Source organism: Rahnella victoriana (assembly GCF_004330295.1).
Classification (GTDB): Bacteria; Pseudomonadota; Gammaproteobacteria; order Enterobacterales; family Enterobacteriaceae; genus Rahnella; species Rahnella victoriana.
The window spans coordinates 1-54,690 of record NZ_SJOJ01000003.1; the positions used below are offsets into that span (position 1 = coordinate 1).

General features: G+C 55.6%; 60 protein-coding genes and 1 tRNA gene (1 of these 61 only partly in view). 44 read left to right on the forward strand and 17 right to left on the reverse strand.

The annotated features are described in order from the left end of the window. Positions 1 to 117: 117 nt before the first annotated feature. From EYY67_RS03185 to dkgB, 18 genes are all read left to right on the forward strand, one after another. On the forward strand, positions 118 to 843 hold the full coding sequence (locus tag EYY67_RS03185; RefSeq protein ID WP_131692821.1) for a beta-ketoacyl synthase chain length factor: 726 nt from the start codon (positions 118 to 120) through the stop codon (positions 841 to 843). After that, a complete protein-coding gene (locus tag EYY67_RS03190) occupies positions 843 to 1,655 on the forward strand; it encodes a lysophospholipid acyltransferase family protein (protein WP_131692822.1) in 813 nt (270 codons plus the stop codon). Before EYY67_RS03185 ends, EYY67_RS03190 begins: the two co-directional genes overlap by 1 nt. A gap of 3 nt (positions 1,656 to 1,658) precedes the next feature. Continuing rightward, positions 1,659 to 1,916 carry a phosphopantetheine-binding protein gene (locus EYY67_RS03195; RefSeq protein WP_095923187.1) on the forward strand — a complete coding sequence of 86 codons (258 nt, stop codon included), beginning with the start codon at positions 1,659 to 1,661 and terminating at the stop codon, positions 1,914 to 1,916. Positions 1,917 to 1,926: 10 nt separating this feature from the next. Beyond that, the gene (locus EYY67_RS03200) at positions 1,927 to 2,181 is read left to right on the forward strand and encodes an acyl carrier protein (protein ID WP_095923186.1); all 255 of its coding nucleotides are present in this window, start codon (positions 1,927 to 1,929) and stop codon (positions 2,179 to 2,181) included. A gap of 20 nt (positions 2,182 to 2,201) precedes the next feature. After that, on the forward strand, positions 2,202 to 2,792 hold the full coding sequence (locus EYY67_RS03205; RefSeq protein WP_131692823.1) for a COG4648 family protein: 591 nt from the start codon (positions 2,202 to 2,204) through the stop codon (positions 2,790 to 2,792). After that, entirely contained in the window at positions 2,759 to 4,138 is a 1,380-nt protein-coding gene (locus EYY67_RS03210; protein ID WP_242675562.1) for an AMP-binding protein, read from the forward strand. The genes EYY67_RS03205 and EYY67_RS03210 overlap by 34 nt, the downstream gene beginning before the upstream one ends. Next, the gene (locus tag EYY67_RS03215; RefSeq protein ID WP_095923184.1) at positions 4,135 to 4,479 is read left to right on the forward strand and encodes a 3-hydroxyacyl-ACP dehydratase FabZ family protein; all 345 of its coding nucleotides are present in this window, start codon (positions 4,135 to 4,137) and stop codon (positions 4,477 to 4,479) included. The genes EYY67_RS03210 and EYY67_RS03215 overlap by 4 nt, the downstream gene beginning before the upstream one ends. Then, the gene (locus EYY67_RS03220) at positions 4,476 to 6,197 is read left to right on the forward strand and encodes a glycosyltransferase family 2 protein (RefSeq protein WP_131692938.1); all 1,722 of its coding nucleotides are present in this window, start codon (positions 4,476 to 4,478) and stop codon (positions 6,195 to 6,197) included. The genes EYY67_RS03215 and EYY67_RS03220 overlap by 4 nt, the downstream gene beginning before the upstream one ends. 1 nt (position 6,198) lies before the next feature. Next, positions 6,199 to 6,642 (forward strand): acyl-CoA thioesterase, encoded by a 444-nt coding sequence (locus EYY67_RS03225; RefSeq protein WP_131692824.1) that lies wholly within the window; start codon positions 6,199 to 6,201, stop codon positions 6,640 to 6,642. Then, positions 6,639 to 7,244, forward strand: coding sequence for a LolA family protein (locus tag EYY67_RS03230; RefSeq protein ID WP_131692825.1), 606 nt, complete (start codon positions 6,639 to 6,641; stop codon positions 7,242 to 7,244). Before EYY67_RS03225 ends, EYY67_RS03230 begins: the two co-directional genes overlap by 4 nt. After that, complete coding sequence (locus EYY67_RS03235) at positions 7,234 to 9,540, forward strand: MMPL family transporter (protein ID WP_131692826.1); 2,307 nt, start codon at positions 7,234 to 7,236, stop codon at positions 9,538 to 9,540. The genes EYY67_RS03230 and EYY67_RS03235 overlap by 11 nt, the downstream gene beginning before the upstream one ends. Beyond that, complete coding sequence (locus EYY67_RS03240; RefSeq protein WP_131692827.1) at positions 9,537 to 10,112, forward strand: DUF3261 domain-containing protein; 576 nt, start codon at positions 9,537 to 9,539, stop codon at positions 10,110 to 10,112. The genes EYY67_RS03235 and EYY67_RS03240 overlap by 4 nt, the downstream gene beginning before the upstream one ends. A 1-nt stretch (position 10,113) precedes the next feature. Beyond that, a complete protein-coding gene (locus EYY67_RS03245; protein WP_131692828.1) occupies positions 10,114 to 11,286 on the forward strand; it encodes a beta-ketoacyl-[acyl-carrier-protein] synthase family protein in 1,173 nt (390 codons plus the stop codon). Further along, entirely contained in the window at positions 11,283 to 11,762 is a 480-nt protein-coding gene (locus EYY67_RS03250; protein ID WP_131692829.1) for a hotdog family protein, read from the forward strand. Before EYY67_RS03245 ends, EYY67_RS03250 begins: the two co-directional genes overlap by 4 nt. Next, positions 11,759 to 12,490, forward strand: a complete 732-nt coding sequence (locus EYY67_RS03255; RefSeq protein ID WP_131692830.1) for a 3-ketoacyl-ACP reductase FabG2 — start codon at positions 11,759 to 11,761, stop codon at positions 12,488 to 12,490. Before EYY67_RS03250 ends, EYY67_RS03255 begins: the two co-directional genes overlap by 4 nt. After that, positions 12,487 to 13,716: a beta-ketoacyl-ACP synthase gene (locus tag EYY67_RS03260; RefSeq protein ID WP_095923177.1), complete on the forward strand. Its 1,230-nt coding sequence runs from the start codon at positions 12,487 to 12,489 to the stop codon at positions 13,714 to 13,716. Before EYY67_RS03255 ends, EYY67_RS03260 begins: the two co-directional genes overlap by 4 nt. Before the next feature lie 3 nt (positions 13,717 to 13,719). After that, positions 13,720 to 14,406, forward strand: a complete 687-nt coding sequence (locus EYY67_RS03265) for a 4'-phosphopantetheinyl transferase superfamily protein (RefSeq protein ID WP_131692831.1) — start codon at positions 13,720 to 13,722, stop codon at positions 14,404 to 14,406. A gap of 110 nt (positions 14,407 to 14,516) precedes the next feature. Further along, positions 14,517 to 15,320, forward strand: coding sequence for a 2,5-didehydrogluconate reductase DkgB (dkgB, locus tag EYY67_RS03270; RefSeq protein WP_119822754.1), 804 nt, complete (start codon positions 14,517 to 14,519; stop codon positions 15,318 to 15,320). A 39-nt stretch (positions 15,321 to 15,359) separates the two neighbouring features. On the opposite strand, the gene yafC is transcribed toward dkgB, so the two are convergent. After that, on the reverse strand, positions 15,360 to 16,256 hold the full coding sequence (gene yafC / locus EYY67_RS03275; protein ID WP_131692832.1) for a DNA-binding transcriptional regulator YafC: 897 nt from the start codon (positions 16,254 to 16,256) through the stop codon (positions 15,360 to 15,362). A gap of 106 nt (positions 16,257 to 16,362) precedes the next feature. On the opposite strand from yafC, the gene EYY67_RS03280 reads away from it, so the two are divergent. Together EYY67_RS03280 and EYY67_RS03285 are read left to right on the forward strand one after the other, a co-directional pair. Then, a complete protein-coding gene (locus tag EYY67_RS03280) occupies positions 16,363 to 17,538 on the forward strand; it encodes an MFS transporter (protein ID WP_119822752.1) in 1,176 nt (391 codons plus the stop codon). Between the two features lie 193 nt (positions 17,539 to 17,731). Beyond that, positions 17,732 to 18,532: an endonuclease/exonuclease/phosphatase family protein gene (locus EYY67_RS03285; protein ID WP_119822751.1), complete on the forward strand. Its 801-nt coding sequence runs from the start codon at positions 17,732 to 17,734 to the stop codon at positions 18,530 to 18,532. Between the two features lie 87 nt (positions 18,533 to 18,619). Here EYY67_RS03285 and mltD read toward each other — a convergent pair whose 3' ends face one another. After that, positions 18,620 to 20,005 carry a murein transglycosylase D gene (mltD, locus tag EYY67_RS03290; RefSeq protein ID WP_095923171.1) on the reverse strand — a complete coding sequence of 462 codons (1,386 nt, stop codon included), beginning with the start codon at positions 20,003 to 20,005 and terminating at the stop codon, positions 18,620 to 18,622. A gap of 69 nt (positions 20,006 to 20,074) precedes the next feature. Continuing rightward, complete coding sequence (gene gloB / locus EYY67_RS03295) at positions 20,075 to 20,830, reverse strand: hydroxyacylglutathione hydrolase (protein ID WP_131692833.1); 756 nt, start codon at positions 20,828 to 20,830, stop codon at positions 20,075 to 20,077. A gap of 43 nt (positions 20,831 to 20,873) precedes the next feature. On the opposite strand from gloB, the gene EYY67_RS03300 reads away from it, so the two are divergent. Beyond that, on the forward strand, positions 20,874 to 21,599 hold the full coding sequence (locus tag EYY67_RS03300; RefSeq protein ID WP_095923169.1) for a methyltransferase domain-containing protein: 726 nt from the start codon (positions 20,874 to 20,876) through the stop codon (positions 21,597 to 21,599). A gap of 39 nt (positions 21,600 to 21,638) precedes the next feature. Here EYY67_RS03300 and rnhA read toward each other — a convergent pair whose 3' ends face one another. Then, on the reverse strand, positions 21,639 to 22,106 hold the full coding sequence (gene rnhA / locus EYY67_RS03305) for a ribonuclease HI (protein WP_095923168.1): 468 nt from the start codon (positions 22,104 to 22,106) through the stop codon (positions 21,639 to 21,641). A 260-nt stretch (positions 22,107 to 22,366) separates the two neighbouring features. Between rnhA and aguB the strand changes: the two genes are divergently transcribed. The 4 genes from aguB (at position 22,367) to EYY67_RS03325 (ending at position 25,376) form a co-directional block, all read left to right on the forward strand. Further along, complete coding sequence (gene aguB, locus EYY67_RS03310; protein WP_131692834.1) at positions 22,367 to 23,251, forward strand: N-carbamoylputrescine amidase; 885 nt, start codon at positions 22,367 to 22,369, stop codon at positions 23,249 to 23,251. 3 nt (positions 23,252 to 23,254) lie between these two features. After that, on the forward strand, positions 23,255 to 24,340 hold the full coding sequence (aguA, locus tag EYY67_RS03315) for an agmatine deiminase (RefSeq protein WP_119822749.1): 1,086 nt from the start codon (positions 23,255 to 23,257) through the stop codon (positions 24,338 to 24,340). Between the two features lie 82 nt (positions 24,341 to 24,422). Next, complete coding sequence (dnaQ, locus tag EYY67_RS03320) at positions 24,423 to 25,160, forward strand: DNA polymerase III subunit epsilon (protein ID WP_095923165.1); 738 nt, start codon at positions 24,423 to 24,425, stop codon at positions 25,158 to 25,160. Positions 25,161 to 25,299: 139 nt separating this feature from the next. After that, positions 25,300 to 25,376, forward strand: a tRNA-Asp gene (locus EYY67_RS03325). Positions 25,377 to 25,462: 86 nt separating this feature from the next. Here the strand turns inward: EYY67_RS03325 and EYY67_RS03330 are convergent. Further along, a complete protein-coding gene (locus tag EYY67_RS03330) occupies positions 25,463 to 26,965 on the reverse strand; it encodes an NCS1 family nucleobase:cation symporter-1 (RefSeq protein ID WP_131692835.1) in 1,503 nt (500 codons plus the stop codon). A 177-nt stretch (positions 26,966 to 27,142) separates the two neighbouring features. Between EYY67_RS03330 and EYY67_RS03335 the strand changes: the two genes are divergently transcribed. From EYY67_RS03335 to puuE, 3 genes are read left to right on the forward strand one after another with little or no spacing between them, the layout of a single operon-like run. Further along, positions 27,143 to 27,877, forward strand: a complete 735-nt coding sequence (locus EYY67_RS03335; RefSeq protein WP_131692836.1) for a GntR family transcriptional regulator — start codon at positions 27,143 to 27,145, stop codon at positions 27,875 to 27,877. Beyond that, positions 27,877 to 28,635, forward strand: a complete 759-nt coding sequence (locus EYY67_RS03340; RefSeq protein WP_131692837.1) for an aspartate/glutamate racemase family protein — start codon at positions 27,877 to 27,879, stop codon at positions 28,633 to 28,635. Before EYY67_RS03335 ends, EYY67_RS03340 begins: the two co-directional genes overlap by 1 nt. Next, entirely contained in the window at positions 28,628 to 29,566 is a 939-nt protein-coding gene (puuE, locus tag EYY67_RS03345) for an allantoinase PuuE (protein ID WP_131692838.1), read from the forward strand. Before EYY67_RS03340 ends, puuE begins: the two co-directional genes overlap by 8 nt. A 226-nt stretch (positions 29,567 to 29,792) precedes the next feature. On the opposite strand, the gene hpxZ is transcribed toward puuE, so the two are convergent. The 4 genes from hpxZ to EYY67_RS03365 are packed head-to-tail and all read right to left on the reverse strand — an operon-like array spanning position 29,793 to position 33,447. Next, positions 29,793 to 30,176: an oxalurate catabolism protein HpxZ gene (hpxZ, locus tag EYY67_RS03350; RefSeq protein ID WP_095923160.1), complete on the reverse strand. Its 384-nt coding sequence runs from the start codon at positions 30,174 to 30,176 to the stop codon at positions 29,793 to 29,795. Positions 30,177 to 30,229: 53 nt separating this feature from the next. Beyond that, the gene (locus EYY67_RS03355) at positions 30,230 to 31,633 is read right to left on the reverse strand and encodes an AtzE family amidohydrolase (RefSeq protein WP_131692839.1); all 1,404 of its coding nucleotides are present in this window, start codon (positions 31,631 to 31,633) and stop codon (positions 30,230 to 30,232) included. Continuing rightward, a complete protein-coding gene (hpxX, locus tag EYY67_RS03360; RefSeq protein WP_131692840.1) occupies positions 31,630 to 31,824 on the reverse strand; it encodes an oxalurate catabolism protein HpxX in 195 nt (64 codons plus the stop codon). Before hpxX ends, EYY67_RS03355 begins: the two co-directional genes overlap by 4 nt. A gap of 36 nt (positions 31,825 to 31,860) precedes the next feature. After that, a complete protein-coding gene (locus EYY67_RS03365; protein WP_131692841.1) occupies positions 31,861 to 33,447 on the reverse strand; it encodes a gamma-glutamyltransferase family protein in 1,587 nt (528 codons plus the stop codon). Positions 33,448 to 33,647: 200 nt separating this feature from the next. On the opposite strand from EYY67_RS03365, the gene EYY67_RS03370 reads away from it, so the two are divergent. The 9 genes from EYY67_RS03370 (at position 33,648) to uraH (ending at position 40,989) form a co-directional block, all read left to right on the forward strand. After that, a complete protein-coding gene (locus EYY67_RS03370; protein WP_131692842.1) occupies positions 33,648 to 34,487 on the forward strand; it encodes a MurR/RpiR family transcriptional regulator in 840 nt (279 codons plus the stop codon). A gap of 264 nt (positions 34,488 to 34,751) precedes the next feature. Next, entirely contained in the window at positions 34,752 to 35,537 is a 786-nt protein-coding gene (locus EYY67_RS03375) for a transporter substrate-binding domain-containing protein (RefSeq protein WP_195817552.1), read from the forward strand. Positions 35,538 to 35,561: 24 nt separating this feature from the next. Beyond that, positions 35,562 to 36,227, forward strand: a complete 666-nt coding sequence (locus tag EYY67_RS03380; protein WP_095923154.1) for an amino acid ABC transporter permease — start codon at positions 35,562 to 35,564, stop codon at positions 36,225 to 36,227. A 2-nt stretch (positions 36,228 to 36,229) separates the two neighbouring features. Next, positions 36,230 to 36,880, forward strand: coding sequence for an amino acid ABC transporter permease (locus tag EYY67_RS03385; RefSeq protein ID WP_095923153.1), 651 nt, complete (start codon positions 36,230 to 36,232; stop codon positions 36,878 to 36,880). Then, positions 36,880 to 37,632 (forward strand): amino acid ABC transporter ATP-binding protein, encoded by a 753-nt coding sequence (locus EYY67_RS03390; RefSeq protein ID WP_131692843.1) that lies wholly within the window; start codon positions 36,880 to 36,882, stop codon positions 37,630 to 37,632. The genes EYY67_RS03385 and EYY67_RS03390 overlap by 1 nt, the downstream gene beginning before the upstream one ends. 18 nt (positions 37,633 to 37,650) lie before the next feature. Beyond that, positions 37,651 to 38,889, forward strand: a complete 1,239-nt coding sequence (locus tag EYY67_RS03395) for a pyridoxal-phosphate-dependent aminotransferase family protein (RefSeq protein ID WP_131692844.1) — start codon at positions 37,651 to 37,653, stop codon at positions 38,887 to 38,889. Beyond that, positions 38,889 to 40,163 carry an allantoate amidohydrolase gene (gene hpxK, locus EYY67_RS03400; protein WP_131692845.1) on the forward strand — a complete coding sequence of 425 codons (1,275 nt, stop codon included), beginning with the start codon at positions 38,889 to 38,891 and terminating at the stop codon, positions 40,161 to 40,163. Before EYY67_RS03395 ends, hpxK begins: the two co-directional genes overlap by 1 nt. Beyond that, positions 40,160 to 40,657, forward strand: coding sequence for a 2-oxo-4-hydroxy-4-carboxy-5-ureidoimidazoline decarboxylase (gene uraD, locus EYY67_RS03405; RefSeq protein ID WP_131692846.1), 498 nt, complete (start codon positions 40,160 to 40,162; stop codon positions 40,655 to 40,657). The genes hpxK and uraD overlap by 4 nt, the downstream gene beginning before the upstream one ends. Beyond that, the gene (uraH, locus tag EYY67_RS03410) at positions 40,654 to 40,989 is read left to right on the forward strand and encodes a hydroxyisourate hydrolase (protein WP_131692847.1); all 336 of its coding nucleotides are present in this window, start codon (positions 40,654 to 40,656) and stop codon (positions 40,987 to 40,989) included. Before uraD ends, uraH begins: the two co-directional genes overlap by 4 nt. A gap of 12 nt (positions 40,990 to 41,001) precedes the next feature. On the opposite strand, the gene EYY67_RS03415 is transcribed toward uraH, so the two are convergent. Further along, entirely contained in the window at positions 41,002 to 42,270 is a 1,269-nt protein-coding gene (locus EYY67_RS03415) for a glutamine amidotransferase-related protein (protein ID WP_131692848.1), read from the reverse strand. 212 nt (positions 42,271 to 42,482) lie between these two features. On the opposite strand from EYY67_RS03415, the gene EYY67_RS03420 reads away from it, so the two are divergent. Beyond that, positions 42,483 to 42,989, forward strand: a complete 507-nt coding sequence (locus EYY67_RS03420) for a DUF1993 domain-containing protein (RefSeq protein WP_095923146.1) — start codon at positions 42,483 to 42,485, stop codon at positions 42,987 to 42,989. 67 nt (positions 42,990 to 43,056) lie between these two features. Here the strand turns inward: EYY67_RS03420 and EYY67_RS03425 are convergent, their stop codons facing one another. Continuing rightward, complete coding sequence (locus tag EYY67_RS03425; protein ID WP_095923145.1) at positions 43,057 to 43,830, reverse strand: amidohydrolase; 774 nt, start codon at positions 43,828 to 43,830, stop codon at positions 43,057 to 43,059. Beyond that, positions 43,818 to 44,978: a pyridoxal phosphate-dependent aminotransferase gene (locus EYY67_RS03430; RefSeq protein WP_131692849.1), complete on the reverse strand. Its 1,161-nt coding sequence runs from the start codon at positions 44,976 to 44,978 to the stop codon at positions 43,818 to 43,820. Before EYY67_RS03430 ends, EYY67_RS03425 begins: the two co-directional genes overlap by 13 nt. A 208-nt stretch (positions 44,979 to 45,186) precedes the next feature. Between EYY67_RS03430 and EYY67_RS03435 the strand changes: the two genes are divergently transcribed. Genes EYY67_RS03435 through EYY67_RS03445 form a run of 3 tightly spaced genes read left to right on the forward strand, consistent with a single transcriptional unit; the run spans position 45,187 to position 47,041 of the window. Further along, positions 45,187 to 45,801: a methylthioribulose 1-phosphate dehydratase gene (locus EYY67_RS03435; protein WP_095923143.1), complete on the forward strand. Its 615-nt coding sequence runs from the start codon at positions 45,187 to 45,189 to the stop codon at positions 45,799 to 45,801. Then, positions 45,798 to 46,484 carry an acireductone synthase gene (gene mtnC, locus EYY67_RS03440; protein WP_095923142.1) on the forward strand — a complete coding sequence of 229 codons (687 nt, stop codon included), beginning with the start codon at positions 45,798 to 45,800 and terminating at the stop codon, positions 46,482 to 46,484. Before EYY67_RS03435 ends, mtnC begins: the two co-directional genes overlap by 4 nt. Before the next feature lie 11 nt (positions 46,485 to 46,495). Beyond that, positions 46,496 to 47,041, forward strand: coding sequence for a 1,2-dihydroxy-3-keto-5-methylthiopentene dioxygenase (locus EYY67_RS03445; protein ID WP_131692850.1), 546 nt, complete (start codon positions 46,496 to 46,498; stop codon positions 47,039 to 47,041). A gap of 486 nt (positions 47,042 to 47,527) precedes the next feature. On the opposite strand, the gene EYY67_RS03450 is transcribed toward EYY67_RS03445, so the two are convergent. From EYY67_RS03450 to mtnA, 4 genes are all read right to left on the reverse strand, one after another. Next, positions 47,528 to 48,187, reverse strand: a complete 660-nt coding sequence (locus tag EYY67_RS03450) for a DUF799 domain-containing protein (RefSeq protein WP_131692851.1) — start codon at positions 48,185 to 48,187, stop codon at positions 47,528 to 47,530. Further along, the gene (locus EYY67_RS03455) at positions 48,184 to 48,561 is read right to left on the reverse strand and encodes a DUF4810 domain-containing protein (protein WP_095923138.1); all 378 of its coding nucleotides are present in this window, start codon (positions 48,559 to 48,561) and stop codon (positions 48,184 to 48,186) included. Before EYY67_RS03455 ends, EYY67_RS03450 begins: the two co-directional genes overlap by 4 nt. Before the next feature lie 18 nt (positions 48,562 to 48,579). Further along, positions 48,580 to 49,251, reverse strand: coding sequence for a CsgG/HfaB family protein (locus EYY67_RS03460; RefSeq protein ID WP_095923137.1), 672 nt, complete (start codon positions 49,249 to 49,251; stop codon positions 48,580 to 48,582). Positions 49,252 to 49,562: 311 nt separating this feature from the next. Continuing rightward, the gene (gene mtnA / locus EYY67_RS03465) at positions 49,563 to 50,591 is read right to left on the reverse strand and encodes an S-methyl-5-thioribose-1-phosphate isomerase (protein WP_131692852.1); all 1,029 of its coding nucleotides are present in this window, start codon (positions 50,589 to 50,591) and stop codon (positions 49,563 to 49,565) included. Positions 50,592 to 50,707: 116 nt separating this feature from the next. On the opposite strand from mtnA, the gene mtnK reads away from it, so the two are divergent. The 3 genes from mtnK (at position 50,708) to EYY67_RS03480 (ending at position 54,164) form a co-directional block, all read left to right on the forward strand. Continuing rightward, positions 50,708 to 51,907 (forward strand): S-methyl-5-thioribose kinase, encoded by a 1,200-nt coding sequence (gene mtnK, locus EYY67_RS03470; protein ID WP_131692853.1) that lies wholly within the window; start codon positions 50,708 to 50,710, stop codon positions 51,905 to 51,907. Positions 51,908 to 52,002: 95 nt separating this feature from the next. Then, a complete protein-coding gene (locus EYY67_RS03475) occupies positions 52,003 to 52,473 on the forward strand; it encodes a YehS family protein (RefSeq protein ID WP_095923134.1) in 471 nt (156 codons plus the stop codon). 296 nt (positions 52,474 to 52,769) lie between these two features. Beyond that, on the forward strand, positions 52,770 to 54,164 hold the full coding sequence (locus EYY67_RS03480; protein ID WP_131692854.1) for a carbohydrate porin: 1,395 nt from the start codon (positions 52,770 to 52,772) through the stop codon (positions 54,162 to 54,164). Positions 54,165 to 54,373: 209 nt separating this feature from the next. Here EYY67_RS03480 and fadE read toward each other — a convergent pair whose 3' ends face one another. Then, a protein-coding gene (gene fadE / locus EYY67_RS03485; RefSeq protein WP_095923132.1) for an acyl-CoA dehydrogenase FadE crosses the window boundary here: on the reverse strand, positions 54,374 to 54,690 show its 3' portion. 2,152 nt of this gene lie beyond the right edge of the window; only the last 317 of its 2,469 coding nucleotides appear in the window; its start codon lies off the right edge, out of view — the gene reads right to left on this strand; the stop codon is at positions 54,374 to 54,376.

The following is a 54,690-nucleotide window of genomic DNA, read 5'->3' on the forward strand; positions in this document are numbered from 1 at the left end:
GTTATCAGGTTAATACTAAAATTCTTAGCTCAGTTCAATAACTTGTCAGATTACAGATGCAACTTTTAAGAAAATATCATAAAGTCTTAATATGGATAAATCACAAAGATAATCACCATGAAATTCTCACTGGATATACATGACTGGCGGGCTTTAGCTCCGGGGATCCACAGTTGTGAGCACTGGATCCAGTGGGCTCAGCAGCCTGATAGCAATACGTTTTCAGGCGATATTGCCAAAAGCCAGCATATCCCTATGATGGCAGCCCGAAGAATGAGTATCGGAAGCCGTTTTGCGGTGGATACCGGGCTGGCATTACTCGAAAAGCATGATGTGGATGCCGCCATTTTTACCAGCCGGCATGGTGAACTGGAGAAAACGGGGCGTATTTTACATTCTCTTGCACAGCAAGAAGCCATTTCACCGACAGAATTTTCGATGTCAGTCCACAACACTGCGGCGGGCTGGTTAACCATTATCAGTAAAAATCCATTACCCGTGACTTCATTGGCCGCAGGAAACGACAGTTTTCAGCAGGGAATACTGGAAGCTCAGTCGATGCTGGCCACCGGCTCCACTCGTGTGATGTTGGTGGATTTCGAGGGTGAAATTCCCGATATATATCACGAATCGGTAAATTCTGAGTTTCTGCCTTACGCCGTAGCAATAATATTAACGGCTGGCGATACTTTGCATTGTCAGCGTATTTCATTGCCGGTTGAGGATATGAATTCGGCTCTTCCGCAGAGCCTGAAATTTTTACGCGGTTATCTCTCTTCTGCCCCTTTATTTAATGTCAGTGCTGACAACCGCCACGACTGGCAATGGGTTCGTGATTTGTGATGAGAGAAACAGCAGCACCCGAAGAAACGTCTTCCCTGACGAACCGTATCTGGCGGTGGCTGGCAACCGGATTCTTTTTCGCACTTTTCGGAATTGGCGGACTGTTGCTTTCGATTATCTGGTTTACTCTGTTGCGGCTCATCATCCGACAGCCGGAGAAACTGCACCGGATGACGCTGAACAGTATCCGCAACAGTTTTCGCTTCTTCCTGGCGGGATTACGTCTGGTGGGGGTAATGGATTACCGGTTTACAGGCGACGAAAAGTTTCAGCAGGATGCCGGATGCCTGATTGTGGCGAATCATCCCAGCCTTTTGGATTATGTGATCCTGGCGTCACGGATGCCGCGTTGTGATTGCATCGTCAAACAGGCTTTACTGCGTAACCCGTTCTTACGCGGTGTGATAAAAGCGGCGGGTTACCTGATTAATTCCGGATCTGACGCCCTGTTGCAGGCCTGCGATACCCGGCTGAAAGCAGGAGGGACGTTACTGGTTTTCCCTGAAGGAACGCGCACGTTGCCCGACAAACCGATGACGCTGCAACGTGGCGCCGCTAACATTGCATTGAGAGCGGGTTGCGATATCAGGATTGTTCATATCTCATGTCAGCCACCGATGCTGACTAAAAAGGGGAAGTGGTACCAGATCCCCAAAGCAAAACCTCAGTTTGTGATAACCGTGGGCGAGAAGATAAAAGCGAATAACTTTTTAGCTGAAAGTGATCTTTCACCTGCTCTGGCCGCAAGACGACTGACACAGCATTTGCGTACTGAACTGATGCGCAGCAATACTCAAAATAACGAGAAATAAGTCATGGATTCATTAAGTAACGACATTAAAACACTGATCATCGCGACGCTTAATCTGGAAGGCATGACACCCGATGAGATTGATACGCAAGCCCCCCTTTTTGGTGACGGATTAGGGCTGGATTCTATCGACGCTCTGGAGTTAGGTCTGGCGTTGAAAAAGCAATACGGTGTGATCCTTTCGGCGGAAAGTCAGGAAATGCGCGAGCATTTTTATTCGGTTGAAAGTCTGGCCAGATTTATTTCAGTACAGCGTGGTTAAAGAGATTCCTATGCAGAAGCAAGAAATTTACCAGCAAATTAGCACCTTATTAATCAAGCTATTTGAAATTGATGAAGACGATATCAGCCCGGACGCCGAACTCTATGAGGATCTGGATTTAGACAGCATTGATGCTGTCGATCTGGTGGTTCATTTGCAAAAAATCACTGGCAGAAAGATCCGGCCAGACATGTTCAAATCCGTGCGTACCGTTCAGGACGTGGTTGATGCAATTGATGAATTGCTCAACACGCCTGCGGCCTGATTTCTGCGGATCCCGCTGTCATGGATAAGCGCCGGAGCCTTTTACTTCTCAAGCTTAAAACAATTGTCCGCTGGGCAATGCCACTGGCGGTTATTGCTTACCCGATAGCCGTCTGGTGTGGCCTGAAAAACTGGGGAACCGGTATTCTGGCTCCCTTGTTAATCACTGTATTTCTTCTGCGTTTACTGACGTTTCGCGGGAAACTCTCCCGGTTAACATTCTTTGGAAAAGCCATTGCTGTTACGGGTATTGTGCTGGTCGCCGCCAGTGTTGTACTGCGTGAAACCTCGCTGCTGTTGTATTACCCGGTCGCGGTTAATGGGATATTACTGGGATTATTCTTCAGTTCCCTGTATGGCCGGCAATCGCTTGTTGAACGTCTTGCCCGGCTGAGTGAACCGGATTTACCCCCTGAAGGGGTGATTTATACCCGGCGGGTCACTCAGGTCTGGTGCGTTTTCTTTCTGTGTAATGGCACGTTTGCTTTATACACCTGCCTGAAAGGTGATATGGCACTCTGGGCTTTATACAACGGTGGCATCAGTTATCTGCTGATTGGCTTATTAATGGGTATGGAATGGATAGTCAGAAAGCGCCTGCGACACTTATGACGCTGCCAATGAGCCAATGGCTCAGCGCGGAAAGAGCAGATGACCATCTGGTGGCCTGGAATGAAAGCCGGGAATGGCGACAACGCGAATTCCGCCAGGATGTTTTGTCTTTGCTGGCTGCCCTCCGTGCTGCCCCTCATTCACGCTGGGCGTTATGTCTTGAAGACCATTACTTCTTTGCTGTGGCGCTGCTGGCGGTACTTTATAGTGGCAAAACGCCGGTATTGCCTGGCCATTTCCGCCTGGCCGTACTGGCTGAGCAACGCGATGAGTTTGATGCGCTGATCACCGATCTTCCTTTGCTGGCAGCGTGCCCGGTAATCCGTTTTCCCATTGTTGCGGATGAATCGCTCTCCGTTTTACCGGAGTGGCCAGACAACGCGTCGCTGACCTTGTTTACCTCAGGTTCGACCGGCAGACCACAGAAAATCATCAAACCGGTATCTTGTCTGGAAAAAGAGAGTCAGTGGCTTTTGGCCCGCTGGGGCACTGAGTTTACCGCAGTACGCTTTGCCGCCACTGTGGCTCCGCATCATATGTATGGCCTGAGTTTTGCCTTCATGCTGCCATTATCACTGGGTTTGCCTTTCGCGACGAAAAGCGTTGAATACCATGAGCAGCTTTCCCCCCTGACGAACGGGCATAACGTCGTGTTCATCAGCAGCCCGGCCTTTCTTAAAAGGCTGGATCCGGGATTGAAAACCGCCACACTCCGGCAGGTGTTTTCTGCGGGCGGTCCGCTGGACAATGATACTGCGTCACTGGTGCAGCAAGTTTGTGGTTGCTCACCCACAGAAATTTACGGCACGACAGAAACCGGGGTGATTGCCTTTCGCCAGCCGTCACGGTCCAAAGACGCGTGGACACTTTTTGATGGCGTTGAACTCCGGTCTCATACTGACGGATCGGTTTCGCTGATGTCTCCGCTGATCCCGCAACTGGAAGGCATAACGCTCAGTGACGAGATCCGACTATTGCCGCCCGGGCAGCGCCATTTTACCCTGCTGGGACGCAAGGATCGGATCGTCAAAATCGCCGAGCAACGCATCTCGCTGACTGAAATCGAGCAGCGTTTAGAGGCACTGGATCTTTTAACCGATGCCTGCGTTCTGACTCTCGAGAAAAACGGACGGATCTACATCGCTGCTGTGCTGGTGCTGAACCCGCAGGGCGAGCAGCGATTGCACACGCAAGGTCAGAGAGTTTTCCTCGCCCAAATCCGCCATGCGCTGCGTGAGTGGTTATCGCCGGTGTCCGTACCGCGTTACTGGCGTTTCGCTCCCGCGATCCCGCTCAACCCGCAAGGCAAACGTGCAACGGCACAATTACAGGAAATGTTTTTATGATCTTGCCTGAAGTGCTCAGTCAGCAATTTACCGGCGATACGAGTGTGCAGCTCGGGCTCCGACTGTCGGCGGATCTCTTCTGGTTCAAAGGCCATTTCCCGACGTCTCCCATCCTGCCCGGTGTCACGCAGGTTAACTGGGTCATGATTTACGCGGACGAACTTCTCGGGCTGAATCAGGCTTTTTCGGGGATGGAAGTGGTGAAGTTTCAGCGCCCGCTGCTGCCGGATGAAGTCGTGAGTTTGCAGATCGACTGGCTGAAAGAGAAACACCGGTTAGTCTTCCGCTACAGTGTGGGTGGATCCGTCGCCAGCAGTGGGAAAATCACATTATGTCCATGACGTCTTCTGCCCCTTTTTCTGCCTGCCTGATTATCCCGTGCTACAACCACGGCGCGATGATGGCGAACGTGCTGGAAAATCTCCGGCCATTCGGTCTGCCGTGCATTGTGGTGGATGATGGCAGTGATGCGCCGACGGCGGAGGCGTTGCAGCAGCTGGCCAGCGTCACGCCGTGGATGCACCTGACGCGTCTGCCCTCCAACCTGGGCAAAGGCGGCGCAGTGATGGCCGCGTTGCGTCTGGCGGCAGAGCAGGGTTTCACCCATGCTGTACAGGTGGATGCCGACGGCCAGCATCAGCTTTCTGACGTTCCCGCCATGCTGGCCGAGGCCAGGAAACACCCCGATTGCCTGATCTCCGGCCAGCCGGTATACGATGAAAGCGTTCCGAAATCGCGTCTTTATGGCCGCTACATCACGCATTTCTGGGTGTGGATCGAAACGCTGTCCTTTTCGGTGAAAGACAGCATGTGTGGTTTTCGCGTATATCCTCTCGAACCCTGCCTGCAACTGATGGCGCAGAAGACACTGGGTTTGCGGATGGATTTTGATACGGAAATCATGGTGCGTCTTTACTGGCAGGGTACGCGCAGTCGCTTCCTGCCTACCCGTGTCATTTACCCCGACGATGGCCTCTCGCATTTTGATGCGGTAAAAGACAACCTGCAGATCTCATGGATGCACACCCGGCTGTTTTTTGGCATGTTGCCGCGTATTCCTTTTCTATTGCGCCAGAGGCAAAAAACGCAGGAGCAGGCGCACTGGTCAACGACGCAGGAGCGTAAAGGATTATGGGGGATCCGCCTGATGCTGGCGGTTTACCGCACGCTGGGCTACCAGGCTTTTCGTGTGCTGCTTTATCCGGTGATCGGCTGGTTCTGGCTGACCGGGGGCAAACAGCGTGCGGCTTCTGCTGACTGGCTTGAACGCGTCAGTGCCACCGCGGCCCGGCGCGGGATGGCTTTGCCGTATCCGCTGAGTACATTCCGGCATTTCATGCGCTTCGGTGAGTCGCTGCTCACTAAACTGGCGAGCTGGCAGGGCGATAAAACCCTGACCGACGCGGTGCTGGTCAATCCTGAGATCTGCGAGGCGCATATCGCCTCCGGTCGCGGCACGCTGATCCTCGCCTCCCACTTAGGGGATATCGAATCCTGCCGTGCGATTGGCACGCTGAACCATCGGATCACCGTCAATGCACTGGTTTTCACCGACAATGCCGAGCGATTTAATCAGGTGATGAAAGAGATTAATCCGCAGGCGGTGGTCAATCTGATCCAGGTCAGCCAGATGGGGTCTGACACCGCCATCTTATTGCAGGAAAAACTGGATGCCGGCGAATGGGTGGCGATCGTGGGTGATCGCACCTCTGCCAGCCAGCATCAGCGCGGTGAGCATTCCCGTGTGATTTACAGCGAATTTCTGGGCAAGCCAGCCGCATTTCCGCAAGGCCCGTTTATTCTGGCGGCGGCGTTACGTGCGCCGGTCATGTTGATGTTTGGCATCAAGCAACAGCACCGGCTGCATATTTATTGCGAATCTTTTGCCGATCCGCTGATCCTCCCGCGTGCGAATCGCCTGCCCGCCTTGCAGGCTGCCGTCGATCGCTACGCCGCACGTCTTGAGCATTACAGCCTGCTGGCCCCTCACGACTGGTTTAATTTTTATGATTTCTGGCAGCGTCCGGCGGATGCTGCCTCTGACAGGAAACCTGACTGATATGACCTCCAAACGTGATCCGCGCTTTAACGACCCGCGATTTTCTACCCGGGTGGATATCACCATTCCTTTTCACGATGCTGATGCGATGGGTGTGGTCTGGCATGGCAATTATTTTCGATATCTGGAAATCGCCCGCGAACAGTTACTTAAGCAATTTGATTACGGCTATCGCCAGATGCAAGCCTCCGGTTATGTCTGGCCGATTGTGGATACCCGCCTGAAATACATCGCGCCGGTGCTGTTTGAACAGCGTATTACCGTGCACGCGCAGCTGGAAGAAATCGAAAACCGCCTGCGCATCGGTTATCAGATTTACGACATCGATACCGGGAAACGCACCACGACCGGTTACACATTGCAGGTCGCGGTGGATGCTACCACGCAGGAAATGTGTTTTGTCTCGCCGCAGGTGCTTTTCGATAAAACAGGAGTCAGCCTGTGAAAGCCTTTCTGCTCATCGTCATGACGTTTTTCAGCGTGGCGGCACACGCGGTGACGCTGGAAGAACTTCAGCAGCGTTTCAGTCAGGTGCCGGTGCTGCGCGCTGAGTTTGCCCAGCAACGTACTATCAGTGGCATGGCTCAACCGCTTAATTCCACAGGCAATTTGCTGATCGCCCAGCAGCAGGGATTATGGTGGCAGCAGGAAAAACCCTTCAGTCTGACGTTATTACTGACTGAAAACCGCATGGTGCAAACTATGGCCGGACAGGAGCCTCAGGGAGTGACGGCAGAAACCAATCCGCAAATGTTCCAGTTCAACTCCCTGCTCAGCGCGCTGTTTCATGCTGACCGCAAAGTGCTGGAAGAGAACTTCAGCCTTGATTTTACCGATCTCGGTAAAGGGGCGTGGACGCTGATCCTGACGCCGAAAGTCTCGCCGCTGAACCGCCTGTTCCGCCGCATCACGCTCAATGGCGACACCTTTCTGAACAATATCGACATTGATGACATGCAGGGCGACGCCACGCATATTCGCTTCTTCAACCAGAAAACCACGCCCGCCACGCTGACCGATGCCGAGAAACGCCATTTTGCGTCCTGACCTTCACCGCAGACTGGCACAATGCTGGTTGCTGATGATTGCGCTGCTGGTGGCGGCGTTATTCTGGTTGCTGCCGCGCAGTCAGGTTAACAGCAGCGTACTGGCGCTGTTGCCGCAGCAACAGGAAAGCGACATACCGCAGGCAATTTCGGACGGTTTTACGCAGCGGCTGGATCGTCAGCTGATGTGGCTGGTCAGCCCGCCGCCGGGAGCCGGTACGGAACCGGTGAATGACTGGCAGAAACAGTTACAGGCGATGCCGGAACTCAGTCAGGTTCAGGGGCCGGTGGATGCGCAACGCCAGCAGGAATGGGGAACCTTTTTCTTCCGGCACCGTAACGCCTTACTCGATGAGGCGACCCGCCAGCGGCTGACGTCCGGTGCAGATCAGCAAAGTCAGTGGATCCTCGGTCAGGTGTATTCGGCGTTTGCGGGCGTCAGCGGCAAAGAGCTGGCGAACGATCCGTTATTGCTGGTTCGTGCCTCACAAATGGCGCAGCAGCAAAACAGCGGTGGCATGACGCTGGATCAGGGCTGGCTGATGGCGCGTGATAAACAGGGGCGCACCTGGTATTTACTGCATGGCGAACTGAAAGCCTCGTCGTACGACATCACCTCCGCAAAACACACGGTCGCGGCGCTTGATGCGGCGAAAGACGCATTTAAGGCGCGCTGGCCGGGGGCGCAGGTGCTTGAGCGCGGCACGATTTTCTACAGCAATTACGCCAGTCAGCAGGCGGAACACGATCTTTCGACCATAGGTGCCGCATCGGTTATTGGCGTCTTCGTGCTGATCTTGCTGATGTTCCGCTCGGTTCTGCCGCTGTTACTCAGCTTACTGTCGATTGCCATCGGCGCGCTGTCCGGCACGGTATTTACCCTGTGGGTGTTTGGCGGGATCCACGTGATGACACTGGTACTGAGCACCAGCATTGTCGGGATCTCTGCCGATTATACGTTGTACTTCCTCACCGAACGGCGCGTACATGGCGGCACCAGTACCCCGCTGGAAAGCCTGAAAAAGCTGTTCCCCGCGTTATCCATGGCGCTGCTGACCACGGTGGCTGCCTATCTGATGCTGCTGATTGCGCCTTTCCCCGGCCTGCAACAACTGGCTGTGTTTGCCGCCGCCGGGCTGAGTGCAGCCTGTATCACCGTGATGTGCTGGTATCCGTATTTGTCCCGTCATTTGCCGGTTGGCCCGACGCCGGGGCTGACGCTGATCCTGCGCTGGTTACTGGCCTGGCGCAGCCGCAAAGCGCTGCGGTTAGGTTTACCGTTAGTGATACTCGCGCTGGCGACAGTCGGCATATCGCAGCTGACCATCAATGATGACATTGCCGATTTACAGGCGCTGCCCGCCGGATTACAGCAGCAGGAACAGCAAATTGCCGCGCTGACCGGGCAAACCAACGATCAGAAGTGGCTGGTGGTGTATGGCGATAATCCCGAACAGACCTTACAACGGCTTGAAGCCCTGCGGCCCAAACTGGTTCAGCTGAAAGAGAAAGGCGTGATTGACGGGTTCCGCGCGGTTGGGTTGCCTTCGCAGGCACAGCAGCAACGCGATCTGTCCCTGCTGCGCCAGCGTGCGCCGCAGATCATTGCGCAGCTGCAGCAGGCCGGTATTGCCGTGGCCGCCCCCGATCTCAGTGCCCGGCGGGTTGACGTCCCTGACTGGCTGAACAGCGTGGTCAGCGAAGGCTGGCGCTTGCTGTGGTTGTCCCTGCCGGACGGGCGCAGCGCCACGCTGATCCCGGTGAACGGTGTTCATGACAGCGCCGCGATGGCCGCACTGGCAGCTTCCACGCCCGGTAGCGGATGGATCGATCGCAAAACGGAATTCAGCAGTCTGTTCTCCCAGTACCGGGTATATCTGACAGCCTTGCTGGCGCTGGCCGTGGCGGTGATTGCCGTGATTTATTTGTGGCGGTTTGGCCTGCCGCACGGGCTTATCTGTCTGCTACCGACCTTACTTTCCCTGAGCATGGGCCTCGCTGCGCTGGGATTCAGCGGGCATCATCTCAACCTGTTCTCCCTGCTGGCGCTGATTCTGGTGCTGGGGATTGGCATTAATTACACCCTGTTCTTCACCAATCCGCGCGGCACGCCGACCACCTCGATGTTTGCCATTTTTATGGCAGTGGTCACGACGCTGCTGACCTTCGGCATGCTGGTGTTCAGCTCAACACAAGCCATCAGCAGTTTTGGCATTGTCCTGAGCGTTGGCATAGTGACGGCTTTCCTGTTGTCGCCGCTGACCTTGCCCGCAAAAAAACGAGGACGCAAACCATGATCCGATGTATGCCGCCGGTGCTGGCGCTGCTTATTGTCATGCTTGGCGGATGTGCCGCACACGAACCGTCCGGCAATGAACCGCAGGCATGGCTCAAACGCGGCGTGCAGGTGAATTTACCCGCGCCGTCGCTGGAAAAACCCTTCACTCAGCAACAGTTGCTGACCGCCACGGTGAACGGTAAACAGCAGTCGTTACTGGTATTACTGAATGCTGACGGCAAATCATTGCAGCTTGCCGGGCTTTCCCCTCTGGGGATCCGTCTGTTCAAAGTGGTCTACGATCAAACAGGGATCCACACCGAACAGGCGATCAGGATCGAAGGGTTGCCGCCAGCCAGTCAGGTTCTGGCCGATATCATGTTGAGTTACTGGCCTGCGCAGCGCTGGCAGCCGTTGTTGCCGCCGGGCTGGACGCTGGAAGATCAGCCGCTGCGCCGGACGTTACGGGATACAGAAGGCAATACCATCACCCGCATCGACTACCTGCCGCGGGGCAGTGCGCGTCAGCCGGTGTCGATCACACAGATGGCGTTTCACTACCAGATAACCATCCAGAATGTCGGTGACTGATATGATTTATTTTTCCGCCGTGGGCATGGTGAACGCGCTGGGAGACAACAATGCGCGCATCGCTGCCAGCCTGAGGGCTGGCGTCGCGCCCGGCATGTCGTTGCAGGAAGGCTGGCTGACGGAAAACCGGCCAGTCTGGCTCGGCAGCGTGACCGGCGATCTGCCTGCCATCCCGTCCCGGTTTGCACCGCACCGCAGCCGGAATAATCAGTTATTGCTGGCGGCGCTGGCGCAAATCCGCACGCAGGTCGATGCCGCCATTGGCCGGTACGGTAAAGATCGCGTCGCGGTGATCATGGGCACCAGCACCTCCGGCATTGCCGAAGGGGAACAGGCGGTGCGCAGTTTGCAACAGCACGGGACATTCCCGCCGGGCTACGACTATCAGCAGCAGGAACTGGGCGATCCTTCGCAGTTTATGGCGGAATGGCTGGATCTCAGCGGTCCCGCTTACACCTTATCCACCGCGTGTTCTTCCAGCGCCAAAGCGATCATCAGCGGAAAGCGGCTGATCGACGCCGGACTGGCCGATGCCGCGCTGGTGGGCGGTGCGGACAGTCTGTGCCGCATGCCGGTGAATGGCTTTAACAGTCTGGAATCATTCTCACGCGGACGTTGTACGCCGTTCGGACAGGATCGTGACGGCATCAATATCGGCGAAGCGTCGGCACTGATCCTGCTGACCCGTGAACCCGCAGACGTTGCGCTGCTGGGCACCGGAGAATCTTCCGACGCCTGGCATATGTCCGCGCCGCATCCTGAAGGTCTGGGCGCGGAACGGGCAATCGCGATGGCACTGCAACAGGCCGGACTTCAGGCCAGTGACGTGGGATACATTAATGCTCACGGCACCGCCACGCCGCTCAACGATCAGGTTGAAGCCGCCGTGATCCACAGAATGTTTGGGGGCGGGACGTCATGCAGCTCCACCAAACACCTCACCGGCCACACGCTGGGCGCGGCAGGGGCGACGGAAGCCGCACTGAGCTGGCTGATCCTGACCAGCGAATTACCGTTGCCGCCACAGGATTTCAGTGTCACGCCAAGGGATTCCGGCCTGCCTGCGATCCGGCTGGTGGAAGGGCATGAGCCGCTGACCCGGCCCGTGATTCTGTCGAACTCTTTTGCCTTTGGGGGTAATAACGCCAGCATTCTGATCGGGAGGCCGTCATGAATACCCTGTCTGCAGAGGCATTCCTGCCACATGCCGCCCCGATGGTGTTGCTGGATAGCGTCATTGAAGTCGCAAACGACACGGCATTGTGCAGCGTGGTGGTGTCGCCGGACAGCGTGCTGGCACCGTTTCTGAATGCCCGGGGCGCGTTGCCCGCGTGGTACGCCATCGAACTGATTGCGCAAACCGTGGGGGTGTGGAGTGGCTGGCATGGCGCGCAGCAAGGGGAAGCGCCTCAGGTTGGCATGCTTCTCGGCGCAAGAGCGGTGAAATGCAGCGTCGCGGAATTTGCCGCAGGCAGTGAATTGCTGATTCAGGTTTCGCTGGTTTTGCGTGACGAGAAAATCGCGAGCTTTGAAGGTGTTATCAGCATTAAACAGGAAAAAGACAACCTGCAGGTTGCCACGGGAAGGCTGAATACCTATCAGCCAGACAAGGAAGAACTCATTACGCTCACACAGGGGAAACCACAATGACACGTTCGGTATTAGTGACCGGTGCCAGCAAAGGCATCGGCCAGGCCATTGCCCGCCAGCTTGCCGGCGATGGTTTTCAGGTAGTGATCCACTACCACAGCGATAAAGACGGGGCAGAAAACACGTTACAGCAGATCACGGCTCACGGCGGTGAAGGGCGACTGGTGCAGTTTGATATCAGCAACCGCCAGCAGTGCCGCGAGGTGATTGACGCCGATATCGCCACGCACGGCGCGTATTATGGTGTGGTCAATAACGCCGGGATCACCCGTGACGCAGCCTTTCCGGCACTGACTGACGAAGACTGGGACGGCGTGATCCACACCAATCTGGACAGCTTTTACAACGTCTTACAGCCCTGCGTGATGCCGATGATCGGCCTGCGTCAGGGCGGGCGCATTATCGCGCTTTCCTCGGTTTCCGGCATTACGGGCAACCGCGGCCAGGTCAATTACAGCGCCGCAAAAGCGGGGATCATCGGTGCCTGCAAAGCGCTGTCGCTGGAACTGGCAAAGCGCAAAATCACCGTAAACTGTATCGCACCGGGGCTGATTGATACCGGTATGCTGGAGATGGAAAAACCGGCGCTCGACGCCGCCATGAGCATGATCCCGCTTAAACGCATGGGGCAGGCGGAAGAAGTCGCGGGGCTGGCCAGCTATCTGATGTCTGATATTGCCGGTTATGTTACCCGGCAGGTGATCTCCATCAACGGAGGAATGGTATGACGCATCGCGTTGTGATTACCGGCATGAAAGGGATTACCGCGTTTGGCCATCACTGGGATGAGATTTCGGCACGCCTGCAACAGGGCAAAAATGCCGTCCGCCATATGGATGAATGGCTGATTTATCAGGGGCTGAATACGCATCTTGCCGCGCCCGTTGATGATTTTGTGTTGCCCGCGCATTACACCCGAAAACGCATCCGCTCGATGGGACGGGTTTCCCTGCTGTCTACCCGCGCGGTGGAACTGGCGCTGGAACAAGCGGGTTTACTCGACGATCCGATCCTGACCGACGGTGAAACCGGCATTGCGTTCGGTTCATCCACCGGCAGTACCGGGCCGGTCAGCGAATTCGCCACCATGCTGACGGAAAAACACACCAATAATATTACCGGCACGACCTATGTGCAGATGATGGCGCACACCACGGCGGTCAACACCGGGCTGTTTTTTGGCCTGAAAGGCCGGGTGATCCCGACGTCCAGCGCCTGCACCTCTGGCAGTCAGGCCATCGGTTACGCCTATGAAGCCATTAAACACGGTTACCAGACCCTGATGGTGGCAGGGGGCGCGGAAGAGCTGTGCCCGTCCGAAGCGGCAGTGTTCGACACCCTGTTTGCCACCAGCCAGCAAAATGATCACCCGGATTTATCGCCGCGCCCGTTTGATGCACAGCGCGACGGGCTGGTGATTGGTGAAGGCGCGGGGGCGCTGATCCTCGAGTCGCTGGAACATGCTCAGGCGCGTGGTGCGAAGATATACGCCGAAGTCATCGGGTTTGCGACCAACTGCGACGCCGCGCATATCACCCAGCCACAGCAATCGACCATGCAGATTTGTATCGAAAAATCGCTGAAAAATGCCGGCATTCCGGCCTCTGAAATTGGCTATATCAGTGCGCATGGTACGGCGACGGATCGCGGTGACATTGCCGAAAGTCATGCCACCGCTGCCGTGTTTGGCAATCAGACGCCGATTTCCTCGCTGAAAAGTTACCTCGGCCATACGCTCGGTGCCTGCGGGGCGCTGGAAGCCTGGATGTCGCTGGAAATGATGCGTGAAGACAGGTTTGTGCCGACCATCAATCTGACCCATCCCGACCCGCTGTGTGGCGACCTCGATTATGTGATGGGGGAGTCGCGGCATATTCAGACGGAGTTTATTCAGTCCAACAACTTTGCATTCGGTGGCATCAATACGTCACTGGTTTTCCGCCGCTGGCCGTAAACGATGAATTCCGCGTACCTTGTGACTGCGCTGCTGAATGATGCTTTTTCGCTGTCACGCCTGCCCGCAGAATTGCGCGCAAAAAGTGACAGTCTGCCTGCTGCCCGTCGCCAGCAATGGCTGGCGGGCAGGGCGTTGCTGGCGGAAGCACTGGCGGCTTTGTACGGCGGCGACATGCTGCCCGCAATGCAGCTTTCCGCGCAGGGAAAACCCTCTTTTACCGATCCTTCCCTGCCGCATTTTTCCCTCAGTCACAGTAAAAATCATCTGCAACTGGTGCTGTGTGCGGCGGCAGAAACCGGCGGCGATGTGGAGCAGATCCGCCCGCGACCCCGCTATCTTGCGGTGGCGAAGGAAGCATTCACTTCGGCGGAATGTCAGTGGCTGGCAGAACAGCCCGATCCGGTTATGGCCTTCTGGCAACTGTGGTGCCTGCGTGAAGCCTGGCTGAAACAGCAGGGCGGCAGCGTGTGGCAGATGGACAGGATCCGTCCCGATCCGGTGGCAGGAAAATATACTTCTGAACCTTTTACCGACAGCCTGTTATGGGTTGACGGTGACGACGCCGTGATGCGGGCGCTGGCGCTGCCTGCCCGCGTCACGGAGGTAAAAGAATGGGTGTTTAACGCGGCGTCCGGCAGGCTACAGCCGCAGACGCCGCGCCAGTGGTTGCGCTTTTCACCCCGCTGATTATTGCGTTGTCATCAAAAGTCTTGTGGCAAAGCAGTCGTTTTTATCCATGAAGCACCGGTTCATACTCTCTTCCAACATTGACCTGATTACTATTAAGAGAGAGCACAATGAGCATTCCTGCATTCGGTCTGGGTACCTTCCGCCTGAAAGATGACGTGGTAAAAGCGTCGGTCGCCACCGCCGTAGAACTGGGCTATCGCGCCATTGATACCGCACAGATTTATGATAACGAAGCCGCCGTCGGCGAGGCGCTGGCAGACAGTGGCGTCGCCCGTGAAGAACTCTACATCACCACCAAAATCTGGATCGAAAACCTCGCTGCGGACAAGCTGGCCGACAGCCTGAAAGAAAGCCTGCGCAAGCTGAAAACGGATTATGTCGATCTGACCTTGATCCACTGGCCGTCGCCAAATCAGGCGGTCAGCGTGGCAGAAACGATGCACGCGCTGGTGGAAGCGAAGAAAATGGGGCTGACCCGTGAAATCGGTATTTCCAACTTCACCGTTGCCCTGATGCAGGAAGCTATCGACGCGGTCGGTGCGGATCAGATCGCGACCAATCAGATTGAACTGTCGCCGTTCCTGCAAAACCAGACCGTGGTGGATTTTGCCCGTCAGAACGGCATCGCCATCACGTCTTACATGACGCTGGCTTACGGCGATGCGCTGAAAGACGCGACCATTATTGAGATCGCCGCACGCCATAACGCGACGCCTGCACAGGTGGTGCTGGCCTGGGCGTTGCAGCTGGATTACGCGGTGATCCCGTCATCGACCAAACGCGAAAACCTGCAAAGCAATTTGCTGGCGCAGCAACTGACCCTGACCGAAGCGGATATGCAGCAGATCGCCGCGCTGGAACGCAATGGCCGTCTGGTCAGCCCGGAAGGTCTGGCTCCAGACTGGGATTGATCGTTAAACGCCTCCCCTTCGCCGGGGAGGAATCAACCTTCACCCCCCACGGGTTCCCAGCTTCTCACTGAGAAAATCAATAAAGCACCGGATCCGCGTGCTGACCGTCTGATCGCTGTAATACACCGCGTGGAACGGCATGGCGATGCGCAGGGTATCCGGCACCAGCAGTTTCACCAGATCGCCGCGCGCGACATCTTCATCCGTCATGAAATCCGACAGACAGGCAATCCCGTTGCCCTGTAAACACAGCCTGCGCAGCGTTTCACCACTTCCGGAACTGATAAACGGCGTGACCGTCAGTTGCTGACCGTCAGCGCACAGCAGCGGCCATTTATTCAGCGCAACCACTTCGTTAAAACCCAGACAGCGGTGCTTCAGCAGGTCATCGGCATTTTCCGGCATTCCCCATTTTTTAAGGTAATCCGGCGAGGCCAGCACGCTGCGGTAGCTCAGCATCAGCTTGCGCGCCCGCAGGCTGGAATCTTCCAGCTCACCCACGCGGATCGCCACATCCACTTTATGCTCAATCAGATTGATATTGCTCTCGGACGAAAATAGCGCGAGCGACATCTTCGGGAAACGTTCGGTAAATTCCGCCACCAGCGGCGATATGAGATGCAAAATGACCGGCGTCGCGGCATCAACCCGCAACAGCCCCTGCGGGTCGTCGCGGTTCTCCAGCAAGTCATCTTCGGCGGCCGCCATGTCATGCAGGATTTTCTGCACACGAACAAAATACCGCTCGCCTTCGTGCGTCAGGCTGATTTGACGCGTGGTGCGGTTGAGCAGGGTGATCCCCAGTTTTTTCTCCAGACGTTTCAGGGTCCGGCTGACCACGGAATTATCCTGCCCCAGCTGTTCTGCTGCGCGGCTGAAACTGCCGCTTTCCACCACCGTGACAAAGGTAATCAATTCTTCAGAACTGGCTCGCATTGTTGTTACTCCAGCATAAATCAATTGATACTTTGGTTATTTCTGTCATTTAAGCACAAGCCGATAATAGCCGCTATCAAATCGATATTCATGTGGAGTAAAGGTTATGCCGCTTGCACTATTAGCACTGACCATCAGTGCGTTCGCTATAGGAACAACAGAGTTTGTTATCGTCGGCCTTGTGCCGACCATCGCGCAGCAACTGGGGGTTTCCGTGCCGTCGGCCGGTTTGCTGGTTTCCATTTACGCGCTTGGCGTGGCGATTGGCGCACCGGTGCTGACCGCGCTGACCGGCCGTGTACCGCGTAAAGCCCTGCTCATCGGCCTGATGGTACTGTTCACGCTGGGCAATCTGCTGGCGTGGCAGTCACCCAATTACAATACGCTGGTGATGGCGCGTCTGCTGACCGGGCTGGCGCACGGTGTGTTCTTCTCGATTGGCTCGACCATCGCCACCAGCCTGGTGCCGAAGGAAAAAGCGGCGTCGGCCATTGCATTGATGTTCGGCGGCCTGACGGTTGCACTGGTCACCGGGGTGCCGCTGGGGACATTTATCGGGCAGCATTTCGGCTGGCGCGAAACTTTCCTCGCCGTCTCGCTGATTGGCGTGATAGCGATTATCGCCAGCGCCATTCTGGTGCCCAATAACATTAAAAATAAACCGGCGGCGCGTATTGCCGATCAGGTCAAAGTGCTGATGAACCCGCGTTTACTGCTGATTTACGCCATTACCGCGCTGGGTTACGGCGGCGTATTCACCACCTTTACCTTCCTCGCGCCGATGATGCAGGAGCAGGCCGGTTTCTCTGCCAGCATGGTCAGCTGGATCCTGCTGGCATACGGTGTGTCGGTGGCGGTGGGTAATATCTGGGGCGGCAAACTGGCTGACCGTCACGGCGCAGTCAAAGCGCTGACGATCATCTTTGCGGCACTGGCCGCGTTGTTACTGATTTTCCAGTTCACCTCAGGCTTTGGTATTCCGGCGTTAATCACCCTGCTGGTGATGGGCATCTTTGCTTTCGGTAACGTGCCGGGATTACAGGTGTACGTGGTACAGAAAGCCGAAGAGGTGACGCCTGATGCGGTGGATGTCGCCTCCGGCCTGAATATCGCCGCCTTCAACGTCGGTATTGCCTTAGGTTCGGTGATTGGCGGGCAGGTGGTGTCTACGATTGGGCTGGCGCAAACGCCATGGATTGGTGCGGTGATCGTCGCGGGTGCGCTGTTACTTATCCGCCTGAGCGGGCATCTGGATCGCAAGCCCAAAGCGGCGCTGGCCTGATTATTCCTGGATTTTGTGTCTTCACGGCTCGCCTCTGGCGGGCCGTTTTTGTTTTTATGCTAGCCTGTAGATGTGACCAGGTTGTATACCAATGTAAACAGATTTGGCCTGAGCGCCTGCGGGCGTATACTGAACTTTCGCTGTGGGAATCTCTCTCATATAGCAACGATATAACGGGTAACAGGCGATTAGCGTGCGGAAAAAAACATATGCAATGAGGTATGTCGCAGGTCAGCCCGCAGAGCAAATCTTTCCGGGCGTCCTCGCACATTTGGGGCCGGATTTGCCGCCGGGTGCTGCGCTGCCGAATTCGAATATTTTGCGCGTCATGGTGTGGAATATCTTCAAACAACAGCGGGCTGACTGGTTGTCAGTCCTGCGCGATTACGGCAAAGATGCGCAACTGGTGCTGCTTCAGGAAGCGCAAACCACGCCCGAGCTGATCCGGTATGCCACGTCGAATTATCTGGCGGCGGATCAGGTACCCGCGTTTATGCTGCCTCAGCACCCCTCTGGCGTGATGACACTCTCTGCTGCGCATCCGGTCTATTGTTGTCCGCTGCGTGAGCGTGAGCCGCTTCTGAGGCTCTCTAAATCGGCACTCGTCACCGTGTATCCGCTTCTGGATGGGCGTTTGCTGATGGTGGTGAATATCCACGCGGTGAATTTCAGTATCGGGATCGACGTGTACAGTAAGCAGCTTGACCCGATTGGTGAGCAGATTGCCAACCATAAAGGTCCGGTGATCATGGCGGGGGATTTCAATGCCTGGAGCAGGCAACGCATCAATGCGCTGTTCGGCTTTGCGGGCAATATCCATCTGGAGGAAGTGCGCTTCCCGGCGGACTATCGCAAACGCGCCTTTGGCAGGCCGCTGGATTTCATTTTCTATCGCGACCTGAGCGTCACCAGCGCATCAGTGATGGAAACGCGGGCGTCGGATCATAACCCGCTGCGGGTGGAATTCCTGGCTGATAAGCCGCTGACGCAGTAACGCTTAATTCGTCCGTCAAAAAAACGCAGACATAAAAAAAGCACCCGGAGTGATCAGGGTGCTTTTTTATTGCCGGTACCTTCAGACTCAGGTATCAGGGCTCATTTTGTTGCTGACGAACAACGTTAACTTGTTGCCCGGCTGCAGGTTGTCGGCATTCGCATTCCAGCGCATCACATCTTTGATGTTAACGCCGTGACGCCTTGCAATGCTCGACAGTGAGTCACCTTTACGTACCTGGTACGTGATACTGCCGCCATTCACACTGGTGCTGCTGACGCTGTTATCCGCCACTTGCAGTGTTTGCCCAACTTTTAACGCGCCTGCTGAGCGCAAATTGTTCCAACGCTGTAAATCACGGGTCTTCACATTCAGTCGGGCTGCAATACCAGACAAGCTGTCGCCGGAGCGCACCTTGTACTCTTTTGCACCAGACGGCATGTTGCTGGCCAGTTTGGTTTCCTGTACTGCGGCGATATCGCCATCAGCCAGTGAATCTTTTAACTGGTCGGCATGCGCCTTCGGCAGAACAATGTAATGCGGGCCATTCGGCGCGGTCACATTCTTCTTGTAGCCAGTGTTAAACGACTTGAGCTTGGTCAGGGACATGCCCGCCATCTCAGCCGCCTGAGTCAGCTGCATCTGCTGGCCGACTTCAACACGCGCCAGAGCACGGTCTTCACTCGGTTTCGGCAGACTGATACCGTATTTCTTGCTGTGCTTGAGAATGTCGCTCAACGCTAACATTTTCGGCACATAAATCGATGTTTCACGTGGCAGCGCCAGCGCCCAGAAATCCGTTGAACGGCCCTTGGCTTTGTTCGCTTTCACCGCTTGCATGACACGGCCTTCACCGCTGTTATACGCAGCCACGGTCAGTAACCAGTCGCCACCAAACATCTTGTTCAGACGTTGCATCATATCAAGCGCAGCAGTCGTCGAAGCCACAACATCGCGGCGTCCGTCATACCACTGGTTTTGTTTCAAACCATAATTTCGACCCGTCTGCGGCACAATCTGCCACAACCCGGCAGCGTTCGCTGACGAGGTTGCTTTGGGGTCAAAAGCGCTCTCCACTATGGGTAGCAGTACCAGTTCCATCGGCATATTACGTTTCTTAATCTGCTCGGTGATCCAGTACATGTACGGCTCTGCCCGTAATGTTACATCGTGGAGATAGCTCTTATTTTTTAAATATTTAACTCTTTGCTCGCGGATCCGGGGATTATCCGGAACCTTCATCTTCAGCTCGTCGCCTATGAAGTTCCACAAATTTTGTTGGGAGACGGTGTCGTTTCCATCCAACCATCCCCCAGATGCCGCTCGGCCATCATCTGTGTACTGTCCTGCTTCACTTTGACTTGCTGAAGACAAACTCTGTGCATGTTGTTCCGGTACCTTCACGCCCTGCCTGGACGCCTGGCAACCTGTGAGCAACATGGAGGCGATTATTAGGATCGCGTTTGCCTTCATGTGTGTGTCATAGTTGCTTAAAAGACGAGCGATAATACTTTGCTTCGAAAAAAAACACAACCTTTGGGTCTAGAAGCTATCCTTGAGTGCCCTTAAACGGGCAAAAACCTGCCAGTGAGGCGTTAAGGGATCGCTAAGGTTTAATTTGTTTTGTAAATCAACATCATCACATCGTAAAAAGAGGTTAATTTTACGCTCAAGACCGAGGGTTGAAGGCAGGGAAGATTGTCCCTTTTCCCGCATTTGTTGCACTTTGTGCTCATGAGAATGAATATCATCATCAGCCGGTAAAATAGCACGCGCAAACTTAAGATTTGAGAGAGTGTACTCGTGCGCGGCGCAGATTAAAGTTTCATCAGGCAAGGCAGCTAACCGTTGAAACGACTGGTACATTTGCTCCGGCGTTCCTTCAAACAACCGACCACATCCGGCAGAAAACATCGTATCGCCGCAGAAAAGATAAGGCGCGCTATAGTATGAAATGTGACCAAGTGTGTGCCCGGGCGTAGCAAAGATCTGCCATTCCAGACCGCCGATTACCAATTTATCGTCGTTTTTAAGACTAATCTGACTAAATTTGTTCTCAGTTTCGTGAGGTCCGTACACTTTCAGACCCGGAAAATGGCTGCAAATCTCGTTTACGCCCCCCACATGGTCATGATGATGATGGGTCAGAAGGATCGCCGTCGGGGTTAAATTGGCCTTTTTCAGCGCCGCTAAAACCGGAGCCGCCTCACCGGGATCGACAATCAGGCAATGCCCCTGCTGGTCATCCAGCATCCAAATGTAATTGTCCTGCAACGCAGGAATACTGATAAGATTCATGGCAACCTCTCTTTGGCAACTGCTTGAAAGAAGATAACAAACTATGCGACCAGCCCGCGCCCGTAAGACCATTGTTGCACCGGCTTCATGGGAAGATATCCCGTGCGGAGACCATTACCGTGCCGCGCTTGAGCAACAACTGCAACCCTGGTGGGGCAAACTCTATGGTTTTCACCTGCTGAAAATCGGCGCATTAAGTGCCGAAATCGACGCGCAGGCGTGTCCTATCTCGCATCAGGTGAACTTTGCGCCCGAAGGCGAGGGGCTGCATGTGCGGGGCGATCCGTACTATTTACCCTTTGCGGCCAAGTCGGTAGATGCCTGCCTGCTCAGTCATACGCTGGCCTACGCGGACGACCCGCACCGTATTCTGCGGGAAGTGGATCGCGTGCTGATTGATGATGGCTGGATGGTGCTCAGCAGCTTTAATCCACTCAGCCTGCTGGGGATCGGAAAACTGATGCCGGTGTTTCGAAAACGCCAGCCATACAGCAGCCGCCTGTTTACCCAGATGCGCCTGCTCGACTGGCTGTCATTGCTCAATTATGAAGTGATGGTGCACCGGCGTTTTCACGTGCTGCCGTGGAAAAAGAATGGCGGCAAATTACTGAGTACGCATCTTCCCGCGCTGGGCTGTATGACGCTGATCATCGCCCGCAAACGCACCTTCCCGCTGACGCCGACGGCGAAGAAAGTGCCCGCGCAGAAACAAAAAATACCGCAGGCGGTAGGCGCAACCAAGAGCTACAGAAAAGAGCATCGCGACTGAAGCTTTGCTCCTTCCCCTGTTACGATGGGTTCTGCGACGTTAATTCTCTGCCTGATAGCCGACATCATCCAGCGTCGGATTGCCCGCCGCGTCTTTTGCCAGTATGTCACACCGTTCATTTTCAGGATGTCCGGCGTGACCTTTAACCCACATCCAGTTCAGCTGATGCGTCTGGATCGCCGCATCCAGGCGCTTCCACAAATCGACGTTTTTCACCGGTTTTTTGTCTGCGGTTTTCCAGCCCCGTTTCTTCCAGTTGTGGATCCACGACGTGATCCCCTGACGGACGTACTGACTGTCGGTGCTCAGTGTCACTTCGCACGGTGACGTCAGGGCTTCCAGTGCCACAATCGCCGCCATCATTTCCATGCGGTTATTGGTGGTCAGACGGAAACCTGCGCTGAACTCTTTTTCGTGCTGTTTATAGCGTAAAATCGCACCGAAACCGCCGGGGCCGGGGTTACCCAGGCAGGAGCCATCGGTGAAAATCTCTACCTGTTTGGTCATTTCTGGCAGGCTCTGTGATCAAAAGTAAACGCCAAGTCTGACATAAACCGGCGTGCCCGGCACAGTAATATCTTGGGGTGTAACTGTCTGAAAGAGGGGCGTGTCAGCCGTTACCCGGCCATTCATCACTCTTTTGGCTGGAGAGCGCGGTCTTTTGCAATATAATAGGAAAATGCAGAGTGCCAGTTCAAAACTCTGAGTGAGTTGAGTCTTTCATGGTTTTTTCACTGCCAATTTTTTCAATGCTTTAAGGATGTCTAATGAGAAATGTAACGGTTTCTGCAACACAAATGAGCTGCAGCTGGGATCTGGAAAAGAATATTGTTAACGCCGAAAAGCTGGTTCGCGAAGCGCAGGCGAAAGGCGCGCAGGTCATTCTTATTCAGGAACTTTTCGCTGCACCGTATTTCTGTATTGATCAGAGCCCTGAGCATTACAGTCTGGCGCAAGAGCTGGATAACAGCCCGCTCATTCGTCATTTCTCTGCGCTGGCGAAAGAACTGGAAGTGGTGCTGCCTCTGAGCTTCTTTGAGAAGTGCAACAACGCCTATTACAACTCGCTGGTCATGATCGATGCTGACGGCAGCGTACTTGATGTGTATCGCAAAACGCACATTCCGAACGGCCCGGCCTATCAGGAAAAGCAATTCTTCATTCCCGGCGACACCGGTTTCAAAGTGTGGAACACCCGTTACGCGAAAATTGGCGTGGGCATTTGCTGGGATCAATGGTTCCCGGAAACCGCACGTTGTCTGGCATTGCAGGGCGCGGAAATCATCTTCTATCCGACGGCCATCGGTTCCGAACCTGCCTATCCGGACATTGACAGCCAGCCACACTGGACCCGCGTTCAGCAGGGGCACGCGGCGGCAAACCTGGTGCCGGTGATCGCTTCAAACCGCATCGGCACTGAAAAAAGCAAATTCATTCCTGATTACGAAATGACGTTCTACGGTTCCTCCTTTATTGCGGATCAGACCGGTGCGCTGGTCGAACAGGCCAACAAGACGGATGAAGCGGTGCTGGTTCACACCTTTGATCTCGATGCCATCGCTGCCCAGCGCGCATCCTGGGGTCTGTTCCGTGACCGTCGCCCTGAAATGTACGGCGCTATCGCCACATCTGACGGTTCAACAAGGAAATAACGGATGTCTTCTATTGATATCACCCCTCAGGCTGAAGGTTTTGTGATGCCCGCTGAATGGGCATCACAGCAAGCGGTCTGGATGATCTGGCCTTACCGTACTGACAACTGGCGCTCCAACGGCCGTCCGGCGCAGCTGGCTTTTGCGAATGTCGCGGCAGCGATTGCCACCACCACGCCGGTCTTTATGGCGGTGCCGGCAGCGGAAATGGCCAACGCGCGTGAAGTGATGCCTGCCCAGATTACGCTGGTGGAAATGGAAAGTGATGACGCGTGGATGCGTGACACCGGCCCGACCATTGTGGTGAATCCGCAGGGTGATCGTCTGGCGATCGACTGGACGTTTAACGCGTGGGGCGGTTTCCACGGCGGCCTTTACTCCAGCTGGGAACGCGATCAGTTGGTTGCCCGTCAGGTTGCCAATTATCACCACATTCCGTACCTGTCGACCGATCTGGTGCTGGAAGGCGGCTCAATTCATGTCGATGGTGAAGGGACCTTGCTGACCACCGCTGAATGCCTGCTGAATCCGAACCGCAATCCTGATTGGTCGAAAGCAGAGATTGAGGCGAAGCTGCGGGAAACCCTCGGTGTTGAGCAATTTATCTGGCTTGAAGAGGGCGTGTTCAACGACGAGACCGACGGTCACGTTGACAACATGTGCTGCTTTGTCCGTCCGGGTGAGGTCGCGTTGCACTGGACTGACGACCAGCAGGATCCGCAGTACGCGCGCTCTCTGGCGGCGTTAAAGGTGCTGGAAGCGGCGAAAGATGCTCAGGGCCGCAGCCTGAAAATCTGGAAAATGCCGTCGCCTCCGGTCATGCATGCTAGCGCAGAAGAAACCATCGGCGTGTTGCCTGGCACGGCCATTGAGCGTGTGGAAGGTAACCGTCTGGCGGCCTCTTACGTCAATTACCTGATCAGCAATAACCACATCATCTTCCCGCTGCTGGATGCGAAAACCGATCCGCTGGCTGAAGCGATGTTTGCTCAGATGTACCCGGATTATAAAATCACCGGCATTCCGGCCCGTGAAATTCTTCTGGGTGGTGGTAACATCCACTGCATTACGCAGCAAATCCCCGCGTAAGATAAAGTGCCCGGCACGCGTCTCTGTTTCGTGGCCGGGCAGATCGTTTCTGCAATTGACCGTCACCGTTGGATAATGAGCCATGGATTTACAAAACACCTCTAACAGGATCGTCGTTCTCGATACCGAAACCACCGGTATGAATAAGCTGGGCGTCCATTATGAAGGACACCGGATTATCGAAATCGGTGCCGTTGAAGTGATTAACCGCCGCCTGACCGGCCGCAACTTCCATGTCTATCTCAAACCCGATCGTCTGGTGGATCCTGAAGCTTTTGGCGTTCACGGTATCAGTGACGAGTTTCTGGCCGATAAACCGACCTTTGCTGAGATTGCTGACGACTTTATCGAGTACATTCGCGGCGGCGAGTTAGTCATTCATAACGCCACGTTCGACATCGGCTTTATGGATTACGAGTTCGACATGCTCGGACGCGATCTGCCGAAAACGGAAACGTTCTGTAAAATCACCGACAGCCTGGCGATGGCGCGTAAGCTGTTCCCCGGCAAGCGTAACAACCTCGATGCCCTGAGTGATCGCTACCTGATCGACAACAGCAAGCGAACGCTGCACGGCGCGTTGCTTGACTCCGAAATTCTTGCCGAAGTTTATCTGATGATGACCGGCGGCCAGACCAGCATTAAGTTCACTCACGAAGGCGAGCAAAATACCGGTGCGGACGGTCTGGGGATCCAGCGCGTGGCGCGTCCGGCATCCGGTTTAAAAGTGATTACGGCGACGGAGCAGGAACTGGCGTGGCACGAAGAAAGATTGGATCTGGTGGTGAAAAAGGGCGGCAGCTGTTTGTGGCGTTCGTAAGCGGCTTTTACTGAGTTTTGCACTGAAATTATCCAGCCTGCGGAAAAACTGTGCGGTTGATTGAAAATATCAGGAAAAGCATTGACGTAAAGGCGGGCATTCCTTAATATCCGCTCCGTTCTTAACCAGAACAAAACGCGGAGCGGTAGTTCAGTTGGTTAGAATACCTGCCTGTCACGCAGGGGGTCGCGGGTTCGAGCCCCGTCCGTTCCGCCACTATTCAGAAGCCCTGAGTGAGAAATCACTCAGGGCTTCGTCGTTTCAGCCGTCCTGGCTTCATCCCTCCCTGCAAAACGACCTGTTTATTCCACTTCGGTTTTCATAAAGCCCATTGCGCCGCTGGTTACGCGGTCATGACGGGCGATATAACGATAAAAACCTCCGGCCAGAAACGCACCGATAAACCAGCTGAAGTTCGCCACCTGATGCAGGCTCGGGGTAAAGCTGATGATCAGACCAATCGCCACCGCAGGTACCAGCGCGGCAATCGCTTTCGGGTTAAACCCGTTGCGGTACCAGTAACGGCCGGAAGGTGTGGCGTTAAACAGCGCATCCACATCCATATGACCGCGTTTAATCAGGTAATAATCCGCCAGCAGAATCCCGAACAATGGCCCGATGAATGACCCCAGAACGTCCAGCGTATAGTGGATAATTTCCGGTGACTGGAACAGGTTCCACGGCGTCAGCAGAACGGAACCGACGGCGGCGATCATCCCGCCGGTACGGAAACTGATTTTCTGCGGTGAACAGTTGGAGAAGTCGAACGCCGGTGACACAAAGTTCGCCACGATATTGATACCGATGGTCGCGATGATCATGGTCAGCAGACCGAGCGCCACCGCCACGCTGTTACCCACCCGGCTGACGGTTTCGATAGGATCGGTGATCATCTGGCCGAACAGAGATTGCGTCCCGGAAACGATCACCACGGTGACAATCGAGAACAGCAGGAAGTTAAACGGCAGCCCCCAGCGGTTACCGCGACGGATTTCGCCCATGCTTTTGCCGTAACGGGAGAAGTCGCCGAAATTGAGCAACGGACCGGAGAAGTAAGACACCACCAGCGCCGTCGCGGTCAGCATTTCCCAGCCCTGCTGGCCGACGGTCAGCGTTTTGGTGGACAATGTGAAAGAGATATTGCTCAGACCGGTTTTATACAAAATCCAGCCCGCCAGCATCAGCATGACGATATACACCGCCGGACCTGCCACATCGATAAAGCGTTTGATGGCACTCATCCCGTGCCAGAACACCATCGCCTGCAACACCCACATAATACCGAAACAGATCCAGCCCAGCGCCGACAGACCCAGCCAGTGCGGCACGGTCAGCGGTGTCAGCGACGGGAAGAACTTCAGCAGCACCAGCATTAATGCGTTAGCCGCCAGATAGGTCTGAATGCCGTACCAGGAGAAAGCGATCAGCCCGCGGATCACCGCCGGAATGTTCGCGCCAAACACGCCGAATGCCTGACGGCAAATGACGGCGTAAGGTACACCGGCCTGCTGGCTGGGTTTCGCCACCAGATTGGCACAAATCTGCACGATACAAATCCCGCACAGCAAACACAGCAGCACCTGCCAGCTGGTCAGGCCAAGGGTGAAGAAACTCGCGGCGACCACATAACCGCCCATGCTGTGCACATCGGACATCCAGAAAGAAAAGATGTTGTACCAGCTCCAGTTCTGATGACGGGTGGGAGCAAGATCATCGTTACACAGCCGCGGGCTGTAATAAGGTTTGATGATCCCGGCGCTCTGTTCAGATGACGCCGTGGCGGAGGTGATTTCCTGATTTGGCATAAATCGTGCTCCTGTCATAAACAACATGTGAAAGTCGGAAGCCGGGTCCCGGCTGCCTAAAGTGAAAAAGCAGTCACAGGAGCACTGCATGAATCAGGCCAAATTTCATTTTTTGTATACAAAAAATCACTTTCATGTATACGATTAAATTCTCGAACGGTATACGGAGTAACGGCAATGACCAGTTGGAACGGGCTAAATACAGCCTATTTTACCGAGGATAAGGACGACCATATTTATAACGCGCTGGTGAGATCTATCGTGGAACACCAGCTTTTGCCTGGCAGCAAATTGCCGGAAGAAGCGCTGGCTGAGGCGTTTTCAGTCAGCCGCACGGGGATCCGCCGCGTCCTGCAACGCCTTGCCGCAGTGCAACTGGTCACGTTATTGCCCAAACGTGGTGCGCATGTCACCACGCCGGATGCTCAGGAATCCCGCGATGTGTTCGCCACCCGTAAAATTCTGGAGTGCGCCAACCTGCCGCAGGTGATCGCGCATTGCCAGTCGCCGCATCTGGTGGCGATGAAAAAACTGGTGCAGGAAGAAAAGCGCGCTCACGATGAACGCAACGGCGCTGCGGCGATCCGCCTTTCCGCCGCCTTCCACGTTCAGCTACAGGCCATTTCCGGCAATAAAGTGCTGACCGAATCCGTCTCGCAACTGACCCTGCGTTCCTCGCTGGCGATTGCCGCCTGGGGCGCGCCGTGGCAACAGGGCTGCCGTTGTCATGACCATGACGACCTTATCGATTTGCTGAAAAAGCGCGATGTCGCCGGGCTGACGGAGAGCATGGCGCATCACTTCGACAGCATCGTCGCCAGCCTGCGTTTTGAGCAGAACAACGGACACACGCCGGATTTTGCGCAGATTTTTGGCACGCAGAAGCCGGTCACCGGTAAGGACGCTGACTGATGGCCAACCCGCTCTGTATACAACTGATCAACCCGAACACCAGTCTGGCGATGACTGAGGTCATGGCGCACAGCGCCCGCTCGGTGGCGTCGCCGGAGACACACATTGTGGCGGTTTGCCCTGAAGAGGGGGCACCGTCCATTGAAGGACATTTCGATGAAGCGATTGCGACGCTCGGCGTATTGCAGCAGATAAAAGCCGGGCGTGACGCGGGCGTGGACGGGCACATTATTGCCTGTTTCGGCGATCCGGGATTACTCGCTGCCCGCGAGCTGGCACGTGCGCCGGTGATCGGCATTGCCGAAGCGGCGATGCATCTTGCCACCTTGCTGGCGACGCGTTTCTCGATTGTCACCACCTTACCGCGCACGCTGACCATCGCCCGCCATTTGCTGCATCAGTACGGCTTTGAACGCCATTGCGCCGCCTTACATGCCATCGATTTGCCGGTGCTGTCGCTGGAAGACGGCAGCGGACTGGCGCAGGAAAAAGTGCGTGAGCAATGTATCGCGGTCAAAAAATCCGACGGCAGCGGGGCGATTGTCCTGGGTTGCGGCGGAATGGCCGATCTGGCGCAGGCACTGACGCTCGAGCTGAATATCCCGGTGATCGACGGGGTCAGCGCGGCGGTGAAAATGGTTGAGTCGCTGGCGGCGCTGCGCCTGACGACCAGTAAACATGGCGATCTGGATTATCCGCTGGAAAAACCTTTGTCTGGCCGTTTTGCCGGGCTGAATCTGAGAGAACACTATGTCTGATATGGAATACGGTTTTAGCGAAACTTATCCGCGTGACTTAATCGGTTACGCCGGACGTCCGCCGCACGCCAACTGGCCGGGCAACGCCCGCATCGCCGTGCAGTTTGTGCTGAATTACGAAGAGGGCGCAGAGAATAACGTTCTGCACGGTGATGCCGGTTCTGAGCAATTCCTGTCTGACATCATTGGTGCAGCCAGTTTCCCCGACCGCCATATGTCGATGGATTCACTGTACGAATACGGATCCCGTGCCGGGTTCTGGCGCATCCACAACGAGTTTCAGAAACGCGGTCTGCCGCTGACTGTTTTCGGTGTGGCGATGGCACTGGCACGCAATCCGGAAATCGTCAGTGCCATCAAAGCGGCAGATTACGATATCGTCAGCCACGGCTGGCGCTGGATCCATTATCAGAACATGAGCAAAGCCGAAGAGGCGGAGCACATGCAAAAAGCGGTCACCGTACTGCGCGATCTGTTCGGTAAAGCGCCATCGGGCTGGTACACCGGCCGCGACAGCCCGAACACCCGTCAGCTGGTCGCGGAGTCTGGCGGATTCCAGTATGACAGCGATTATTACGGCGATGACCTGCCATTCTGGATGCCGGTGAAACTGGAAAGTGGCGAAACGAAACAGCATCTGGTGATCCCTTACACGCTGGAAACCAACGACATGCGGTTTGCCTCCCCGCAGGGTTTCAACACCGGCGAGCAGTTTTATACCTATCTGAAAGACACTTTTGATGTGTTGTACGCTGAAGGGGAAACTTCGCCGAAAATGATGTCGGTCGGCATGCATTGCCGGATCCTCGGCCGTCCGGGGAGATTTCGCGCTTTACAGCGGTTTCTCGATTACATCGGGTCACATGAGAAGGTGTGGGTGTGTAAGCGGCAGGACATTGCCGACCATTGGGTTAAACATTTCGGTGTTTAATCCCGAAATTCAAATTCAAAACCTTGGGCTCGCCGCCCAAACTGGCCATAGCGACAGCTATTAAACTCCCTCCCCTGCGAAGGGGAGGGTTGGGGTGGGGTATTAAACAGAAATTAAGATCTCAGAGTTTTCTCTGATCCGGTGTTAGCCCTTAAAACCCCCTCCCAACCTCCCCCTTCGCAGGGGGAGGAGAAAATTTCCAAAGCTGAACCGCCCAATGGTTCGGTCAAACCATCAGACTCACATGGGCCGCCACAATCTTCCAGCCACTCGCCATCTTCACCCACGTCTGCTGCTGACGCCCAATTTTGTCGGTGCCTTCCCGGCGGAATTCCGTGCTGGCGACGGCCATGTCATCGCCGAAGGTGGTGATGGTGGTGTTGACCAGATCCCGGTCTAACCCCTGTGACGATCGCGCAGATCGGAATGCGCGGATGGCATCAATGCCGTAAAGATTTTCCCCCGCGCCATAACGCACAGTACGCGGGTCATGCCAGAACAGTTCGTCAAGTACGGCGGTGTCGTTACTGATCAGCGCCTGTTCATAGCGATAAAACGCCGCGTTCATTTCGGCAAGGATCGCCGGGCGGTCGATATGTTCAGTTTTCATGATGACTCTCTTTACTCTTTTCACTTCACCCTGGAAAACGGGGATGCGGGACGTTACGCAGGCATCACCGGAGAACTGCTGACGTTCACAATGCCTTGTTGCTCAAGCGCACGGGCGGCACGCAGGCACAGGTCTTCGCGCCATGGTGGCGCAATCAGTTGTAATCCTATCGGCAGGCCGCCGGACGTGGTGACGGGCACCGTGACCACCGGCAGACCGAGGAACGAGATCGGCTGAGTCAGCATGCCCATATTGGCACGCGTCGGCAGATCCTGCCCGTTGATACGTATAGTGTCCTGACCGATTAACGTGGCCGGACACGGCGTGGCTGGCGCGATCAGAATGTCCCAATGATCGAACAAGGGCAAGATTTGCTGCTGAAAATGCTGACGAAAACGCTGCGCCTGTACATACCACGCCGCCGGGATCATCGCCCCGGCAAGTAAACGTTCGCGCGATAACGGCTCAAACTGGTCCGGAACAGTGCGCAATTTTGGCAAATACTGATTACCGCCTTCAGAGGCGCTGATGATAAACGCGGCGGAGCGTGCCAGTTCAGCCTGTGGCATCTCGGTTTCTTCCTGTGCGTCCAGCGCCTGCGCTATCTGGCGCACCGCCGCTTTGGCATGGTCGTCGCACCAGGTGGAAAAATAACCGCCAAGTACTGCGGTGCGCAAACCCTGCTGGCCGCGCCCGAGCTGAGAAAATGTTTCGGTAACCGGTTTATCTGCCTGGAAGTGATCCTGCGGATCTGTGCCCTGCATGGCGTCATACACCTGCGCCAGATCCTCGCTGCACCGCGCCATCGGGCCGATATGATCGAGGCTGGCGACGAACGGCTGACTGCCGCGACGTGAAATGCGTCCGAAGGTGGGTTTCAGCCCCAGTATGCCGCTTAATGAAGAAGGGACGCGGATCGATCCGTTGGTATCGCTGCCGAGCGTGAAATGCACCAGACCGGCGGCGACGGCGGCGGCAGAACCACCGGAAGAGCCTCCGGCCACGCGCGCCAGATCCCGCGGGTTACGGGTGGCACCATAATGGCTGTTTTCCGTGGTGAAACCGTAGGCGTAAGCATCCATATTCAGCATGCCGGAAAGCATCGCGCCCTGTGCCGCGAGGCGGGAAACCGTCCAGGCATCATGGCGTGCCGCGGCGTTGCTGCTGTTGAGACTCGCGCCTGCCAGCGTTACTTCACCGGCCACGTCCAGCAGGTTTTTTACCGCATACGGAATGCCTGCCAGCGGCGGTAAAATCGCGCCGCTGGCACGGGTTTTATCGACTTTTGCGGCTTCGCTCAGCATGCGTTCGCGGGTGATATGCGTCCAGGCGTTGATCACCGGATTGGCCTGTTCAACCGCATCAAGCGTCGACGTTGCAATCTCTGTTGCTGAAATGTCACCCTGAACAATGGCCTGATGTAACTGACTGATAGTAAAGCGATCAAAGGATGTCATGCGCGGTACACCCCGGCAATTTCCAGACGCGGGTCGAGCGGTAAATCCATCAGCGGCTGCGCCATTTGCGCGATGCGGCTGAACTGTACCAGTAATTCCTGACGACGGACGTCGTCGAGTTCCAGCGCCAGAACGGATTCCATCTGGCGGATATACGCGGCCCAGTCGGTCGCTGCGGGGGTATTTTTCATGCTGCTTCCTTATCAATTCTCATGAGCGAACTCTGATCAAAATCCGGCGGCGCTGCCGTTGCTGCGCGGGTCGGAGGCGCCTTCAAACATGCCATTGGTGTGGCGGACAATGGCGCCGGCGTGGCCGACGGCTTCGCTGAAATCCGGCAACAGTTCGACGTCGTGACCGCGCTGTCTCAGTCCCGCCAGCGTCGGATAGGCGAAACGGCCCTCCAGTTTCAGTGAGTCCGAACTTTCGCCCCAGGTACGGCCCAGCAACCAGCGCGGACCGCTGATCGCCTGCTGCAAAGACTTGCCCTGCACCACATGGCGGATAAACACCGCGGCCTGGGTTTGCGGCTGACCGTCACCGCCCATCGAGCCGTACACCATGGTGCGCCCGTCGTATAAGCGTGCGGCGGCGGGATTGAGGGTGTGGAACGGTTGTTTGCCCGGCGCGAGTGCCAGCAAATGTCCGGCGTCGAGGCTGAAAGACGCGCCACGGTTTTGCCACAACACACCGCTGCCCGGCAGCACGACACCACTGCCGAACTCGTGATAAATGCTCTGGATAAAGGACACCGCCAGCCCGCTGCTGTCCATCACGCCCATCCAGACGGTATCGCCCGGCCCTTTACCTTTGCCCCAGTCTGCGGCGCTGTGCGGTTTGATGCGGGTGGCGAGAGCGTCGAGATACTGCGGATCCAGCAGATCCTGCGCGTCCTGCGTCATCATGCGCGGGTCGGTGATAAAGCGGTCGCGCAGGCCGAACGCCAGTTTGGTGGCCTCCACCACGCTGTGAATGGTGGCGCTTTCATCCATGGTTTCCAGCGGCAGGCGATCGGTCAGCCCGAGAATGGCCAGCGAAACCAGTCCCTGCGTCGGCGGGGTCAGGTTGTAGATTTCGCCTTTACTGTGTTTAAGGCGCAGCGGCACACGGCGCTGCGGTTTATAAGCGGCGAGATCGGCGCGGGTCACCGGCATGCCGAGTTTCTCCATGTCGGCGGCCATGTTGTCGGCCAGTTCGCCGCGATAGAAACTGTTCAGTCCGTCCTCACACAGCATCGACAGGGTTTGTGCCAGCTGCGGTTGGGTGAAACGGTTACCGGCGCGCGGCACATCGCCGTTAGGCAAAAAGATGTCGGCAAAGGCGCGGAAATCCTTCAGCTCATGTTTTTTGGCGCGGGTGGCGGCTTCCTGCGAGGCGGTGACCGGAATACCGTCAGCCGCATAGCGGATGGCATCGCGCAGCAGGCGGGAGAGGGGTTTCTGTTCGCCACCCAACTCAGCCGACACATTCAGTGCTTCCTGCCAGCCGCCGACAGTGCCCGCAACCGTCAGCGCGGATTTCGGGCCACGATGGGGAATGTGCGTTTCACCGGCGTAGAAATCGAGAGAGGCGAGGGCGCCCGCCGCGCCGCTGGCATCGATAGCCACCGGATTGCCCTGCGGCGGCACAATCAGCCAGAATCCGTCGCCGCCCAGCCCGTTCATGTGCGGATACACCACGGCAATTGTTGCGGCTGCCGCCACCATGGCTTCGATGGCGTTGCCGCCTTCGCGCAATACCGCAAGCGCACTCTGGCTCGCCAGATGATGAGGTGTGACCGCCATGCCCAGCGGTGCGCTGTTACTGTTAATCATGCGATGTCCTTTTTTGAGACGCTTTTTTTATGCTGCCCGGGCTTGCAGGGTTGAGGGCGAGTAGGGATAAAGTTAAGCAAGAGGTGTTCCACATCGGCAAAAGCCGCCCGCTTTCGCACATAATTTTGCTTGCATTGGCAAGCATAGTGCATGGTATGTTCCGCTGAATGGCTGAAACATTGGTTACAAAAGGGACGGAGATGAAACAGATAGATGAACGTCTGCGTGACCATTACGCAGAACTGACGCCGCAGGAACAGCGGGTGGCAGACTTTATTTTTGCCAGCATCGACGACCTGATGAGTTACAACAGCGCCGAACTGGCGCGGCTCAGCGGCGTATCGAAAGCCACGGTCAGCCGCCTGTTTAAACGCCTCGGTTATCCGAGCTATCGCGATATGCGTGATGAGATGCGCACCCTGCGCCAGAGCGGGATGCCGCTGACCGACAGCCGCGATGCGGTACAGGGCAACACCTTGTTATCCCGGCACTACAAGCAGGAAATGGCGAACCTCACGCAGTGGATTAACCAGATTGATGGCGTACAGTTTGGCGCGCTGATCACCGCGCTGAGTCAGGCGCGACAGGTGCGGTTGCTGGGTTTTCGTAACAGTTATCCGGTGGCGCTGCACCTTCGTCAGCAGCTGATTCAGGTGCGCGCAGGCGTGATGATGATGCCGCAACCGGGGCAAACGCTGGCGGAAGAACTGGTGGATCTCACTGCGCAGGATGTGGTGATTTTTGTCGCCTTCCGCCGCAGGCCGCGCATGGCGAAGGCCATTCTGACGAAGTTACACACGCTGTGTGTGCCGGTCCTACTGGTGTGCGAGCCACAGGCACAGACGCTTATCCCGCTGGCGACCTGGCATCTGTCCGCGCCGCTCGACAGTGTCTCGGCGTTCGACAGTTATTCTTCTGCCATGAGTCTGGCGAATTTACTCAGTAATGCATTGCTGCACGATATGCTCGCTCAGGGCCGTCAGCGTATTCATCAGATCAGCGATCTTTACGCCGATCTCGACGAACTGGAGCAACGCTGATCCCCGTCTGAGGGGCAAACGGGGCGCTTTTCTGGTGCTCCTGCACAATGATAGTGCGTTACAACATGCCTTTCCTTCCTGCTTTTGCCCTGGTTCAGGGCAAAAAAACCCGCCTGCCGGTTCCGCCACTTTTTATAATTCCTTGTCTCACCGTGACTTTGCGCACATTTTTCCTGCTGCGTGGCTTTTGGCACATTCGTTGCAAAGTTTTAAATATAAGAATCTATCGTTCCAAAAACCTTTCACCGGAGATAATCTATGAACATGAACAAACGGCTGTTGGCATGGGCAGGCGCGGCAATGCTGGTGCTTCAGGCATCCGGCGCGATGGCCGATCAGTTGCAGGATATTCAGAAGCGCGGCGTGCTGCGCGTGGCGGTGCCGCAGGACTTCCCGCCGTTTGGTTCGGTGAGCAAGGATTTGCAGCCGGAAGGTTATGACATCGACATGGCGCAGTATCTGGCCGACAAGATGAAACTTAAGTTGCAACTGGTGCCGGTGACCAGCGCCAACCGCGTGCCTTACCTGCAAACAGATAAAGTCGATCTGGTGATTTCCAGCCTCGGCAAAAACGCCGAGCGCGAAAAAGTGATCGATTTCAGTAACGCCTATGCGCCGTTCTTCCTCGGCGTGTTTGGCGCGCAGGGTGACAAACTGGCCGATCTGAAAGCACTGTCCGGCAAAACCATCGGCGTGACCCGTGGCGCGGTGGAAGATCTGGCGCTGACCGATGTGGCGCCGAAAGACGCCAAAATTCAGCGTTATGAAGACAACAACACCACGTTGTCAGCGTACCTGTCCGGTCAGGTGGAATACATCGCCACCGGTAACCTGGTGGTGGCGGCCATTGCCCGCATGAATCCGGCTAAAGCGCCGGTGTCGAAAGTGATGCTGAAAGACTCGCCGTGCTACGTCGGCCTGCGTAAAGACGAACCGGCGCTGAAAGATAAAGTGAATGCCCTGATCGCCGAAGGTATCAAAGATAAAACGCTGAATACGCTGTCCGAAAAATGGATGAAGGCTCCGCTGCCGGCTTCCATCGGCGCGTAATTAACGTTTTCACGGAGATCTTTCATGACCTATCAGCTTAACTTTAGCGCGCTGTGGCCTTATATGCCGGAACTGCTGGCCGGTTTATGGACCACCATTGAGCTGACGGTACTGGCAACGGTTGGCGGTGTCGCAATAGGGATTTGCGGCGCAGCCATCCGCTGCGGCAACCATAAAACCCTGCGTGCGGTCTGGGGCGTGTATGTCGAAGCCATCCGTAATACGCCGTTTGTGGTGCAGTTGTTTTTCATTGTGTTTGGCCTGCCGGCCATCGGTCTGAAAATGACCGCCGGTGAGGCGGCGCTGCTGGCGATGCTGATTAACCTCGGCGCGTACAGCACGGAAATTATCCGCGCCGGTATTCAGGTGACGCCGAAAGGCCAGTGGGAAGCCGGGCGCGTGCTGGGATTAACCCGCAGCCAGACGTTTCTGCGCGTCGTATTGCCGCCGTCGCTGAAACGCATTTATCCGTCGCTGGTCAGCCAGTGCATTATCGTGATGCTCGGATCTTCCGTGGTGTCGCAGGTGTCTTTTGAGGAACTGACGTTTGCTGCGAACTTAATTCAGTCGCGTACTTTCCTCAGTTTTGAAGTGTATCTGGTCACCACCTTGTTCTATCTGTTGCTGTCGGTGGCGATGCGTCAGCTGTTGCTGCTGGCCGGACGCCGTGTCTTTGGGAGTGAAAACTGATGATGACCTTCACCGACTGGGACATTGTGCGCAATCTCCTGCTGGCGGCGCGCTGGACCTTGCTGCTGTCGCTGACCGCGTTTATCGGCGGCACGCTGGTGACCTTGCCGCTGCTGTTATTGCGGCTGACCAAACGCCGCTGGCCGACACGGTTTGTGCGTCTGTATTCCGAACTGTTTCAGGGCACGCCGCTGCTGATGCAGCTGTTCCTGGCCTTCTTCGGGCTTGGCCTGTTTGGCATCAACGTAAGCCCGTGGACCGCCGCCGCGCTGGCGCTGACGCTGTATACCAGCGCGTATCTGGTGGATATCTGGAGCGGCAGCATTGCCGCGCTGCCGAAAGGTCAGTGGGAAGCGTCACGCTGTCTCGGCCTGAATTTCGGTCAGACCTTATGGCGGGTGATCACCCCGCAGGCGCTGCGGATTGCCATTGCGCCGACGGTCGGATTTTCCGTACAGGTGGTGAAAGGTACCGCGCTGGCCTCGATTATCGGTTTTGTCGAACTGACCAAAGCCGGAACGATGCTCAATAATGTGACGTATCAGCCGTTCAAAGTGTTTGGATTAGTGGCGCTGGGCTACTTCCTGATGTGCTATCCGCTGTCGCGATACAGCCAGCATTTAGAAAAATCATTGCGTGGAGAGAAACAGTAATGCCGCTGATCACCATCAATCAGGTTCAGAAATTTTACGGCCAGAACCACGTGCTGAAAGGCGTGGATCTGGATATCGACAGCGGCGAAGTGATTTCGATCATCGGCCGCAGCGGTTCAGGCAAAAGCACGCTGTTGCGCTGCATGAACGGGCTGGAAGGCTATCAGGAAGGCAGCATCAAACTGGGTGGCATGACCATCACTGACCGCGATTCTCAGGCGCGTGACATCAGCCGTTCTGTCGGCATGGTGTTCCAGAGTTTCAATCTTTTTCCGCACATGACCGCGCTGGAAAACGTCATGCTGGCACCGCGCCGCGTGCTGAAAAAGTCCGCCGCCGAATGCCGTGAACTGGCCGCGCAGATGCTGGCGAAAGTCGGGCTGGCGGATCGCATGGATTATTACCCGTCGAATCTTTCCGGCGGCCAGCAACAACGTGTGGCGATTGCCCGTGCGCTGGCGATGACCCCGAAAGTGCTGCTGTGTGATGAAATCACCTCGGCACTGGACCCGGAATTAGTCGGCGAAGTATTGAAAGTGCTCGAACAACTGGCGAAAGAAGGCATGACGCTGGTGCTGGTGACGCACGAAATGAATTTTGCCCGCGAAGTGGGCGACCGCGTGGTGTTTATGCATCAGGGCACCGTGTGGGAACAGGGCGAAAGCCGGGCGCTGTTTGCCAATCCGCAAACCCCCGAGTTAAGACAGTTTATCGCCTCCGTACGCGGCCTGAATGAGGCTGCTGCAAGCTAACATTGTAAAGGATTAACTATGTCAGATTTCATCTCTCCCGGACAAATCAACCCGCCAACCCGTCTGCTGATGGGGCCGGGGCCAATCAATGCTGACCCGCGCGTGCTGCGGGCGATGGCGAGTCAGCTGGTTGGGCAATACGACCCGGTAATGACCGGCTACATGAACGAAGTGATGGCGCTGTACCGTGCGCTGTATAAAACCGAAAACCAGTGGACGTTGCTGATCGACGGCACCTCGCGCGCCGGTATCGAAGCCGTGCTGCTTTCCGGCATCCGTCCCGGCGACAAAGTGCTGGTGCCGGTGTTTGGCCGTTTCGGCCATCTGCTGTGTGAAATTGCCCGCCGCTGCCGCGCCGAAGTGCACACCATCGAAGCGCCGTGGGGCGAAGTGTTTGATCCCCAGCAAATCGAAGATGCGATTAAATCGGTAAAACCACGCTGGCTGCTGACCGTGCAGGGCGATACGTCCACCACCATGTTGCAACCGCTGGAGCAACTGGGTGAAATCTGCCGCCGTCACGGCGTGCTGTTCTATTCCGATGCGACCGCGTCCTTTGGCGGTAACCCGCTGGAAACCGATGCCTGGGGCTTAGACGCGGTGTCTGCCGGTTTGCAGAAATGCCTCGGCGGCCCGTCCGGCAGCTCGCCGGTGACCATCAGCCCGCGCTTTGAAGAGCAAATCCGCCGCCGTAAATGCGTGGAAGAAGGCATCCGTACCGCTGATCACGCCGACGGCGACGACGAGATGATCTACTCCAACTATTTCGATCTGGGCATGATCATGGATTACTGGGGGCCGGAGCGTCTGAACCATCACACCGAAGCCACCAGCATGCTGTTTGCGGCGCGTGAGTGCGCGCGCATCATTCTTGAAGAAGGGCTGGATACCGGCATCGCCCGCCACAAATTACACGGCGGCGCGCTGCTGGCCGGTATTCAGGGCATGGGGCTGGAAGTGTTCGGCGACCTGAACAACCGGATGAACAACGTGCTCGGCGTGGTCATTCCGCAGGGCGTTCACGGCGAACAGGTGCGCCAGATGATGCTTAATGATTTCAGCATCGAAATCGGCACCTCATTTGGCCCGCTGGCCGGGAAAATCTGGCGTATCGGCACCATGGGTTACAACGCACGTAAAGACTGCGTGTTGCAAACGCTGGTGGCGCTGGAAGCGGTGCTCAACCGTCTGGGCTTCGCGTCGAAATACGGCGCTGGCGCGCAGGCCGCCTGGGATCACTACGCAGGAGGTCAGTAATGGCAGAAGCCTTTACGCTGGCTGCGGTTTCCGAAAGCGCAAAGCTTGCCGCTGAACGGGTGATGGCGCGCTGCGATGCGCTGGCCGCCATCAGTGAAACACCGGGGCAACTGACCCGCGTGTATCTCTCAGCCGAACATTTGCAGGCCAATCAGGTGGTGGGCGACTGGATGGCAGCGGCCGGTATGCGCGTCTGGCAGGACAGCGTCGGCAATATCTGCGGGCGCTATGAAGGGCTGGATCCTTCGGCTCCCGCCATCCTGCTCGGTTCGCATCTCGACAGCGTGCGTAATGCGGGGCGTTACGACGGCCCGCTGGGCGTGCTGACCGCGCTGGAAGTGGTGGCGCATCTGCATCAGAACGCCATCCGTTTGCCGATGGCGGTGGAAATCGTCGGCTTCTGTGATGAGGAAGGCACACGTTTTGGCATCACGCTGCTGGGCAGCCGCGGGCTGACCGGCACCTGGCCAGCCGGCTGGCTGGAACGTCAGGACGCGCAGGGGATTTCTGTCGCACAGGCGATGCAGAATGTCGGGCTGGATCCGCTGAAGATCGGCGCGTCACAGCGCGCGGTCAGCGATTTCTGCGCGTACCTCGAATTGCACATCGAGCAGGGACCGTGCCTGCAAACGGCCGATGTGCCGCTCGGTGTGGTCACGGCGATTAATGGCGCACGTCGTCTCAATTGCGAATTCACCGGTCACGCCGGACATGCCGGAACCGTGCCGATGGGGCAGCGTCAGGATGCGCTGACCGCCGCCGCCGAATGGACGCTGGCGATTGAAAGCATCACCACCGCCACCGGCCGCAATCTGGTGGCAACGGTCGGCACGCTGGAATGTCTGCCGGGCGCGGTGAATGTTATTCCGGGGCAGGTCAAACTGTCGCTGGATGTACGCGGACCGCGTGATGATGATCTCGCTGCGCTGCTGGAAACGCTGCTGGCAAAAGGCCGCAATATCGCCGCCCGTCGCGGGCTGACCTTCGCCGCTGAGCAGTTTTACGGGATCAGCGCGACGGAATGTCACGCCGGTCTGCAACACCGCCTCAGCCAGAGCGTTTTACAGTTGCAGGGACAGGCGATGTCGCTGCCAAGCGGAGCAGGGCACGACGCGATTGCCATCGCAGAATGCTGGCCGGTCGGCATGTTGTTTGTGCGCTGTAAAGACGGCATCAGCCATCATCCCGATGAATCTGTCACCACCGGCGACGTGGCTTACGCGGTGCAGGCGTATATCAATACTGTGCTGAGTTTTGCTGAGGGGCATTTATGACCTTTGAAGAATTCAATGCGCTGTCCGAATTTGAAGCCGTTGCCCTGTTGCGCCCGCTGGTGAATATTCCTTCGTGGGCGAAAATCGTCAGTGACGGACGGCCTTATGCTTCTGTGGAAGACGTGCTGCGTCGTGCTGAAGCGGCCTGCGAAAACTGGCAGCCGGAAGAGATTACGCAGGCGCTGTCAGCACATCCGCGCATTGGCGAGCGAGCCAGCGGTGCCAGCAAGGAAGCGCAGCTTTCCCGTGGCGAACAGGCAACGCTGAATATCAGCCAGCAGGCAGTGATTGATGCGCTGCATGACGGTAATCTGCGTTATGAACAGCGTTTTGGCCGGGTGTTTCTGATCCGTGCGAAAGGCCGCAGTTCAGAGGAAATTCTGGATAACCTGCAACGGCGGCTGAAAAATAAACCGGATGCGGAAGATCAGGAAACGGCACAACAGCTGAAAGAAATTACCCTGCTGCGTTTAAAGGAGATATTCCCGTTATGACACGCATCACTACCCATATTCTGGATACGTCTTTAGGGCAGCCTGCGGCCAATGTGCACGTCTGGCTGGAACACCTTGAAGGGCAAAACATCACGCTCGTCAGCGAAACCCAAACCGACGCCGATGGCCGCGCTGCGAAATTAACGCCGGAGCCGGTGGCTTCCGGGCATTACCGGTTGTGTGCGGATATCGGCGCGTATTTCACGGCGACCGGCCGCGAAACGCTGTATCACTCGGCGATCATTGATGTGGTGATCGATGGCAGTCAGGATCATTACCATCTGCCGCTGCTGATCAGTCCGTATTCTTATTCAACGTATCGCGGCAGTTAGCTTTCGCTTCCGTCAGCCCATCAGCAGGTGCGGATGTTTAAGCCGCACGCTTTTGGTCAGGGCGGCGTGACTGATATCCCGGTCGCGGTTGCTCTGACGGACCTGTTGCAGGAACGCCATCAGCAGCGGGTTCGGGCGTTCACGGCGCGACATCAGTTCCGGTTGTCCCTGCACGCCGAGAAAGAACGGATGATTGTTCAGTTCAACCGCCTGCGCCTGTTCACCACTTTCGTCATACCCTGACACGCGCAACCCGGCGCTTTCCAGTTCGGCCAGTAATTGCGGATTGAGATAACGGCGCTGGTTGTAACGCAGGGTAAATTCCTCCCCCGTTTTATTCGCCAGCAGGCTGCCACTGCGGGTCATGACCGGATGATTTCCCAGACGCGGCTGTATATGTTCCGCAAGCGGCAAACCGGTTTGCAGGCTGCCGAGCGTTGACGGCCCGTGCATGACGACGCGATCCTGCCCGAGCACCTTTTGCCCCAGCGCGGTGACCATCTGATGCATCCCCTGATTAATGCCAAATACCGGCGTCTGGTTTTCCAGTGCCCAGGCGGCGGTCGCCAGTTGCCCGGTCTGCATCTCGCTGCGGGTGAGCGTCGCGCCCGGCAACATAATGCCGTCGACGTCAGACAGCGTGGCGTCAAGCTGACTGCCCGCCAGTGACGGCGTGATATAAATAACATCAATGTTCATTGCCAGTGCATCGGCAGCATCTCCCAGTGCAGCGAGCATCGCCGGATAGCTGTCACGCTGCTCGGCAAAATCACCCACCAGCGCCACACGCAGGGTTTTTCCTGCCCGCATCACCGGTTGTGAAACCGAACCTAACGCCCAGCGGCCAAAGGCATCGCGTCCCCAGCCGTTACTGCGAATTTTGCCTGTGACGCAATCTTCCAGCTGGAATTTATCCTGATGGCGCACCACGGTTAATGATTCGATTTCAATGCCCTGTTCAGCGAGTTGTGCCGCCAGCCCTGCGGAGAGCGGTTCACGCAATGGCACGACGATATCTTCTTTAAGTGCCCGATAAATCAGGGATTCAACGCCGGACGCTTCACCCGCGCCGCGCCCGGTCAGGCGTTCAAGCCATACCAGTCCGCTGGTCAGTGCATGACCCTGCGCGGTGACATGCTGACGTGCGTTCGGATAATGTTGCGCATCATGACTGACGGGAAAGTGACACAGCGGCAAAGCGCGCAATTCAGCAAGTATCGCTGCCATCGCGCCGTACAACGCGGGTTCGGGCGTGGAGTGTGCAATAAAGGTGATGGTCATCAGGTGTCCTCTGTCAGATGTTTTTGCGGGGGTATTGAATGCAAGAATTGATCCACACAGGGATGTCTTTACATGCTCTGACAAAAAGAGGGAGGTATGTCGCAAACACGCATTTGGTCACACTTCACTGCTATAAAACGACACGCTGTTCAGACCATAACGCGCTAAGGTAGCGCCGGTAGTTCTAACACTTCATTCACTAAGGAAGCATCATGTCAGCATCGCTTTATGGCAGTACGGCGGCACAGTTTGTTCGTGGTTTACAGAATCTTTCAGCCTTGCTGGAAAAGGGCGCGGCATGGGCAAAGGAAAACGGTAAATCAGAAGAGGACGTTCTGAATACCCGTCTGGCCGGGGATATGTATCCGCTGGCGCGTCAGGTGCAAATCACCAGTGATATGTCGAAAGGCGCCATCGCCCGTCTGTCCGGCGTTGCCGCACCGGCGATGGAAGACAATGAAGTGACCTTTGCCCAGTTGCAGGAACGTATCGCCAAAACCCTGCGCTTTATCGAAAGCGTGGATGTCGCGAAGCTGGAAGGCGATGAATCCCGTGAGATCGTGGTGAAAGGCAGAAACCATGAACTGAAATTCACCGCGCACAGTTACGTCACCGTATTTGCCGTACCGAACTTTTATTTTCACATCACCACGGCCTACAACATTCTGCGCCATCTGGGTGTGAATATTGGTAAGGCGGATTTTATCGGCGGAAATTAACAGCGGCGGGAAGTGGCAAAACGGTATGAATTAAAAATGCCCCGGCTGAGAAGTCCGGGGCATTTTTTTAATCATGAAGCAAAAAGGTATCGGCATCGCGCCACGCGGGGAAGGTTTCGCGGTAATCCTGTAGTGCTTCCAGTGACAGTTCGGCATCGATAATCATTGCCGAACCCGGCTCAGCCCGCGCCAGTTCTTCACCCTGCGGATTAATGATCAGGCTGTCGCCGCTGTAGTAGTGACCGTTATCGTCATGACCAACGCGGTTGCACCCGGCAACATATGCCTGATTTTCAATCGCACGGGCGGCGAGCAACGTCTGCCAGTGGCGGCTGCGCGGGGCAGGCCAGTTGGCGACGTAAAGCGCCAGATCGTAATCCTGACGGTTGCGGGAATACACCGGGAAACGCAGGTCGTAACAGACTTGCGGCAAAATACGCCAGCCGCGCCATTCGACGATTTCACGGCGTTTGCCCGGCACATAATAGTTGTGCTCACCGGCCATGCGGAACAGGTGACGTTTGTCGTAAAAATGCACTTTGCCCTGCGGTTCCACCAGCAGAAAACGGTTCACCGCGCCTTCCGTGGTGCTTAACGCCACACTGCCGCCAACCATCGCGCCGAGCTGTTTTGCCCACTGTTGCAGCCATTGCACCACACGCGACTCCGGCAGCGCGCTGCCCGGTGCCTGCATGGCGAAACCGGTGGTAAACATTTCCGGCAACACGATCAGGTCGCGGCCGGTCAGCGCACCGAGCAGGCCGTCGAAATGGGCGAGGTTAGCCTCACCGTCCAGCCACACCAGCGGCTGTTGCAGTACAGACAGTTTTAAAGTTGACACAGGCGCTCCGCAGCAGCGTCCAGCGTGGCTTCCTGTTTGGCGAAGCACAGCCGGATCAGTTTATGTGGGAAAGGCGCGGCGCAGAAGACCGACATCGGAATGGCCGCCACGCCAACATGTTCAGTCAGCCAGTGGCAGAATGCAACATCGTCCAGATCGGATACGTCACTGTAATCGACCAGCAGGAAATAGGTGCCCTGGCTGGGTAACACCTTCAGGCGACTGTTGGCCAGCCCCTGCGCCAGACGGTCGCGTTTGGCCTGATAAAAGGCCGGTAATTCCTGCCAGTGTTCCGGCGCTTCGCACAGCATATCCGCCAGTGCCAGCTGAACCGGCGTGGTGATGGAGAAGGTCAGATACTGATGAACCTTGCGCAGTTCGGCGCTGATCACCGCCGGTGCCACGCAGTACCCCACTCGCCAGCCGGTCATGTGATAGGTTTTGCCGAACGATGACACCGCAATGGCGCGCTGACGCAGTTTGGGATGACGCAGCACGCTGGCGTGGCCTTCGGGGGCAAAACAGATGTGCTCATACACTTCATCGCTCAGCACGAAAATGTGCTTATCCGCAATGGTCTGCCAGAGCTGTTCAACGTCGCTGTGGCTCCAGACTGTGGCCGACGGATTGTGCGGGGTGTTGATGATCACCAGCTTCGTGCGGTCGGTTATCTGATCGGCGAATTCCGCCCAGTTCACCCTGAACTCCGGTGGCTGTAACTGAATACGCTTCATCACGCCGCCCGCCAGTTCTACCGCCGGGGCGTAACAGTCATAGCTCGGATCGAAAGCAATCACTTCATCGCCTTTCGACACCAGCGCGGTGATGGCGATATACAGCGACTCGGTCGCGCCCGCCGTGATGGTGATGTCGGTGTTGGCGTCCGGTGCATAGCCGTAAATCTGTTCGGTTTTCGCGGCAATGGCTTCACGAAGCTGCGCGGTGCCGGTCATCGGCGCGTACTGGTTCGCGCCCTGACTGACGTGATACGCCAGACGGTCACGCAGATAATGCGGACCGTCGAAATCAGGAAAACCCTGCGACAGGTTAATCGCATTGTGTTTCTGCGCCAGCGCACTCATCTGGGTGAAAATCGTGGTGCCTAATGCAGGGAGCTTACTTTCGGGGATCAATGCTGCTGTGCTCATGGCGGGTCAATACTCCTGGACCGTTGACCTGACAGGCGTCAGGTGTGCAAATAGCGATGTTGCTCACAATATAACACGATGTTAATATTTGGCAATCGAGACGCTTAGATGGCTAAATGCCAATTCGGTCTAAGGCACTTAACTTTTTATATATCGCTATTTTCACCCCAAACTCAGTCCCTCAACGCACCGTTTTTTCAGGATAAAAATGACAGAGAATTTGCAACTGGGCGCGCTGCTGGCGGCCTGTCACTGGATTGGTCAGAAGGGCTGGAGCCCGGCAACGGGCGGCAACATGTCCGTGCGTGAAGGCGATGCCCATTGCCTGATCACCGAATCAGGGAAAGACAAAGGATCACTGACCGCAGGCGATTTCCTGCGGGTTGAACTGGAAAGCGGCCTTGCGCCCGACGGCCGACGTCCTTCAGCGGAAACCGGCCTGCACACCATGCTGTATTCCCGCTATCCTGAAACAGGCGCGGTGCTGCATACCCATTCTGTCAACTCGACGGTGTTATCGCGGGTAGAACGCAGCGGTGCGCTGGTGCTGGAAGGCTATGAGATGCAGAAATCGCTCAGCGGCCAGACCTCGCACCTTGATCAGGTGGTGATCCCGATTTTCGACAACAGCCAGGATATTTCCGCGCTGGCGCAGAAGATTATGGCGTCAGCGGAGCACACGCCGTTGCAGTATGGTTTTCTGCTGCGCGGCCACGGGCTGACCTGCTGGGGACGGGATGTGGCGGAAGCGCGCCGCCATCTGGAAGGGCTGGAATTCCTGTTCCAGTGTGAACTGCAACGTCGCCTGCTGGAGGCTAAATGATCCGCGCCATTATCACTGATATTGAAGGCACCACCACGGATATCCGTTTTGTGCATCAGGTGTTATTCCCCTATGCCCGTCAGCGTCTCGCCGATTTCCTGCGCCATGAGCATGAGCAGCCTGACGTCGCGGCGGCGCTGGCGGCCCTGCGCACTGAAATCGACCGGCCACAGGCCAGCGTCGAGGCACTCATCGAACAGCTCTTTACCTACATGGACAACGACGTGAAATCGACGGCGCTGAAAGTGTTGCAGGGCATCATCTGGCGTACCGGCTATGAGAACGGCGATTTTCGCGGGCATCTGTATCCCGACGTCGCGCCGCAACTGGAAGCGTGGAAAGCGGAAGGTCTGCAACTGTGCGTCTATTCCTCGGGGTCGGTGGATGCGCAAAAACTGCTGTTCGGCTACAGCGATGCGGGCGATGTAACGCCGTTGTTCAGCGGCTATTTCGATACCCGCGTCGGGGCCAAGCGTGAAACGGAGTCGTATCAGAACATCGCTGAACAACTGATATTGCCGCCGCAGGATTTACTGTTTTTATCGGACATCCGTCAGGAGCTGGACGCCGCGCGCTTAGCGGGCTGGCATACCTGTCAGCTGATCCGCGATGACGCTGACGAGCTCAGCGATCACCTGCAAGTTAATCGTTTTGATCAGATAGCCTTAGAAACATTCTTATAAGAGGGTTGACCATGAGTGCATTAACAATTTTTAGTGACCAGGATCCTTCCGCACCGGTGTGGGAAAGCCGCGACGGCGACGCGATCGCCGCCGAACTGAGCAAAATTGATGTGCGTTTCGAACGCTGGCAGGCCGACCGCGATTTAGGCGCGAACCCGCAGCCGCAGGACGTCATTGCCGCCTATCAGCATGAAATCGACAAACTGGTCGAAGAGAAGGGCTACCAGAGCTGGGACGTGATCAGCATGCGTCCGGACAACGAACAACGCGAGGTGCTGCGCACTAAATTCCTCTCCGAACATACGCACGGTGAAGACGAAGTGCGTTTCTTCGTCGAAGGCGTAGGGTTGTTTTGTCTGCACCTGAACGGCAAGATTTTCCAGATCCTGTGCGAGAAAAACGATCTGATTTCCGTACCGGCCAACACCCGCCACTGGTTTGATATGGGCGGCTCTCCGTCATTCACCGCGATCCGCGTTTTCGATAATCCGGAAGGGTGGGTGGCGCATTTCACCGGCGACACGATTGCCGATGTGTACCCGAGGATGGGTGAATAAGGTTTGCATACTGCAGAAACAAAAAAACCACCAGAAGGTGGTTTTTTTGTGCTGGTCAGGTTAGCGGCCTTTCCAGCGGGCTTCGTTACTGATGTAACGCAAGCGCAGACTAGCGGGAGGGATAGTCTACTTTTTGAACTTATTTGTCAAGGACCCAGGCAATGCGTGTATGATGACTCCGGGCCTTTACGCCGTCTTAGCAAACGGGCACCGGTTTCAGGAAAGGATGTCCAACGACCGTCAACGCAGGCGCAGACTAGCGCTTGTTTTCACGGAGATATCACCGGTGGTGTTGACGTGAAGCGGTCTTTGCAAGGACCGCACAATGAAACGGTACATCTGTATCTTTATCGTTGTCACCGGAGCGGCAATGTTTCAGGGAAAAGGAAGTTGGAGTATCTCCAATAATTCTCTCTCTGTAACAATTGACGCATCGGGCAAGTAAGCCAGAAAGCCGTCCCGCGAGGGACGGCTTTCTTTAGGCCTTTAACGCATTGCCTGCTTACCATAATTCGGTGAGCGTGGGCCGTACAGCAGGCCGTCGGTCTGAGATGCGCTCAGCAGACGGTAGCTGGTGAGCCCGGCGATATCATGACCTTTGTCGGACATCGTGCTGGAGATTTGCTTCACCGCAGCCTGAACCAGCATGCCGATGATCCCGCCGTTGTTGTTGTCATTTTCGCTGTCAGAGGCAGTGGCGTTACCTGTCCACAGCACTTTACCATTGCGTAAATCCACCAGTTTGGCATTAGCGGTCACACGGGTTTCACTGGAAACCACCATGTAAGTGCTGCCGTAGCTGGTGATATCAATGTAAAGCGCGGCATCCGCACCGAAAATTTCACGCAGTTTTGCGGCGCTGACTGCACGGATATCTTCCGCACCGGTTATGCCGTTCTGCTTGAAAGTTTCCTCAACCACAGCCACCGGGAAGACATAGAAGCCGTCTTCTGCCAGCGGTGCCGTCACGGTGGAAAGCATGCTGTGGCTGGCGTTCACATCCGGTGAATGGTTCACCGGCGGCAGCACCAGAATCGACCGCGGCTTGCTCTCTTTAAACGCCGTGTAATCGTAAGACGCTTTTTTCGCACAGCCTGTCAGCAGCAACGTCAGCACCATACCGGTCAGCAGGAATAAACGTTTCATTTAACTCTCCCTTTATTTTTCAGCAGGAAATCCATGTAGGTTGCTGACTCCGGAAATAAACTTTTCTCCGTATTGAATTCCTGGAATGCCAGATCGGTATGACCGGTATTGGCATAAAGTAATCCGAGTTGCGCGTGCAGGCCAGGGGGAACGGCTTTACCGGTGGCGCGGGATTTTTCAATCGACTCTTTCAGTGACGCGATTTGCTCTTCCGGTCCGACTTTGTCGCCCTGATAATACTGGTAAACGGTCTTCTGATAGTTATCCCAGTTATATAATGATTTATCAGCCTGTTTTGCGCAGCCCGCTAATAATAACGCTAAGGTAACAAAGCCGACTTTTATCACGGCACTTCGGTTTTTACATAATATCATTTCAGAATATCCGTATGATTAATTAGCCGGACGCCATGCGCCGCTTTCGATTCCATTCACCAGATTATTCACCGCTTCGCGGATCGCTAAATCCAGCACTTTACCGTTTAACGTGGAGTCATAACTGGCGGTGCCGCCGAAACCAATAATTTCGCGGTTGGACAGGGAGTATTCGCCTGCGCCCTGAGAGGAATACACCACTTCAGAGGTCTGGACGTTGACCACATTCAGGCTGACTTTGGCATACGCGATTTGCTGCTTACCGCGGCCGAGGATGCCCCACAGCTGGTTGTCGCCGACTTCTTTACGGCCAAATTCAGTCACATCACCGGTAATGACGTAGTTAGCCCCTTTCAGCGTTTGTGCCTGCCCTTTAATTCCGGCTTCTTCTTTAATTTCCGCCATATTCGTGCGGTCTAATACATTAAAGCGGCCAGTTTGTTGCAGGTCGGTAACCAGAATGGTTTTAGACTGATTGCCCAGACGATCAACGCCGTCGGAGAAAATACCACTCATATAGCTGGAGCGGTTATCGAATTTACCGACAGAAATCGGACTGCGGGGGCCGTTATATTGCGTGTTATAAGAAGCGACTTTCTGAACTTCTACCGTACGGGATGATTCTGTCGCGCACCCTGATAATGTGCCTGCCGCAATCATGGCCGACAAAATGAAAACTGATTTCCTCATGTTACTATTCCTTGTCCATTTAATGTCTTATTAACGGGCAAAAGCAGCCCGCGCCAAATTTAATTAATTTGGTTTAATATCGTTCCAATAGGTTGAAGCGGATATTTCACTTAAAAACGATGAATTATCTCAATAGCCATTTTTATTCTTTTCAGTCACGGAATACCGGCTCTGAAAGAGAATAAAATTTAAAATTGGCTAAGAATAATCCTAACAGATATTGCTTTTCGATTTCCTTACATTTTTGGGATTTTCTTATCATCAGCTCAAAAAAACAGCGCCCGCAGGCGCCGCATTATTGACCGGAGGGATCACTGTAAGGCTTGCCGGAAAATACCCCCGCGTACCTGATCCGGTGTCACTACCCCCACATCCAGCACCCATCCGCTGATCAGTTCTGCCGGGGTGACGTCAAATGCCGGGTTGTAAACCTGTGCATCAGCCGGTGCCCATTGTACGGATCCGAAACTGCCGGAAACGCCGGTAACTTCAGCCGCCGCGCGCTGTTCGATGGGGATCGCCGCGCCGTCAGGGCAGTGCGGATCGTGCGTGGTATGCGGCGCGGCCACGTAGAACGGGATGCCGTGATATTTCGCCAGCACGGCCAGACTGTAGGTGCCGATTTTGTTGGCCACATCACCGTTGGCGGCAATGCGGTCGGCACCGACCCAGATGGCATCGACCTGTTTTTGCGCCATCAGGCTGGCGGCCATCGAATCACAAATCAGCTGATAAGGAATGCCCAGCTCGCCGAGTTCCCAGGCGGTGAGACGCCCGCCCTGTAACAGCGGACGGGTTTCATCTACCCACACCTGCGCGACATGGCCCTGTTCATGCGCAAGGCGGATCACGCCGATTGCCGTACCAACACCGGCTGTCGCCAGCCCGCCGGTGTTGCAATGAGTAAGCAAACGGCTGCCGGGCGAGACCAGTGTCGCGCCGTGCGCGGCAATGCTGTCACATAAGGCGCGGTCTTCCTCGACCAGTCGCAAGGCTTCTTCTGCCGCCGCTTTCACGTAATCAGTGTGCTGCAACGCGGCTTTCATACGGTCGAGATTGTTCATCAGGTTGACTGCCGTCGGGCGTGAAGCGCGCAGTGTTTCCAGCGCGTGATGCAGTTGATCCGGGGTCATACCCTGTCCGGCCAGCAGGGCCAGCAGCAGGCTGGCGGACAAACCAATCAGCGGCGCACCACGCACGCGCAGGGTGCGGATGTGATCCACCAGTTCGCTGACGTCGCGGCATTCACGCCAGTCAGCGCGTTGCGGCAGGGCTTGCTGGTCGAGGATCCACAGCTGATTTTCACGAATACGTAAACTGGTGGTTGTGAGGTTTTGCATTGTTGGTTAAATCCTTGTTGCCCGGTTGCATCTGGTCACTTATTCTGCCAACATGCGTAACGGATGTATAGACGTCTAAACGCTTTAAAGGCTAAAAAAGAATTCGAGAGGTCAGGATGTCGCGCTACTACACGTTTACCGCTGAAGATGCCGTTGAATATGCCCGCCAGTTTGGCGGTGTGGCGGATCCGCAATCTCTGGTGACGGCCGATGAAATCGGTGACGGAAACCTGAATCTGGTGTTTAAGATCCGTGATACCACGGGCAAAAGCCGGGTGATTGTGAAACAGGCGCTGCCTTACGTGCGTTGCGTGGGTGAATCCTGGCCGCTGACGTTAGACCGGGCGCGCATCGAAGCCGAAACCCTGATTATTCACGGCCAGCATTGCCCGCAGCATACGGTGACGGTGTTGCATCATGATGCGGAACTGGCGGTGATGGTGCAGGAAGATCTGTCGGATCATCACATCTGGCGCAGTGAACTGGTGCAGGGAAAATATTACCCGCAGGCGTGCGCGCAGCTGGGTGAATATCTGGCGCAGACGCTGTTCCATACTTCTGATTTCTGCCAGAACGCGCAGGTCAAAAAAGCCGAAGTCGCGCGTTTCACCAACCCGGAATTGTGTCAGATCACCGAAGATCTGTTCTTCACCGATCCGTATGTCGATCACGAGCGCAATAATTTTGACGCCATTTTGCAGCCGGAAGTGAACGCGCTGCGCGAAGATAAACCGCTGCGTCTGGCGGTCGCCGCGCTGAAACATCGTTTCCTGAGCAAGGCCGAAGCGTTACTGCACGGCGATATTCACAGCGGGTCGATTTTTGTGGCCGAAGACAAACTGAAAGCCATCGACGCAGAATTCGGGTATTACGGCCCGATGGGCTTTGATCCCGGTTCTGCCCTCGGCAATCTTCTGCTGAACTACTGCGGTCTGCCGGGGCTGGTCGGCGTGCGTGAGGCGGCGGACGGACGTGAACAGCGTCTGAAGGATGTCCGTGATCTGTGGCTGAGTTTCTCAGAGCGTTTCCTGCAACTGGCGCGGGATAAATCACAGGATCCGACGCTGGCGGAGCCGGGCTATGCGGAAGTCTTTCTGCAGGACGTCTGGCACGATGCCGTCGGCTACTGCGGCGCGGAGCTGATCCGCCGCACCATCGGGCTGGCGCACGTAGCCGATCTCGATACCATTAAAGATGCGGCGATGCGCGCAGACTGCCAGCGTCATGCGCTGAGTCTCGGCCAAAAACTGATCCTCACTGCACAACAAATCGGCGATGTGGAGTCACTTATTGCGCGGATCCGTCAGTTCAGCTAATCCTGTAAGTTTCTTGTATAATGCCCGCCTTCGAGGTGCGTAGGGGTAAACCCGGTGGCATTTCCTCGGTTTACTTTTAACAGGAATACAGAATTATGATGCATAACCATGTCTTACGCAGCGTGCGCTACATGTTGGATTTAAGCGAAGGCCAGCTGATCGAGATCCTTAAAACCACAGGTACGCCTGTCAGCCCTGAAGTGATGTCCCGCTATCTGAAAAAAGAAGATGAAGAAGGGTATATGGAAGTGCCGGACGAAGTGATGGCGAACTTCCTGAATGGCCTGATCACCTTTAAACGCGGTAAAGACGATCGCTTCCCGGCACCGGAAGTAGAAAAGCGCCTGACCAACAACATCATGCTGAAAAAACTGCGCGTGGCGTTTGAGCTGAAAACCGAAGACATGATTTCTGTCCTGACTGCCGCTGATTTCAAAGTGTCCGAAGGCGAACTGAGCGCGTTCTTCCGCAAAGAAGGCCACAAAAACTACCGTCCGTGCGGCGATCAGGTGATGCGTTATTTCCTGAAAGGGCTGACGGCGAAAGTCCGTCCGAAAAAAGGCTAAGCTATTAAATATTCGCCAGCTTAATATATCTGATGGCGTGTATTAGAAATAATAATAAGCGGGGTGCTTTTATGAAAAAAGCGCCCCGTTTTACGTTTATTGGTTTTCCAGTGATGTAATTTCGTTATTACAGTTTTACTTCACGTTTCCCCGCTTTTATTTTTGACAGATTATTCCTCCGGAAACTATCTTCTGTTCTCATTATGAAACCTCTGGGCAGTATTTTAATAAAAATGAAATAACACCGTTTATTTTAAAACGGCGAATTTAATTTGTATTGAAAGGACATCTTAATTATGACAAAGATTAAAACGTTGGCTTTATTAGTCGGGCTGGCTGTGTCTGCTCCGGCACTGGCAGCGGGTTCATCAGCCAGTCTGGAAGCCCGCATGGCGCAGCTTGAACAGCGTCTTCAGCAGGCAGAAGCGCGCGCGGAAACGGCAGAGAAACAAATCCAGCAACTGACGAAGCAGGATGTTAAACGCGAACAGGAAATTGCCAGCGTGAAAGAAGCCACGCCGGTAGAAGTTAAACAAGATGGAATATCCAAAGACAAACTGTTAACACTTAATGGTTTTGATAATTTAAAACTTTACGGCGATGTTGAATTTAATGTCGACGGTGCAAGTCGCAGCGGACAATTAACCTCCATCAGAACCGAGGATAATAAAAATTTCCGCGACGGAAATAATGAACGCTGGGATGTGAATGGTCGTTTATTAATCGGTCTTGACGGTTATCGCCGTAATGATAATGGCCAGTTCTCTGGTTTCTCCGTCCAGCCGACCGCCAATTTAAACGGCTCGATGGGCGTGGATGATGCCGCCTTCTTCTTCGGTGAAGAAAAAGACTGGATGGCAAAAATCGGCCGCTTCGAAGCCTACGACATGTTCCCGCTTAATCAGGATACCTTCATTGAGTATTCCGGTAACACCGCCAATGACCTGTATGCCGACGGCTACGGTTATGTCTACATGATGAAAGAAGGGCGCGGACGCAGTGACAGCGGCGGTAACATCCTGCTGAACAAAAATCTCGGCAACTGGTATTTCGAGCTGAATACGCTGATGGAAGACGGCACGTCGCTGTATGCCGATCGCAACTATCACGGCAATCAGCTTGATAATGATAAAAACACCGTTTACCTGCGCCCGATTATCGCCTGGAAAGGGGATGTCTTCTCGGTGGCGGCCGCGATGGAAACCAACGTCGTCAACAATGCGTATGGCTATAAAGATGGCGACGAGTTTGTCGATCAGTCCAAACGTAATGGTTACGGCATGACGATGACCTGGGACGGCCAGAAAGCTGACCCTGGAAACGGCATCGTGGCGAACCTGAGTACCGCGTATATGGATGCGTCGGATGAAAAAGACTTCACCGTCGGGGCCAATGCGCTGTGGAAACGCTTCGAGCTGGGTTACATCTACGCGCACAACAAAATCGAAGACTTTAATATTAATGGCGTCCGCGCATCTGACTACGACGATGACTGGTTTGATGAACCGGGCGACTACGATATTCATACCATTCACGCCAGTTACCTGATCCCGAACGTGATGGATATGCAGAACTTCAACGTCTATCTCGGTGCCTACGTCTCCATGCTCGAAGCGGATAAAACGTACAGCAGCGATGACGACAGCGATCAGAGGTATGGGGCGCGGGTCCGCTTCAAATACTTCTTCTGATTACCCGTCATATTTCGCGTCACAGATGCGTTGGCTGCGCGTGTTCGCCCGAATCACTTACTTGAGTAAGCTCATCGGGACTCACTTGCTTTGCCGCCTTTCTGTGGCACGAACTATTTAGGGTAATCCGATAAACTGAATCGCTGAATCGGATGCAAAAAAAAGCCTGAGTGTAAACACTCAGGCTTTTTTATCGGCTAATTATGGGTTCAGGCAGCTTCGGTGTGGCGGGGTTTCGCCTCATCCTTTTTTGCGCTGTCTTTCTCCGCTTCCGGCTTTTTCGCGGCCAGTTCATCCGGTTCAAACTCATCGACGTTGATTGAACGCAGACGGCTTTCTTCCGCACGGCTGAGAATACGGGCATCGTCGGCGCTCAGATGACCGGCATCCAGACCTTTTTGCGCCAGAATATCCAGACGGGTGAAGGGCAGTTTTTTACCCATCGCGTCGCACAGGCGTTTATGCACCGGTTCAGCGGCCAGAATATCCTGCAAGGCTTCTTCCAGCAGCCCGACCGGGTTGTGCT

Excerpts from the sequence above, each read along its gene's own strand:
- EYY67_RS03455 (WP_095923138.1), bottom strand. The coding sequence starts at position 48,561 with ATGATATTATGTAAAAACCGAAGTGCCGTGATAAAAGTCGGCTTTGTT.
- EYY67_RS03475 (WP_095923134.1), top strand. The coding sequence starts at position 52,003 with ATGATGCATAACCATGTCTTACGCAGCGTGCGCTACATGTTGGATTTA.
- puuE (WP_131692838.1), top strand. The coding sequence starts at position 28,628 with ATGTCTGATATGGAATACGGTTTTAGCGAAACTTATCCGCGTGACTTA.
- hpxK (WP_131692845.1), top strand. The coding sequence starts at position 38,889 with ATGGCAGAAGCCTTTACGCTGGCTGCGGTTTCCGAAAGCGCAAAGCTT.
- EYY67_RS03420 (WP_095923146.1), top strand. The coding sequence starts at position 42,483 with ATGTCAGCATCGCTTTATGGCAGTACGGCGGCACAGTTTGTTCGTGGT.
- EYY67_RS03430 (WP_131692849.1), bottom strand. The coding sequence starts at position 44,978 with ATGAGCACAGCAGCATTGATCCCCGAAAGTAAGCTCCCTGCATTAGGC.
- EYY67_RS03190 (WP_131692822.1), top strand. The coding sequence starts at position 843 with ATGAGAGAAACAGCAGCACCCGAAGAAACGTCTTCCCTGACGAACCGT.
- EYY67_RS03395 (WP_131692844.1), top strand. The coding sequence starts at position 37,651 with ATGTCAGATTTCATCTCTCCCGGACAAATCAACCCGCCAACCCGTCTG.
- dnaQ (WP_095923165.1), top strand. The coding sequence starts at position 24,423 with ATGGATTTACAAAACACCTCTAACAGGATCGTCGTTCTCGATACCGAA.
- EYY67_RS03200 (WP_095923186.1), top strand. The coding sequence starts at position 1,927 with ATGCAGAAGCAAGAAATTTACCAGCAAATTAGCACCTTATTAATCAAG.
- EYY67_RS03210 (WP_242675562.1), top strand. The coding sequence starts at position 2,759 with ATGGATAGTCAGAAAGCGCCTGCGACACTTATGACGCTGCCAATGAGC.
- EYY67_RS03380 (WP_095923154.1), top strand. The coding sequence starts at position 35,562 with ATGACCTATCAGCTTAACTTTAGCGCGCTGTGGCCTTATATGCCGGAA.
- gloB (WP_131692833.1), bottom strand. The coding sequence starts at position 20,830 with ATGAATCTTATCAGTATTCCTGCGTTGCAGGACAATTACATTTGGATG.
- EYY67_RS03415 (WP_131692848.1), bottom strand. The coding sequence starts at position 42,270 with ATGACCATCACCTTTATTGCACACTCCACGCCCGAACCCGCGTTGTAC.
- EYY67_RS03245 (WP_131692828.1), top strand. The coding sequence starts at position 10,114 with ATGATTTATTTTTCCGCCGTGGGCATGGTGAACGCGCTGGGAGACAAC.
- mltD (WP_095923171.1), bottom strand. The coding sequence starts at position 20,005 with ATGAAGGCAAACGCGATCCTAATAATCGCCTCCATGTTGCTCACAGGT.
- yafC (WP_131692832.1), bottom strand. The coding sequence starts at position 16,256 with ATGCGAGCCAGTTCTGAAGAATTGATTACCTTTGTCACGGTGGTGGAA.
- EYY67_RS03445 (WP_131692850.1), top strand. The coding sequence starts at position 46,496 with ATGAGTGCATTAACAATTTTTAGTGACCAGGATCCTTCCGCACCGGTG.
- dkgB (WP_119822754.1), top strand. The coding sequence starts at position 14,517 with ATGAGCATTCCTGCATTCGGTCTGGGTACCTTCCGCCTGAAAGATGAC.
- EYY67_RS03205 (WP_131692823.1), top strand. The coding sequence starts at position 2,202 with ATGGATAAGCGCCGGAGCCTTTTACTTCTCAAGCTTAAAACAATTGTC.
- EYY67_RS03330 (WP_131692835.1), bottom strand. The coding sequence starts at position 26,965 with ATGCCAAATCAGGAAATCACCTCCGCCACGGCGTCATCTGAACAGAGC.
- EYY67_RS03265 (WP_131692831.1), top strand. The coding sequence starts at position 13,720 with ATGAATTCCGCGTACCTTGTGACTGCGCTGCTGAATGATGCTTTTTCG.
- mtnA (WP_131692852.1), bottom strand. The coding sequence starts at position 50,591 with ATGCAAAACCTCACAACCACCAGTTTACGTATTCGTGAAAATCAGCTG.
- EYY67_RS03300 (WP_095923169.1), top strand. The coding sequence starts at position 20,874 with ATGCGACCAGCCCGCGCCCGTAAGACCATTGTTGCACCGGCTTCATGG.
- EYY67_RS03250 (WP_131692829.1), top strand. The coding sequence starts at position 11,283 with ATGAATACCCTGTCTGCAGAGGCATTCCTGCCACATGCCGCCCCGATG.
- EYY67_RS03220 (WP_131692938.1), top strand. The coding sequence starts at position 4,476 with ATGACGTCTTCTGCCCCTTTTTCTGCCTGCCTGATTATCCCGTGCTAC.
- hpxX (WP_131692840.1), bottom strand. The coding sequence starts at position 31,824 with ATGAAAAATACCCCCGCAGCGACCGACTGGGCCGCGTATATCCGCCAG.
- EYY67_RS03365 (WP_131692841.1), bottom strand. The coding sequence starts at position 33,447 with ATGATTAACAGTAACAGCGCACCGCTGGGCATGGCGGTCACACCTCAT.
- aguB (WP_131692834.1), top strand. The coding sequence starts at position 22,367 with ATGAGAAATGTAACGGTTTCTGCAACACAAATGAGCTGCAGCTGGGAT.
- mtnK (WP_131692853.1), top strand. The coding sequence starts at position 50,708 with ATGTCGCGCTACTACACGTTTACCGCTGAAGATGCCGTTGAATATGCC.
- EYY67_RS03435 (WP_095923143.1), top strand. The coding sequence starts at position 45,187 with ATGACAGAGAATTTGCAACTGGGCGCGCTGCTGGCGGCCTGTCACTGG.
- EYY67_RS03390 (WP_131692843.1), top strand. The coding sequence starts at position 36,880 with ATGCCGCTGATCACCATCAATCAGGTTCAGAAATTTTACGGCCAGAAC.
- rnhA (WP_095923168.1), bottom strand. The coding sequence starts at position 22,106 with ATGACCAAACAGGTAGAGATTTTCACCGATGGCTCCTGCCTGGGTAAC.
- EYY67_RS03450 (WP_131692851.1), bottom strand. The coding sequence starts at position 48,187 with ATGAAACGTTTATTCCTGCTGACCGGTATGGTGCTGACGTTGCTGCTG.
- EYY67_RS03370 (WP_131692842.1), top strand. The coding sequence starts at position 33,648 with ATGAAACAGATAGATGAACGTCTGCGTGACCATTACGCAGAACTGACG.
- EYY67_RS03375 (WP_195817552.1), top strand. The coding sequence starts at position 34,752 with ATGAACAAACGGCTGTTGGCATGGGCAGGCGCGGCAATGCTGGTGCTT.
- mtnC (WP_095923142.1), top strand. The coding sequence starts at position 45,798 with ATGATCCGCGCCATTATCACTGATATTGAAGGCACCACCACGGATATC.
- EYY67_RS03255 (WP_131692830.1), top strand. The coding sequence starts at position 11,759 with ATGACACGTTCGGTATTAGTGACCGGTGCCAGCAAAGGCATCGGCCAG.
- EYY67_RS03240 (WP_131692827.1), top strand. The coding sequence starts at position 9,537 with ATGATCCGATGTATGCCGCCGGTGCTGGCGCTGCTTATTGTCATGCTT.
- EYY67_RS03460 (WP_095923137.1), bottom strand. The coding sequence starts at position 49,251 with ATGAGGAAATCAGTTTTCATTTTGTCGGCCATGATTGCGGCAGGCACA.
- EYY67_RS03280 (WP_119822752.1), top strand. The coding sequence starts at position 16,363 with ATGCCGCTTGCACTATTAGCACTGACCATCAGTGCGTTCGCTATAGGA.
- hpxZ (WP_095923160.1), bottom strand. The coding sequence starts at position 30,176 with ATGAAAACTGAACATATCGACCGCCCGGCGATCCTTGCCGAAATGAAC.
- EYY67_RS03340 (WP_131692837.1), top strand. The coding sequence starts at position 27,877 with ATGGCCAACCCGCTCTGTATACAACTGATCAACCCGAACACCAGTCTG.
- uraD (WP_131692846.1), top strand. The coding sequence starts at position 40,160 with ATGACCTTTGAAGAATTCAATGCGCTGTCCGAATTTGAAGCCGTTGCC.
- EYY67_RS03480 (WP_131692854.1), top strand. The coding sequence starts at position 52,770 with ATGACAAAGATTAAAACGTTGGCTTTATTAGTCGGGCTGGCTGTGTCT.
- EYY67_RS03355 (WP_131692839.1), bottom strand. The coding sequence starts at position 31,633 with ATGACATCCTTTGATCGCTTTACTATCAGTCAGTTACATCAGGCCATT.
- EYY67_RS03260 (WP_095923177.1), top strand. The coding sequence starts at position 12,487 with ATGACGCATCGCGTTGTGATTACCGGCATGAAAGGGATTACCGCGTTT.
- EYY67_RS03195 (WP_095923187.1), top strand. The coding sequence starts at position 1,659 with ATGGATTCATTAAGTAACGACATTAAAACACTGATCATCGCGACGCTT.
- EYY67_RS03385 (WP_095923153.1), top strand. The coding sequence starts at position 36,230 with ATGACCTTCACCGACTGGGACATTGTGCGCAATCTCCTGCTGGCGGCG.
- EYY67_RS03225 (WP_131692824.1), top strand. The coding sequence starts at position 6,199 with ATGACCTCCAAACGTGATCCGCGCTTTAACGACCCGCGATTTTCTACC.
- aguA (WP_119822749.1), top strand. The coding sequence starts at position 23,255 with ATGTCTTCTATTGATATCACCCCTCAGGCTGAAGGTTTTGTGATGCCC.
- uraH (WP_131692847.1), top strand. The coding sequence starts at position 40,654 with ATGACACGCATCACTACCCATATTCTGGATACGTCTTTAGGGCAGCCT.
- EYY67_RS03185 (WP_131692821.1), top strand. The coding sequence starts at position 118 with ATGAAATTCTCACTGGATATACATGACTGGCGGGCTTTAGCTCCGGGG.
- EYY67_RS03215 (WP_095923184.1), top strand. The coding sequence starts at position 4,135 with ATGATCTTGCCTGAAGTGCTCAGTCAGCAATTTACCGGCGATACGAGT.
- EYY67_RS03335 (WP_131692836.1), top strand. The coding sequence starts at position 27,143 with ATGACCAGTTGGAACGGGCTAAATACAGCCTATTTTACCGAGGATAAG.